Consider the following 50,002-nt stretch of genomic DNA (forward strand, 5'->3'; position numbering starts at 1 on the left):
GTGTGTCCAGGGAAAGGGGAACTCCGTTCACACCACGATTTGTGCAACAGAGCCCGTAGGCTTGGACCGCCTGCAGCAAGTCGTCAGGCCTGATCTCTTCCTTCATGGCCTCTTCAACCTGGGCAAGGCAGGCCGCTTTGCCGCAAAGTCGACCCAATGGATAGGCTGCCCAAATCTTCTCAGCCTCTTCATCCTCCACCGCGTCCCGCTTGCGCGTAGGTGGTTTATGGATGGTTTTAGAATGGTTCGGGGGCCGTGGTGGCCCCGGTACCCCGGCCACAGTGGCCCCCGTACCGGACCCAGTCTGGACGGGTCCACTGTGGTCCCCGTCTCAATCTCAGGCTCTGCGGTCGGTTCCAGCGCCTCAACCTTAGCCAGATCAATCCGGTAAACGACGGTGAAGCCGTTCTTGCAGGTCCGTGCGCCGGTCTCGACAAGGATGCCTTCCTTCAGGAACGCGCGCACGGTGCGCTTGACTGTGGTCTCGCCTCGCTCCGTATGCCGCTGGATCGTCCCCTTTGAACACCAGATGCCCGACCCATCGTCTGACGCCTTGTCGGCCAGGAACATGATGATCTGTTTGCGCGTTGCGCTGCCAAACTTGCGTTCCGCGCATGTGTTCGCCACCCGCCAACTCATTGGAAGTCCCCAAAGTGCGTAAAGATGTGCGAATTTTGTACAGGATTTGTACGAGATTTCGGCCATTCCCGCCGAATTTGGCGTGAAAGCTCACGGGACTTTCTGCAAGCTCCTGCACAAAGTCCTGTAAATATGCCATATTTTTCAGGTAGCTTTGGTGACCCCGGTTGGATTCGAACCAACAACCTGCCCCTTAGGAGGGGGCTGCTCTATCCAGTTGAGCCACGGGGCCGCTTGGGCAGGGTGTAGCTTGGTGCGTTCATGCGTTCAACTCTCGATAATCCCGGCTGGTGGCAGGCTTGCCCCTTTTCATTTTAGCCCCGTCACGGCACAACGATGGCTCTTGTGGGGAGGATTGCAGCCATGGTGACACTGGCAAAACGCACGTCGCGGCTTGGCACGGAGAGCGCGTTTGAGGTGCTGGCGCGGGCGGGCAAGCTGGCCGCTCAGGGCAGGAGCATCATCAACCTCGGGATCGGCCAGCCAGACTTTCAGACACCGGCGCATATCGTTGAGGCCGGCATAAAGGCGCTGCGCGATGGCCACCACGGCTACACCCCCGCCAATGGCTTGCCCACGCTGCGCGAGGCCGTTGCCGCCGATCTGTATCGCCGCCATGGCGCCGAGGTGAACCCCGACAATGTGGTGGTGCAACCGGGCGGCAAGCCCACCATGTTTTTCGCCTGCATGTTGCTTGGGGAGGAGGGGGCGGAGATCATGTATCCCAACCCCGGCTTCCCGATCTATGAGAGCGTTATCAAGTATTCCGGTGCCACCCCGGTGCCGATTGCCCTGTCTGAGGAAAAGGGCTTTGCCTTTTCTGCCGATGAGGTGCTGGCCCAGATTACGCCGCGCACCCGGCTCATCATCATCAACTCCCCCGCCAACCCCACCGGCGGGGTGACGCCCAAGGACGAGATCGACAAACTGGTGGCGGGCCTCGCCGCGCACCCCGATGTGGTTTTGATGTCAGATGAGATCTATTCCTGCATGCTCTACGGCGGTCGCCAACACGTCTCGCTGCTGAACTATCCCGAAATCCGTGACCGCCTCATCATGCTTGATGGCTGGTCAAAAACCTACGCGATGACGGGCTGGCGCCTCGGCTATGCCGTTTGGCCCGATGCCCTGGTCGAACATGCCACGCGGCTTTGCATCAATGACCATTCCTGCGTGAACGCCGCCACCCAATTTGCCGGGATCGCCGCGCTGGAGGGGCCGCAGGATGCGGTGCATGATATGGTCAAGGCGTTTGATCGCCGCCGGGAGGTTATCGTTTCGGGGTTAAATGCCCTGCCGGGTGTGCGCTGTAGTGATGCCGCCGGGGCGTTTTATGCCTTTCCCAATATCGAGGGCACCGGGCTTTCGGCGCGCGAGGCGCAGGATCGCTTTCTTGAGGAGGCCGGCGTGGCCACCGTCGCGGGCACCAGCTTTGGCGCAAATGGCGAGGGCTACCTGCGGTTCTCCTATGCCAACAGCGAAGACAATATCCGCGAGGCGCTCGCCCGCATCGCCAAGATGCTCTGAGAGGACCCCATGGGATACGCCGCCGCCATTGATGCCATTGCCGATATGCTGGGTGACCGGCTGAAACGCAGCGATGCCGAGCGAAATGCTCACGGGCAGAATGAGGCGCATTTCCCGCTCACCCTGCCCGAAGCTGTCGCTTATCCGCAAAACACCGGCGAAGTCTCGCAGATCATGCAGATCGCCCATGCGGCTGAAATGCCGGTCACGGCTTATGGTACGGGCACGTCGCTTGAAGGGCACCACCTGCCGGTGAAGGGCGGGCTCACGCTGGATATGTCGTTGATGAACCATATCCTTGCGGTGAATGGCGCCGATATGGATGCCACCGTGCAGCCCGGCGTCACCCGATCCCAGCTCAACGCCGAGCTACGCAGCACTGGCCTGTTCTTCCCGATTGATCCGGGGGCAGATGCCTCGCTCGGCGGCATGGCGGCAACCCGCGCTTCGGGCACCATGGCCGTGCGCTACGGCACCATGCGCGAGAATGTTCTGGCCTTGGAGGCGGTGCTTGCCGATGGCCGGGTGATCCGCACCGGCTCGCGCGCCCGCAAATCCTCCTCGGGGTATGATCTTACCCACCTGCTCATCGGCTCCGAGGGCACGCTTGGCATCATCACCGAGCTCACCCTGCGCCTGCACGGCCAGCCAGAGGCGATCTCGGCTGCAACCTGCCGGTTTCCCACCGTGGATGACGCGGTGAACACGGTTATCGCCACCATCCAAACCGGCATTCCCATGGCCCGGATCGAATTGGTGAATGGCGCAATGGTGCGTGGGTTCAACCTGTCCGGCGGGCCGGGCTTGCCTGAAGAGCCGCATCTTTTCCTTGAGTTCTCCGGCTCCGAAAGCGCCGTGGCCGAGCAGGCCGAGCTGTTTGGTGAGGTCTCCGCCGAGTTTGGCGCGCAGGATTTCACCTGGACGGTAAAGCCCGAAGAGCGCAACGCGCTATGGGCCATGCGCCACAACGGGCACCATGCCTCAAAGGCGCTTTTTCCGGGCATGAAAACCATGACAACGGATGTGTGCGTCCCGATTTCCCGGCTTGCAGAGGCAGTATCTGCCGCCGAGTTGAAAGCGGGTGAGCTTGGCCTTGAGCCGGTGATCGTTGGCCATGTGGGGGACGGAAATTACCATTGCACCATCGGGTTTGATCGTGATGACCCGGCGCAAATGGACCGCGCCCATGCCTTCTCACAGCACCTCGCCGAAACCGCTTTGGCGCTTGGCGGAACGGTGAGCGGCGAGCATGGGATCGGTCAGGGCAAGATGAAGTATATGGAAGCCGAACACGGCGACGCGCTTAAGCCGATGCGGGCAATCAAGGCCGCGCTTGACCCAAAGGGCATCCTCAATCCGGGCAAGGTTTTGCCGCAGTAGGGGGCCTTGCGCCTCGCCGCAGGCAGCATCGCCCGCCGGGTTAAAGCAAACGTCCCGGCTTCAAAATGCTGCCCACGGGACGTTGCTTAACGCGGTGGCAGGCGCACAGAGCCATCCAGCCGGATTGTGGTTCCGTTCAGATAGGCATTTTCAATGATGTGCTGCGTCAGCCGCGCATATTCCTCGGGCGCGCCCAGCCGGTGCGGATAGGGGATGTTTGAAACGATCTGCGCCGTGGTTTCTTCGGGCAGGCTTTCCATCATCGGGGTATTGAAAAGGCCCGGCGCAATGGCATTCACCCGGATGCCGGTTTTGGCAAACTCCCGCGCAGCGGGCAGGCACATTGAGGCAATAGCCCCCTTCGAAGCGGCATAGGCAGCCTGGCCAAGCTGGCCGTCTTCATAGGCTGCGGACGCGGTGTTCACGATCACGCCACGCTCCCCGTCAGCGCCCACCGAATCTGCTTCCTGCATCAGCCGGGCGGCGTGTGACATCACGAAATATGTGCCAAACAGGTTCACCCGCAGGACCTTTTCAAAGAGGTCGGTCGAAAGCTTGCCCTCGCGGCCCACGATCCGGGCGGCAAACCCAAGGCCAGCACAGTTGATCGCCATGCGCGGCGCCTTGCCAGCCTCGCTGGCCGCCTTTTCAACGGCGGCCAGCACCGCGGCTTCATCGGATACATCAGCCGGGGTTGCGATGCCGCCAATCTCGCTGGCCACGGCGGCGGCCTTTTCGCTGTCAAAATCCAGCACTGCAACCGTTGCGCCCAGCCCGGCAAGGTGCCTTGCGGTGGCCGCACCCAGCCCGCTGCCGCCACCGGTTACAATGGCGAGGTTTCCTTTGATCTGCATGTCTTTCCTCCTGCAGTTGCTATTCGTCGTCAAACGAAAGGTCGTTCATACCTATTTTTGCTCAGCCGCCGGCCCGCCGTGGCCTGGCTGGCGGCATGACCCCTAAATCGGGATCAGGATCAGCGTGATGATCGGGAAGAGCACCAGCAGCCCAACCCGCACGATATCAGAGCCCACAAACCACATAACGGCCTTGTAGGTTTGCACCATGGGCGTGGACCGGTCCATCTCGTTGATGATGAACAGATTCATCCCCACCGGCGGGGTGATAAGGCCCACTTCCACCACGATCAGTACAAGGATGCCAAACCATATGGCAACCTGCTCCAGATTGGCCCGCGCCAGGGCGGCTTCGTTGGCCCCCCGGATGCCAAGTTCGCGCATCGCGTCGTTGTCCACCACGGCGCCGCTTGCCAGCATTTCCTCAACCGTGCGCACCGCCTCGGGGGTGGCTTCATTGAGGATGGCGGCTATCTGATACTGCGAAAGGGCCACCCCGTCTTGCACCGTTCCAAGGCCAAGCACGGCCATATGCTCATTTGCGCTCGCGAGGGTGCGCTCAAACCTGCGGTCACTGAAGCTCTCTATCGCCCCGGCCCTCAACCCCTCCCATATGGTCTGGCTCTCGGCCAGCATCGCATCAAACCGGGCTGACTGGAGATCAATCAGCGAGACGAGGCCAAAATCGAGGTTGGCAACGATGGGAAAAAAGATCGGGATGGTGAGCAGGATCATCGAGAGGCTGTCCATCAGGCAACCGAATAGGAGGTAGAAGGCGAGGATCAGGACCAGCACCATCCACGGGTTCCAGCCAAGGCCAACGATCGAGGCTGAAAGCTCCTGCGGCAATTGGCTGAGCGCGAGGAACGCATTGTAAAACCCCGCGCCAAGCACGATGAAAAAGATCATCGCCGTGCTCTGCGCCGTCGAGATGATCGCCTCTTTGAAGAGCCTCCAGTTCAGGTTGCCCGAGATCAGCGCGATGATCCCAGTGCCCGCCGCACCCACCGCCGCGCCTTCTGTCGGGGTGAACCAGCCAAGGTAGATCCCCCCCACCACGAGGCCAAAGACCAAAAGCACCGGCCACACGTCAAACAGCGCCTTGAAACGCTCATCCATCGGGATCGGCTCACGCGTGCCGGCGGCATCGGGGTAAAGGCGCACGTAAATGGTGATGGTGATCATGTAGCCAACCGCCGCCAGAAGGCCCGGGAGGAAGGCCGCAAGAAACAGCTTGGCAATGTTCTGCTCGGTGAGGATGGCATAGATCACAAGGATCACCGAGGGCGGGATCAGGATGCCCAGCGTGCCGCCCGCCGCCAGCGTCGCGGTGCTAAACCCGCCGGAGTAGCCATAACGGCGCAATTCCGGCAAGGCGACCCGGCCCATGGTGGCCGCTGTTGCCAGCGAAGACCCGCAGATCGCACCAAAGCCCGCACAGGCCCCCACCGTGGCCATGGCCACACCGCCCTTGCGATGGCCCAGCCAGCTTTCGGCGGCCTTGAACAGCGCCGAAGACATGCCCGAGAGCGTGGCAAACTGGCCCATCAGCAAAAACATCGGGATGATGGTCAGCGAGTAACTGGAAAAGGTCGAATAAACCTCCCCCTTCAGCTTGTTGAGAAACATGCTGCTGTCACCCGTGGCAAAATATAGCCCGCCAAGACCGCAAACCAGCATCGCCAGCCCAATGGGCGCACGCAGAAAGATCATGACAAGCAGGATCGGGAATGAAAGATATCCCAGCTCGAGAAGGCTCAACGCTCCGCTCCCTCAGCGCCGGGCAGCCATTGGCGGCCTGTGGCCAGCTCGGCCCAACGGGCGATGGCAACGTAAACCGCAACAACCGAGGCGGCGATGGCGGCAACAAAGCTTGCCAGATAGGCCCACCAGATGGGGAATTGCAGCATCAGCGAGGTCTCGCCATTGCTGAGCTTGCCCTCAAAGCCTGCGAAAAGCCGCGCGGTGATCAGCAAGATGATGATGCAAAAGACCAGCTCCCAACACGCCATGATGATCATGTTGGCCTTGCGTGACAGGAACGAGGTGAACACATCCACCGTGGCATGGCTGCTGTAAAGCTGCGCCACTGGCAAGAAGGCAAAGATCGCAAAGGCCACCCCCGCTTCAACAACCTCGAAGTCCCCGTTGATGGGGCCAATGCCGATAGAGCGGGCGAAATTGCCAATCGGTTGCAGCACCGCAGCCCAGCCGCTGGCATTTCCCAGCGCGTTCAGCTCCCGGCCCATCACGCTGATGCAGGTCAGGATCACAAGCGCCGTCAGCACGGCCCCGCCGATCAGCGCCATGGTTCTGGCCAGATAGATCATCGCTTTCAGCACGCCGTCCCTCCCCCAACCGCTCCATCATCGCCGGGGCGGTGCGTTCCGTTAGGCCAAAGCGCGTGCTTTGACCAGCCGGGGCACTGTCGTTTGAATTGCGGTTGCTGTGCTTTCGGTTGTGCCGGGGCCACGGCGGGCGTGGCCCCAAACTGGTTTCCGGTTGGCTTTAACCGCCGTGCTCAACGAGCAGCTTTTTGGCTTTTTCCATGAGTCCCGTGCCGTCGAGGCCGTTCTCGTCCATCTCTTTGATCCAAGCCTCTGTGGTGGATTTTGAAGCCGCTTCCCACTCGGCAGCCTGCTCGGGCGTCAGCTCGATGATGTTGTTGCCCATCTCCAGCGCAGTGGCCCGTGGGCCTGCGTCATCTTCCTGCATCTGCTTGCCCGCAAAGGCCGAAAACTCATACCCAGAGTTATCGTCGATCACCTTCTTCAGATCGTCGGGCAGCGCCTCGTATTTGGCTTTGTTCATCGCAAAGATGAAGGTGTTGGTGTAAAGCGCCTTGTCGGGAAACTCGGTATGGTTTTCCACCAGCTCCGACACCTTGAGCCCGCCAACCACTTCCCATGGGATGATCGCGGCCTCCACCACGCCCTTTGAAAGCGATTCCGGGATCGCAGGCACCGGCATCCCAACCGGCGTTGCACCAAGGTTTGCCAAAAGCATGGTGGTCACCCGCGTTGGCGCACGCAGTTTCATGCCCTCCAGATCAGCCACTTCCTCTACCGGGTCCGTGCTGTGGATCACGCCGGGGCCATGCACCCACAGGCCAAGCGGATGGAACGCGGCGAACTCCTCGTCAAACATCTCCTCTTCCGCCAGCGTCCAAAACGCGCGAGACATGGTTTCGGCGTCGGTCATGATGAAGGGCAGCTCAAAAACCTCGGTCCGCGCATACCGGCCCGGGGTGTAGCCGGTAACCGTCCAGATAATGTCGGCGGTGCCGTCGATCACCTGATCAATCAACTCGGGCGGCTTGCCGCCAAGCTGCATCGATGGGAAGTGCTCAATCTTGATGCGGCCATTGCTCTCGGCTTCGATCTTTTCGGCCCAAGGCAAAAGCACGTTCTTGGGCACATTGGCCTGTGCGGGCAAGAACTGGTGCATCCGCAGGGTCACCTCCTGTGCCATCGCGGTGGTTGCAAGGGTCAGGCCCAGTGCCGTGGCGCCCATTGCGCCGATGAGGGTGCGTTTGCTGATCATGGTGTCTCCCTGTCAGAATCGTCGGGGGCTTTTGCGCCTCCGTCTATAGGTGTGGTTCTTGATAAAATGGCAGCGGTCACTGGTTGATGCGCGAAAGGAGCCTCACTCAGGCTGCCCGATGGTCAACGCGATCGGGGCCAGCCCATCAATTCCGCCGGTGAGCTTGTCTCCCGCCACAACCGGGCCAACGCCAGCGGGTGTGCCCGTCAGGATCACGTCACCGGGCTGCAAGTGATAAAAGGTCGACAGGTCCATCACCACGTCAACGCAGCTATGGATCAAATCGCTCAAATGCGCGTCCTGCTTCACCTCGCCATTCAATTCCAAGTGGATGCGCTGCTTGCCCGGCGTGCCAAAATCGACCGCCTTGGTCAACGGTGCAAGCACCGCCGATCCCTCAACATCCTTGCCCAAATCCCATGGGCGCTCCTTCTCACGGGCTTCTTGCTGAAGATCGCGGCGCGTCATATCGAGGCCACAGCCGTAAGCGTATATCGCCCGCTCGGCTTCATCCCGGCTTCCCCGAAAGACCGGCTCCCCAATCGCCACCACCAGCTCCATTTCATAGTGAAAGTTCTCTGTCCCCGGCGGGTAGGGCAGGGTCTCGCCTGAGGGCAGCACCGCGAAGGTGGATTTGGTGAAGTAGAAAGGGGCCTCCGAGTCTACCTCCATGCCCATCTCGGCGGCATGGGCGGCATAGTTTCGGCCCACGCAAAAGATCCGATTCACCGGGTATTTCGCGGCCTCACCCTCCACCGGGATGGATTTCACTTCGGGCGGGGGGAAAAGGTAATCGGTCATCTTTCGCGTTCCTCGTCGTGATCCAGCATCTGGTGCAGCGGCTGGTTATGGATGCGAACGAGAACATCCTCCTCATCCGCGCGATGGGCGATCCTGGCGAAAACCGGAGCGCTTTGCGCTGTTGCAAGCCCAGCCAATTCGCCTGTCGTCTGGCAGTGTGTAGCCTGACAGTCTCACCACATGGAAGCCGCTTGAGCAAAATCACGCACCATGAGGCCCCAAGCCACCCTGCGTGATCGCTGCCCCGATGCAGTTCACAAAGGGTTCTGCACGCCGACCGGGGTGATCAACAGGCCGGGCCTTGGCCAAGCCGCACGCGGTTAAAGCCTTGATCCCGCGCGATAAACGGCCACGAGATCCAGCGCCGCGCCCAGCACGATAATGTCAGCAGGCGCACCCGCCTCCAGCCGCCCCGCTTTCAAGCCCATCAGCGCGGCAGGTCGTCCCGTGGCCATGGCCAGCGCGGTCTCCAGGCTCGTGCCACATTGGGCAACCGCATTGCGCACGGCTTCCAGCAGCACCAGATCAGCCCCCGCCAGCGTGCCATCAGCCAGCGTCAGCCGCCCGTCCCGCCGCAGGATCTCGCGGTCATTCAGGTTGAAGTAGTCCAGCGCCGTGCCCGCCACCGCCATCGCATCGCTCACAAGGTAAATCGCCTCGGGCCGCGCCCGCATCGCCGTCCGCATATTGGCCGGATGCACATGGATGCCATCGCAAATCAGCCCCGCCGCCAGCCGCTCACTGGAAAGGGCGGCACCCACAAGCCCCGGTGTGCGCCCCTGCATCTGGCTCATCGCGTTGAAAAGATGGGTCACAGATCGCGCCCCCGCCCGCTCTGCCGCTGCGGCCTCTTCATAGCTGCATTCCGCATGGCCAAGCGACACCACCGCGCCCGCCGCCACAAGCGCCGCAATCTGCTCAGGCGTGGCGCTGGCCGGGGCAAGCGTGATCAGAAGCGCAGGCAGCGCCTTTGCGGCCTCGCACAAGAGCGCCAGATCATCCGCCTCCATCGCCCGGATCAAAGCGGGCGCATGGGCTCCGGCGCGGCGCGGATCAAGGTGCGGCCCTTCCAGATGCAGCCCGGTTCCGGCCGCTGTCGCCCCGGCAATTGCCGCGCGGGTCGCCTCGGGCCTATCGGTGATGAGTGTGGGCAGCAGGGTTGTTGTGCCCTCGGCCGCATGGGCGGTGCAAATCCGGGCAATGGTTGCGGCGTCAGGCGCGTCGTTCAGCATCACCCCGCCGCCGCCGTTCACCTGTAGATCCACCAAGCCCGGCGCAATCGTCGCTGCGCCAAGGTCTACCCACTCGGCGTTGCCGGGCACCTCTTCTGGCGCAACCACACCCAGGCAAACCCCGCCTTCAACCAGCAGCACCCGGCCCTTGCAAAGCACCTTGCCGTCATGCAGCGCCGCCGCGCGGTAGGCCACCAGGCTCATGCCGCCTCCTTCGCCAGTGCAAGTGCGCCATCCAGCGCCGAGGCTTCAGCAGGGACCAGCGCCGCCTGCATTTCATCAGGCAAATGCGGCCCATAGCTTGGCCCCAATCCCCCTGCGAGGCACAAAACATCACCCTCGCGCCAGCCCAGCCCCAGCAGGCCCCGCGCAATGTAATCGGCCCCCTGCACCACGATATACCGCGCCGCAGCATCACCCTTGCCATCGGCGTCAAATATCCTTGGGGCGAGCTTGGCAAAATCCGCCGGTTGGGCGGTGCCCGCAAAGGCGATAATTCCGGCAGGCCCGCCAAACTCGTGGCGCAAGGCTTTGGTCAGGGGGGAACCGGGCGTCAGCCCATCTTCCGCCGCCAGCACCGCACGCAGCGCCTCTCGCCCGGCCCATGCGCCGCTTGCCTCATCGCCAAGCACCAGCCCATGCCCGCCGGTGGCCACAAAGCTCTGATCCGCGCCTTGCCGTGCCAGATAAGAGCCGGTGCCAATCCCGGCGACAAACCCCGCCTTCGGCCCTAAAGCACCGCGCACCGCGGCTCGCCGGTCCTCTTCCACCACCAGCCGTTCCAGCGGCAGGCTGCGGGCCAGCGCACTGGCCATATCCTCTGAAATTATCCCGGCGAGGCCAAAATAGGCAGGCACCTGCGCCAGATCGCCAATGATCAGCCCGGCCTGCTCTGTTACCCGGCTCAACAGATGTGCAAGCACCTCCTCAGCGCCGCACCGGTCGGTTGAAACATTGGCCGGTCCGCCCACCACCTCAAAGCGGGCACCATCCCAGATCAGCGCCATCCGGCAGCCGCTGCCGCCCCCGTCACAGCCCAGCGCCCGTGTGCTTGTGTTCTGCTCATCCTGCATGGATCATGTATGGCAGAGACGCCCGCAAATAAAAGAGGCGAGGCGCGGGTTACGCTCCCTCAACCCTTCCCTGCGCGCGCCTGGTCAAAGCTGGTTCGCAACACCGAAGGCACTGCCCACGATCGAAAAGACCGTGCGCGCCGAGGTCACGGGCGATTCCGTCACCAGCACCGTATCCTGCGGGTGGATCGCAAACTTCTCGGCCGAGAAAAGCCCATCCGCCGTTGTCAGGTCAATGGTGAACACCGTGCGCGCGTTTTCCGGCCCGGCAATTCCGTCAGGGCGCACAGCGCCTGAGCCATAGTTGCGCAGCACCAGCACACCCTTCGGGTTGGCCCGCTGGTCAGACAGCCCGCCAAACATCGACACCGCATCAAGCGCCGAAATATGTTCCTTGTCGAAGTAGAAAATCTGCTCGGCGCCACTGGCCCCCAGCGAGCGGAAGTAGCGGTCATCGCTCACCAGTGCCACCTTGTCGCCACCCGTCAACGAAGTGTCGAGGCTGGGGTTGTCATAAAGCCGCTGGAGCGAGGTCGCATAGGTGTGGCCCCCCCGGATGAGCCGCACACGCGGGTTGCGCAGCGTGGCCTGCGGCCCGCCGCCCTGCGCGATCAGGTTCAACACGGTAAACTTGCCTTCGGGCAGCGGCACCGTGCCCGGCGCGTTAACGCCGCCCACCAGCGATACCACGCTCTGGGTGCTCGTCATGATCGCAATCTGAACCTGCGCCGAAGGCACAATCTCAATCATCGCGCGCTCCAACTGGCGGCGGGCCGCATCGGGTGTTTTGCCCGAAATGCGCTGCTCCCCGAGGTAAGGCACAAAGATCTGGCCATTCCCGTTGACCCGCATGTTGCGCATCTCCACCAGCTTCTGACCTTCAGAGGTGAGCAGCGAATTGTCTTCGCTGTCCCACACCACAAGATCCACCCGGTCATAGGGCTTGATCAACTGTGACCCAGCACCACCGCCGCCCTTGAGCCAGCCGTCAGAGCGGATCGAAGTGCCGGTATAGGGCCAGTTGGCAAAGCGCGGCAGCAAAGCGCGCGTTACGGGATAAACCGCGATGGATGGGTTCTCGGCGTCCTGCTCGCGCAGAACTTCCGATTGAATCGCCGCGCCACGAGGCAGGGTGCAACCCGCCACAAGCAGGCAGACCAACATAGGCCGAATGAGCTTGATCACCATATCCCCCGAACTGGTGCGTCCCGCCTTGGTGGCAGGTTTGATCCACAAAATACGGTGTGCAGTGGGCAAAGGTCAACCTAGATGAAGTGGGCAAAACAAGGGGTTTACGCTGTGCCGCACTTATCCACAGCCCCGCACGCGCTGCCTCCCCTCTCCAACAGGCCCAAAACGCCGCCTGCGCCGCGATCCTTCGTATTTGATATGTGTCTTCGCGGTTAAGCCCGGTTTCGCCACAAACCCGTCCCGCATCTCGCCCCGCGTCGGCGGCATTCCTGCCCTCAAGATACAAAGCTGGAGTGGGCAATGTCTGGTATCAAATTCATCGGGTCTATCGCTGGCGCAGTTCCGGGCATGGAGCTGAACTTCGGTTCCCTCAACAACGGCGAAAACGGGGTCACACTGGTTGACGCCGGGTCGTTCAACTGGGAGGGCCTCAACGCCGCAGGCAACGGCCTCGCCACCGAAGCAGATGGCGGCAACCTCAGCAATAAAACCAGCTTTGATTTCTTCGGCACCACCGTGAAGCTGCCCGACGCGGCGCTTGATGCGGCGCTGGCGGCTGCCGAAGCGGGCGAAACCGGCTCGGCGAAGGTTTACTTCAACAACGCGGCCAGCTTTGGAACCACGGGCAACCTGCTCTGCACCACGATTGATGGCACCACCTTCGCTTTCATCTCGGCACAAAACGGCGCGGGCGTCGCGGTGTATCAGGTATCCACCGCCGAGCCGCGCCTCACCCCGGTGGGCGAAGTCACCGACAACGATATCGCCTACGCTGAGGGCATCGCCGCGATGACCGTCGCCGAAGTTAACGGCGAAACCTTCCTCTATGTGGGCTCCGCCACCGAGAACGGCATCACCGGTTATTCCGTAACCTCCACAGGCGGGCTGATCGAGGTTGAGCACTTCGGCACCCAGCAAAGCCTGCCGGTGCAAACCATCACCGCGATGGATAGCGCCACCGTTTCAGGCACCGAATATGTCGTCGCCGGGGCCATGGGCAGCTCCTCGCTCACCGTTCTGGCGGTTGAAAGCGATGGCATGCTCACCGCCGAACAGCACCTGATTGACAGCATGGACACCCGCTTTGGCAACCTCACCGCGCTGGAGGTTATCGAGGTTTGCGAAGGCCGCAGCCTGGTGATTGCCGCTGGGGCCGATGGTGGCTTCTCGATCTTCGCGCTCACCCCGGCTGGCGAGCTTATCCACCTCGAAAGCTTTGAAGGCACCGCCGAGGTTCCGGTTGATCGCGTCACCTCCATCGCCGCAACCGAGGTGGGCGACACGCTCGAAATCTTCCTCACCTCTGAGGGCGACGCAGGGGTGCTGCAATTCACCTATGATATCTCCGATTATGCCGTGGCGTTCAGCATCACCTCCGGCAGCACCACGGGCAGCGACGCCGCCGATCTGCTGATGGCCACCACCGGCCACTCCACCCTGCGCGCCGAAGGCGGCAACGATGTGCTGGTGGATGGCGATGGGCGTGACCATCTTTATGGCGGCGCGGGTGCCGACATTTTCGTGCTGCACTCCGGCGATACCTATACCGACCGCATCCATGATTATGAGTTCGGCCTCGATACGATCGACCTGTCGAGCTGGAACATGCTCTATTCGGTCGCGCAATTCTCGATCAAAGAGATTGATGGCGGCGGGCTGAGCCTCACTTGGGGGCAGGATAGGGTCGAAATTTACCCCGCCGATGGCTCCACCCTCACCCTCGATGACGTCTGGAATATGGATTTCACCTTCATGTCCACCTACGAAGTCGAGCGCGGCCCGCTGCAAATTGCCGAGGCCGAGGATGACCCTGACACCGGAACAGACCCACAGGCCGGTGAAACACTCATGGGGCATGACGGCGCCAACACGCTTGTTGGAGGCACCGGCAACGACACCTTCGAAGGCTTCGGTGGCGATGATATCTTTGTGTCTGGCGGTGGTTCAGATACCTTCAACGGTGGCGACGGCCTTGATATCGTCAGCTACGCGGCCGACGACCAAAGGGTGAAGGTCAACTTTTCCAACCCCGCCCAAAACAGTGGCCTCGCCGGAAATGACAGCTTTGACTCGATCGAAGGCGTGATCGGCAGCAGCAAGAACGACACCTTCGTAGGGGACGCGGGCGACAACTACTTTGAGGGCAGCGGCGGGGCCGATTGGCTCGACGGCGGCGCAGGCAATGATGTGCTCTACGGTGGCGACATGTCAGACTCGCTCCTAGGCCGCGATGGCGATGACGTGCTCTACGGCGGCAGCGGAAATGACAATATGGCCGCATCCGACGGTGACGACATTCTCTACGGTGGTGATGGCAATGACGGCATGGGCGGCGGCTTTGGCAACGATGCGCTCTATGGCGGTGAGGGCGATGACTGGATGGGCGCTGGCCCCGGCCACGACATCATGGAAGGCAACGGCGGCGATGACAAAATGTCAGCCGGGTGGGGCAGCGATACCCTCTACGGCGGCGACGGCGACGACCACATGGCCGGCAGCTATGGCCACGATTACATCGACGGCGGCAACGGCAACGACATTATTGGCGGCGGTCTGGGAAAAGACGAAATCTACGGCGGAACCGGCAATGATTCAGTCGGTGCGGGCGATGATGATGATCGCATATATGGCAACGATGGCCACGATATCCTGAACGGCGGTAACGGCGACGACTACATCAATGGCGGAGCCGGGCGCGACACAATCAACGGCGGTGAGGGCGATGACGTGATGACGGGCGGCGGCTGGGCCGATACCTTCCAGTTTTATATCAAGGATGCAGGCGCAATTGATGTGATCACTGATTTTAACGTCAGCCAGGACGTGATCAGCCTGCGCTTCGTCGGCGGCATCAACGATTCGGTCAAGTTCAACAGCCTCGACCTCAGCCAGCAGGGGGACGATGTGTATCTTGATTGGCAGGACCAGACGATCATCCTTGAGAACGTGTCGCTCTCGGATCTCTCTGCCGATCAGTTCGATTTTGTGTAACAGGAAGCGAGCCGCGCCTTCAGGGTTTACCCGCCAGAGGCACCGCTTTTTGCCATCATGTTCTGATGGTGGCGCACGGCTTCTCTCACGTCGGTGTAATAGGTGGCATGCCCACCATCCAGAACCACCGCATGGTCACACAGCCGCTGAACCTGCCCCAGCGCATGGCTCACAAAAACCGCGCCCGCTTCTTTGAGCCTCGCACGCAAAAGCGCCTCTGACTTGGCCTTGAACGAAGCATCCCCCACCGCCGTGATCTCGTCGATCAGATAGGTGTCAAACTGGATGCCCATAGAAACGCCAAACGCCAATCTGGAGCGCATCCCGCTGGAATAGGTTCGCACCGGCATCCTGAAATGGCTGCCCAGCTCGGAAAAATCCTCGGTGAAGGCAACCAGATCATCCGTGTCCACCCCATAAACCCGGCCAATGAAACGGGTGTTTTGCAGCCCGGACAACTCGGGGTGGAAGGAGCCAGCATATCCCACCGGCCATGAGACGGTTCCATGCACCACAACCTCGCCCTCGTCCGGCTCCATTGCCCCAGAGATCATCCGCAACAGGCTCGATTTTCCGGCACCGTTGCGGCCCAGAACGCCCACAGCTGTGCGGGCCGGGAAGGTAAAGTTGAGGCCATCGGCCACCACGGTTTCCTTGCCGTCTACCCGGTAGGCTTTTGATAGGTTTCGCAGCTCGATCATCGCTTCGCTACCTCCGTCCGCTGCCCGCTCACCGCCGGTCGCGCAGCGAATAGTAGATCATCGCAAGGATGATCCAGCCGGTAAGAAGCGCCCCCAAAAGCGTAAGCAGGATGACCCATCGGCGCGGATATTCCGCCGTTTCCGCAAGTTCAGGCTCGACGAATGTTGCCAGATACAGCGATTGGCGCTGTGCTGCTGCGGTGGCGGCATCAAAGCCCGCCAGCGCGGCAACGTAAGCCTCCTCGGCAAATTTCCGGTCCACCGCCAGCGCTTCATACTGGCTGACAATCTGTGAATAGGCTTCCTGCTCCTGCGAGCTTTCGCTGTCTTCCGAAAAGCGCGCGCGCTCTGCACGGATACGGTTGCGGATCACATCCACACGGCGCTCCCCCTGCACGATACGCGGATCATCGGCGCGGCTGTTCTGGCGCAGCAGATCCAGCTCGATCAGCGCGTCCGCCAGTTCGGCTTGAAGCGTGTTGAGCAGGCCCATCCGGCCCTGAATATCGGCCTCGGGATCAACGATCTGGTTCTTGGTGCGAAACGCGGTGATCGCCGAGCGGGCCACTTTCAACCGCTCGATCGCCTTGTCGAGTTCTTCGCGCGCATAGCGCGTGGCATCCTCGCGGGCGGTTTCCGAAAGGGCGTTGATGGTGCGGGTGCTCTCACTGCGGATTGCCTCGGCAATCGCCAGCGCCTCTTCGGGCGTGAAAGCCCGCACCCTGATCTCGATAAGCCCACTGGACCTGTCAAAATAAACATCAACCATCGTGTTCCAATAGTCGGTCAGCGCCTCGATCCGGGTATCCTCGCCAAGCGCGAAAAAGGGATCGTTGTCGCGCGAATAGGCGGCCACCAGATCAACCTTGCCATTCACCGCACGCACCATGTTGGCGCTCTGAATGTATTCAAACAGGATATCGGTGTCATTGCTGCCGGTCCCGGCAAGCTGGGTAATCCCGCCCAAAATCTCAATGGCCGTGCTGGTTTCTTCCTTGCGCACCGAAAAACCAACACGCGTGGCGTATTGGTCATCCGCGATGGCGAACAGGTAGATCCCCGCCGCCGCCACGGGCAGCGCCACGATCAAAAGAAACGATAGCATAAGCCCAAAATGACGCCGCCTCGCGCGGGCACGCCCGGCTGGTTTGCGCGTGGGAAGCTGTGCAGCGCCGTCTCCGCCCGCTGCGGCAACACCCGCACCGGCAGCGTTGGGGGCCGGTCCAACCCGACGCTTGGGCATAGCCATGGGCCCGGGCTTCGCACTCATCGCTGGGTCGTTGGGGGCCTTGTCTTCCAAGCGCGTGCCCTTCATTCTGCCGCCACTGTCCGAAAGAGGCTTATCAAACCTTGCATAAGGGTGCCAGTTCCCACGATGGCCAACACTGAAGAAATGGCATCCTTGCCGAACCGGCCCGCCAGACCTGCACGTTTTCGCACATGGCGCACCGTACTGGCGCTGTTTATCCGTGAAATGTCGACCACCTATGGGCGCAGCGCGGCAGGGTATTTATGGGCCGTGCTTGAGCCGGTGGCCGGGATTGCGCTGCTTTCGGTGATCTTCTCCCTTGCCCTGCGCGCGCCGTCGCTCGGCACCAATTTTCCGCTGTTTTACGCGTCGGGGATGCTTCCCTTTGTCGCCTACATGGACGTGAGCAACAAGGTTTCCACCTCGCTGCGCTTTTCCAAGCAACTGCTGTTCTACCCCGGCGTCACTTATCTTGACGCCTTGCTTGCGCGCTTCTTGCTCAATGCGCTCACCCAGGCGCTGGTGTTTTTCATCCTGCTGTCGGCGATCATCTGGGCCTATGACCTCAAGCTCATCCTTGATGTGCCGTCCATCGCGCTGGGCTTTGCCATGGCCTTCTGGCTGGCTCTCGGGATCGGCACGCTCAATTGCTACCTGCTCTCAACCTACCCCTCATGGGAGCGGACATGGGCCATCCTCAACAGGCCGATGTTCATCGTCTCCTGCATCTTCTTCATCTTTGATGACGTGCCCCAGCCCTATCAGGATTGGCTGTGGTGGAATCCGTTGATCCATATCGTGGGGCAGGTGCGTGGCGGGATTTATGCAACCTATGACAACGGCTATGTTTCGGCAGGCTATGTGTTTGCGATCGGGGCCGTAACGCTGGCCCTGGGCCTGGTGTTCCTGCGCCGCTACCACCGCGACATCATCAACTTCTAAGGCCCGCCACCGCTGCTTCAGATGAAGTCAAAGGCATCCGCGTCAAACGGTCCAACCTGCTGCGCCGTCTCCCGTTCCATCTCTAGCGGACCCGCATAAAGGGCCTCGGCGCTGGACGCGCCCTCCGGCATCTTTGCGGCGTTCAAGTCATCGCGCACCACGTCGACATCCATCACAATCACATTATTACCCAGCACACGATCCGCGCCAGAACCCGGTGATGACATTCTCGATCACGCTGGTCGCGGACACTACCACATTGGCGGTCTGCCCGCCAAAATCGCTGATGCCGCCCCCCACGCTGCGCGGGGGGCCATAAAGCTCCCACATGGCGGCGATATCCGCGATCATTGGGGTTATCGCCACACCGCTGCCACCCATCCCCGCCTTGTTTGGCGAGAAGTAGGACACCACCGTCATCAGCGTGGTGTCATTGTCAAAGTGGTTGTCGGCGCCCCACAAGGCATAGCCGTTGTAATTGCCCCAAGCCCGCCGGGGCAGCCTCACCGCGCAGCTTTCATGGGTTGGCCTGTTCTGGCGGGGCCTGGCCCTGAGGTTGCGGTGCTGTTTCAGGCGATAGTTTTGGGGTGCGACCAAGGGGAGGCTGGACGGCGCTTGTGGAAATGCGTTATCTGCGACGGCAACAGGATTTTCGGGAGGCCCAAATGGCTGATCATAAGCATGGCGAGATGGATTGCTCCGAGCAGCAGAAAACTTTTGACGGCTTCATCAGCTTTGTCACCAAATCCACGATTGGGATTATCGTTTTTCTGATCTTTCTGGCGCTGGTCAACGGCTGATCTTCCGCGAGCGGTTTGATCGGCAGGGACGGTTTTATGCGGTGCGGGGCTACCATTGATTCGCGCCCGGTACGGCTGATGCCGGGGGTCTTCCCGCCGATGATGGTCAGCCGGGAAAAGACTTGGCGTTAGGGGAACCGCTTTGGCCGCCATGCTGCCCATTGCATCAGGCGCGGCAAAACGAGCGCGGTTGACAGATGGCACCTTGATCGCTGGCAAAAAGCGGGCGTGCGGATTATCCTGCACGCTAGGGGTTGAACAACCGGATCGCGGCTTCTGCCCGGCCAACCTTTTTGAGCAATATCAAATCGCCGGATCGGAATTGTGCAAGACTTCTTCGTGAAAGGAGTCGCAGATGTTCACGAGTGCGGTGAAACTTTTCTCTATCGGTGGCTTTGACATAAAGATCGACCCAAGCTGGCTGATTATCGCTGCGATCATCACATGGAGCCTTGGCCAGCACTATTTTCCCTACACGTTTCCGGGTGAAAGCGCGGGCAGTTACCTGATTATGGCGGTCGTCGCCATGCTCTTGTTCTTCGCCTCGCTCCTGCTGCACGAACTGGCACATTCCGTCGTGGCCAGACGCTTTGGCCTGCGGATCGGGGGCATCACCCTGTTCCTGTTCGGCGGCGTTGCCGAGTTGGAGAGCGAGCCACGATCGGCGATGGAGGAGTTTTGGGTCGCGGTTGCGGGGCCGGTGATGAGCCTTGGACTCTCGGTTGGGTTCTGGTTTTTAGGCGTAATTGCCCGGCTTTCCCAAAACCTTGAAGCGGCGGCAGTGGTGCTTTCGTACCTTGCGACGATCAACCTGATCCTCGCGGTCTTCAATCTGGTGCCTGCTTTCCCGCTTGATGGCGGGCGCATCCTGCGGGCGTGGCTGTGGCACCGCCGTGGTGACATCCTGCGGGCGACCGAGACAGCGACGAAGGCCGGTATCATCTTTGCCTATGCCCTGATGGGTCTTGGGCTTTTGGCCCTGTTTCAGGGCGCGGTGGTTAGCGCGATCTGGCAGATGATGATCGGCGGGTTCCTTTTGATGGCCGCGCGATCCGCCTATCAACAGCAGGTCACGCGCGCGGTGTTCACGGGCCGGGTTGTGGGCGATCTGATGCAGCGCAGGCCGATCACGGTGGGGCCGGAGCGCAGGCTTTCGGATGTTGTCAATCAGGTTGTGCTGCGCCATGGCGTCAGCTTCGTTCCGGTCATTGAAAACGACGTTCTTCTTGGTCATATCGACCAAGCGATGATTTCCGGCATTGATCGGGAGCATTGGTCAAGCACGCGCGTGGGAGATGTGTTTGCAGGGTTGGATGAGGCCGCGACCACCACGCCCGAAACGCCGATACAGGACCTGATGGCGACCATCACGAAAACCGGTCAACGCAAGTTTCTGGTTGTCAAAGATCATCGCCTTGTTGGCGTTATTTCCCTGTCGGACATCATCCGGCATTTGCAGCTTTCGGACCTCGCAGTCGCCCAATCGCACCAATCATCCTTGTCTTGACCGGCGTTTTTCGCAACCCTGCTCGGAAATGCGGGGTACGATGGAAAACGCGGTCACAGATAGAGCATTTCTTCATGCCGTTCTCGATGCGGCCGGGGATGCGATCATCCTGGCGGACCGGGATGGGATGATCATGCGTGCCAACCCGGCGGCCAGCATGATGTTTGGCTATGCGGCGGAAGACATGATCGGGGAAAGCCTGAACATGCTGATGCCCGAGGCGCTGGCAACCCGCCATGACGGCTTCATGCAGCACCACATTGAAACCGGCGAAAAACGGATCATCGGCATTGGCCGCGAAGTTGAAGGGCAGCGCAGGGACGGCACCGTTTTTCCGCTGCATCTGTCGATCGGGCGCGCCGAGGTGGACGGCAGTTTGATGTTCGTTGGCATCCTGCATGACCTGACGAAACGCACCCAGACCGAAGCCGCCCTCGCCCGGTCACAGCGCCTTGACGCTATTGGCCAGATGACGGGCGGCATCGCGCATGATTTCAACAACTTGCTGACAGTTATCATCGGCAATCTGGAATTGCTTGAAACCCGCACCCGTGAGGATGCGCAAACAACCCTGATCCGCGATGCTCTGGAGGCGGCGGAACTTGGCGCGGATCTGACATCGCGCCTGATGATCTTTGCGCGGCGCAACACCCTGAAATCCGTGAAGTCTGACCTGCGCAAACTGTGCGATGCCACACTGGTGATATTGGAACGCACCCTTGGCGAGCAGATCACCATCAAAACGGATTACGCCCCCGTCACCAGCCTTGTACTTGTTGATCCGGGGCAGCTTCAATCAGCGCTGATGAACCTTGCCCTGAACGCGCGGCATGCGATGAACGGCAAGGGCAGGTTGCTGATTTCGATTGCCGATGTCACGATTGATGACAGTTACATGGCGCAGGAAATTGACGTTGAGCCCGGCCATTACGTGCGGCTTTCGGTCAGCGATGATGGCGCGGGCATGACGCCCCAAGCACAGAAACACGCATTTGAGCCCTTCTTTACCACAAAGTCCGAGAGTGGGGGCAGCGGGCTGGGGCTTTCAATGGTTTATGGCTTCGTGCGTCAGACCGGCGGGCACGTCACGCTTTATAGTGAAGAGGGGCTGGGCACGAGCTTTGGTCTTTATTTCCCCGCTCTATCGGAAAGCGCCGTGGCAAACGAGCGCTCGCTGGCGGCGGGCAAGGTTGCGCAAACCCCGTTTGGGCATGGGCGGACGGTGCTGGTGGTGGAAGACAACCCAATCGTGCGCAAACTGTCGGTCGCGCGCATCCGGGATTTGGGTTTTGAGGTTGAAGAAGCGGTCAGCGGCGATGAGGCCTATAGCATGCTCACGTCAGGCCTTGACGTCGACATTGTGTTTTCTGATCTCATCATGCCCGGCAATCTCAGCGGCTATGACCTTGCCGCCAAGCTGGCGACGGATTTTCCGCAGCTGAAGGTTCTTTTGACATCGGGCTACGCCAGCGACATCGTTGCAGCGCGTCTTCCGCATGGGCGCACCCATGAGGTTTTGCACAAGCCTTATCGCCAATCTGATCTTGTGTTGCGGCTTCAGGCGCTTTTGGACGATGATTCTGACGGCTGAACCAGCTCGACCTCGCAGGCCAGAGTATATCCGACACCACGCACGGTTTTGATCAAGCCGGGTTCTGACGGGTTGCGCTCGATCTTCTTGCGCAGGCGCGCGACCTGGTTGTCGATGGTCCGGTCAAGCGGGCTCCAGTCCTGGCCGCCTGTCAGATCCATCAACTGATCCCGCGACAAAACGCGCTTGGGGCGTTCCAGAAAGACGGTAAGCAGCTTGAAATCCCCGCTTGTCAGCGAGCTGTCCTTGCCGTCACGGTCGGTAATTTCCAGCCGGTCGGGAACAGCGGTTAACCCATCAAACAGGTATCGCTGGCTTTCTTCGGAGGTGTCATGAAGTTCGGGCGGCGGCCCTGCCCTGCGCAGCAGGCTGCGGACCCGCGCGATCACCTCGCGGACATGGAAGGGTTTCGTGATGTAATCGTCCGCCCCAATTTCCAATCCGGCGACACGGTCGATCACGTCATTCTGGCCCGTCACCATGATGATCGGCACGGAAGAGATGCGCCGAATCTGCCGCGCCAGATCAAGACCGTTCTCGCTGCCAAGCCGGATATCGAGCGTGATCAGCGCAATCGGGTGGGATGCCATCAGGTCGATCACATCATCACCGGACTTGGATTCGATAACGTTGAACCCCTCGCTTTCCAGCACATTGCGCAGGAGGGCTCTGATTTTGGCCTCGTCTTCAACGACGAGAATGGATGCCTTTTGCATCGCGCCCCCCGGTTTTGCCTGGATTCACTTGCCTGAAACACAGTGCCACACCACGCTCCAAACATATTCATACAATAAGATACACTTTCAGACAACTTCAGCGAGAATAGGGTTACGTGGCTTAGGCAACTTGGCGCTTGGATGGAAACCCGGGGGCCAACAGAATGTATGTCACGCTATCAACCGATGACCAGACAGGGGGTGCCGCCCCAAGCATCTCAAGGCCCTGCGTTTGCGCGCGTGAGACGCAGATCAGGGCGGGGAACTATCTGTTTTACGAAGGCGACGAGGTGAGCTGGCTTTATCAGGTCACCGCGGGAGTTTTGCGCCAGACGCGCCTTCTGGAAAACGGCCGCCGTCAGGTTATCGCCTTTGGCTATCCCGGAGATGTTGTGGGGTTTCCGGCCAACGGCTGCCACCACACCGATTGCGACGCGCTTGTGGATACGCGCCTGCAACCCTATCGAAAAAGCCTGCTGGAACACCCGGAAAAGGATGTTGAATTGCATGGCGAGCTTTTGCAGGCGGCGCTGGGCGAAATCAGCGCGATGCAGGATCATTTCATGATGCTTGGCCGGAAATCGGCGAGCGAAAGGGTCGCGTCCTTTCTCACCGTTCTGGCGGGCCGGGTTGGGCGCTGCCATGACGGCGTGTGCAAGGTTGATCTGCCAATGCGCCGCGCCGATATTGCCGATTTTCTGGGCCTGACCACCGAAACCGTGAGCCGGACCCTGACCCAGATGCGCAAGAGCGGGATCATCAAAATCGAGAACATCCACTCCATCGTTGTTCTGAAACCTGCTGCTCTTACGTCTCTTTCCCAAGGCGGCAAAGGCTGACTCCCGATCTGCGCGGCACCCGCCCCGCCAACGAACAGACCCCAAGGGTGAAACGCCCGGTATTGATTTCCCTGTGCTGCCGGAGAGATGCGCACGCGTGCCAGATTGCGGCAATGCGCGTTGCGCGCAGCATTGACGAATATCAACGCGCGCCTTGCCGACCGGCTTACCATGATCGCGGATCAGGCATGAGCAAGGGGCGATTAATGGGCAGCGATGGCGTTGCCGCAATATGATCTTTCCTTTCCCAATCGGAGGCATTTGCGATGAAAGACCCTGAGCTGGACCTCTTGATCGAAGAGCTGGAAACGCGCGGTGACATGCCGCTTGCGGATTTCGGCGGCGTTGCGAATGCGCTTGGATACCTGCTGCCCGATCACCTTTTTGATCGCCTGACGGCTGAACAGATTTCAACCACCGATGGGGCGCTACTGATCGCCGATGATGCCTATCCCAATTGGGCCGTGCATATCCACGGGCGCGCCAATGATCGCGACGGACACTGGCGCTGCTCTTTGCGGGAAAGCGACAGCCGCGACAATGACCGGGTCATGGGCTCTGGCCGCTCACCCGTTCTGGGCCAGGCCATTCTGGCGGCGCTTTTGCGCCTTTCGATGCATTTGAAGAAAAACCACCCCGCCGATTGATTTGCCTCAATTGGCGCGGCGCGACATGGCCTAGCAATAAGAAAATCGAAACGACCCGTGAAAGGATGTGGAAGATGAGAGTGTTTTTTCGGACAGCCTCAATGGTCGGCGGTGCGCTGATCGCCATGGCGCTCGCCAACCCGGCCCTTGCCTTCACGGCGTGCCAGGTCACCGATACCGGGGGCATCGACGACAACAGCTTTAACCAGACGGCCTGGAAAGGCGTTCTGGATGCCGAGCAAAACCTGGGCGTCGAAGGACGTTTCCTCGAATCGCAAGCCGAGACTGACTATGACGCCAATATCAATTCGCTGATTGATGGGGATTGCGATATCATCATTACGGTTGGCTTTTTGCTTGGGGACGCGACCGAGAAAGCCGCAAAGGCGAACCCGGATCAGCCGTTTTCCATTGTCGACTTTGCCTATGATCCGCCAATCGAGAACGTGCTGGGGCAGGTTTATGCCACCGATCAGGCGGCTTTTCTGGGGGGCTATCTTGCTGCCGGTATGTCGAAGACAAAAATCCTTGGCACCTTCGGCGGCATCAATATCCCGCCAGTGACGATTTTCATGGATGGGTTCGTGCGCGGCGTCGACCACTGGAACGCAGTGAAGGATGATAACGTCACCGTGCTGGGCTGGAATGTAGACACGCGCGAAGGGCTGTTCACCAACAATTTCGACAACCTCGATGACGGGCGGGCCTATGCCCAGAACCTATACGACGAGGGGGCCGATATCGTTTTGCCGGTCGCCGGCCCGGTTGGGCTTGGCTCGGCCACATTGGCCGATGAGCTTGGGGTCGACAAATTGAAGATCATCGGCGTGGATGCCGATCTTTACTACACCGATACCGAGCGGCAGCACGTTTATCTGACCTCGATCACCAAGCGCATGGATGCAACCGTTGCCGCCGTGATCGAAACCACGATGAACGGCCATTTTGAAGGCGGTGTTTTGGTTGGCACGTTGGAGAATGGCGGCGTCAGCCTGGCCCCGTTCCACGACATGGACGACATGGTGCCCGACGCGCTGAAGGCCGAGGTTGAGGCCCTGCGCGCAAGCATCATCGACGGCAGCATTTCTGTGTCGGACTAGGCTTGGTGATATGCAGGTCGAGTTAAGAAATATCACCAAACGGTTTGGTCCGGTCGTTGCCAACAAAGACGTCAACCTGACCATTGAGCCGGGCGAAGTGCTGGGCCTTCTGGGTGAGAACGGTGCGGGCAAATCGACGCTGATGAACGTGCTCTGCGGTCTTTACGAGCCGACAGAAGGCGAGATCCTGATTGACGGTCGCCCTGTGGCGTTCAAAGGCCCCGGCGATGCGATCCGCGCAGGCATCGGGATGGTGCATCAGCATTTCATGCTGGTTCCGGTCTTTACCGTGGCCGAAAACGTGATCCTCGGCATCGAACCCGTAGGCCGCTTTGATCATCTTGATCTGAAGGCGGCGCGGGCCGAGGTGAAAAAGTTAAGCACAGAATACGGCCTTACGGTTGATCCAGATGCGACAATCGAAACGCTGCCGGTTGGCGTTCAACAACGTGTCGAAATCATCAAGGTCCTGTTTCGCGAAGCCGACGTTCTGATCCTGGATGAACCGACGGCGGTTCTGACTCCGCAAGAGGTTGATGAGTTTATCCAGATTGTTCGCTCGCTCTGCGATGCTGGCAAGGCGATTGTTTTCATCACGCACAAGCTGAATGAAATCCTGGAGATATCTGACCGGATCGCGGTGATCCGTCGCGGTGAGATTGTTGGCAGTGGCGACCCCAAAAAACTGACCCGCCCGGAACTGGCCGAGATGATGGTGGGCCATCCGGTGGACTTTGACGTTGCCCGCGCGCCATTCGCGCCCAAAGAAGTTATCCTTGATATTCAGGGGCTTACACTCGTGCGCGATGATGGTGCCGTGGCTGTCGATGATCTGTCCCTTCAGGTGCACAGTGGCGAGGTTGTGGGCATTGCCGGGGTGCAGGGGAACGGGCAATCGGCGTTGATCGAGGCGCTCGCCGGGCTGCGCCGCCCGGTCGCCGGAAAGGTAACGTTTGACGGCACCGATATCACGGATGCCTCCGCGCGTGAGCGCCACCGGATGGGGATTGCGCATATCCCCGAAGACCGCCAGCGCGCCGGGCTGATCGGCAACTTTACCGTTGCCGAGAACATGGTGCTGGACAGCTATTACGGCCCGCCGTTTGCGAAAGGGGCGGGTATCAACTGGGGCCGCGTAGAGGAAGAGGCCGCCGCAGTGGCCGAGCAATATGACGTGCGCACCCCGTCTGTTCATGCGGCGGCGGCGCATCTTTCGGGGGGCAACCAGCAAAAGCTGGTCGTGGCGCGCGAACTGTCACGCGATACGCGGCTTGTCATTGCCGGGCAACCGACGCGGGGGCTTGATGTGGGCTCCATCGCCTTCATCCATGAGCGCCTTATGGCCGCGCGCGACGAAGGCGATGGCGTGCTGATCGTGTCGTCGGAGCTTGATGAGATCATGGCACTGTCCGACCGCATTCTGGTGATGTTCAAGGGCCGCATCGTGGCTGAATACGCACCGCACGAAGCGCCGGTCGACAAGGGGACGATCGGGCTGGCAATGGCGGGGGCCGCGACATGAGCGATGCGATGAAGGATGCCACACAGGGCCGGGTGTTTGGCCGAACACAGCTTGAGGATCTGGTCATCGTCCCGCTTTTTGCGCTGGTTGCGGCGCTGTTCCTGGGGGCGCTGGTCATGGCCGCCACGGGGGTTGCGCCCGGAACAATTGCGCAATCCTACGCCGCCTTGTTGAAAGGCTCCGTGGGATCAATCGACGCGGTCTCGGAAACGCTGACCGCCGCCTTGCCGCTGGTGCTCGCGGGTTTGGGGCTGGCGCTTGGCTTTCGGGCCGGGCTTTTCAACATCGGGGCCGAGGGCCAGATCGTTATGGGTGGGCTGGCCGCTGTGGTTGCCGGTGTTGCGCTGGCCGATTTTCCGGCTTTCATCGCCCTTCCCGGCGCGCTTTTGGCGGGGGCTGTGACGGGGGCGTTTTATGCGGGTATCGCGGGCTGGCTGCGTGCGGCGACGGGCGCGCATGAGGTGATTTCGACCATCATGCTGAACCTGATTTCCTTTCGCTTGCTCGACTATCTGTTGCGCACGCCCCTGATCCAGAAAGAAGGGCGCGCCGATCCGATCTCGAAATCCGTGCCGGATGTGGCCGAACTGCCCAAACTTTTGACCTTTCTCGATGCCAATCTGCGCCTGCATGCCGGCCTTTTCCTGACGCTGGTGATGGTCGCGGCCGCCTATTGGCTTTTGTTTCGCAGCAAGCTCGGGTTCGAGTTTCGCGCCAGCGGTGAAAATGCCATTGCCGCGCGATTTGCCGGTATGAACGCCGGGCTGACCATTGTGATGGCCATGGCCGTTGCGGGCGCGCTGGCGGGGCTGGCAGGGGCCAACCAGACGCTTGGCGTTCTGGGCCGCGCGACGCCGGGCTTTTCTGCCGAGATCGGGTTTGACGCGATTGCGGTGGCGCTTTTGGGGCGGTCACACCCAGTTGGGGTGCTGTTTGCCGGTATCCTTTTCGGGGCGCTGGAAGCAGGCGGGCGGCAGATGCAGGTGGATGCGGGCGTGAGCATTGACCTGATCGGTATCATCCAGTCGCTGATCATCGTCTTCATCGCCGCGCCGCTTCTGGTGAAGGCGATCTTCCCCTGGGGGTTTCGCAAGGCGGGCACAGGAAAGGGCCGGTCATGACCGTTCTTCTTGACAAGGCGCGCCAACGCCAGACCCGTATCACCGGCATCATCCTGCTCGCCCTTGGTGCCTTGATCGCCGTTTTCCTCGCCCCCGATGCTAGCGGGGTGGCCACCTTCCGCCTGTCGCGGCCAACCGATGTGTGGCCTGTTCCAAACCTGGTGGTTCCCGGTGGGGCGTTTATTTATGTTGCCTCGGCCTTTTTGGCTTTCTTCGGGGTGCGCCTGTTCCTGCGTGGCGGGGCGAAATGGAGCGCGCGGCTTCTGGGCATTGGTCTTATCATCGCGGTGGCCGCGTTTCTTGTTTGGGCGACGGCGGGCAAATCATTTTCGTTCACCGGCATGTTGCAGGCAAGCCTGGTGCGCGCGGTGCCGATCGCCCTTGGGGGGCTGGCGGGCGTTTTGTCAGAGCGGGTCGCGGTGGTGAATATCGGCATCGAGGGGATGCTGCTGGCAGGAGCGTTTACCGGCGCGCTGGTTGGGTCGCTGGCGGGCGGGGTTGCAGGGCTTGCCGCGGCGGTTGCGGTGGGCGGGGTGTTTGGCTTTGTGCTGGCCGCCCTTGTTGTGACCTACCGAATGGATCAGATCATTGCTGGCGTGTTCATCAACCTCTTCGTGTTGGGGCTAACCAGCTACATCTCCAGCCAGGTCTTTCAGGAATACCGCGCGCTTAACAACGCGCCCGTGTTTCGCGCGGTGGAGATCCCGATTTTGAGCGATCTGCCGGTTCTTGGCCCGGTGTTGTTCAGCCAGAACATCTTTGTTTATGGGGCGTTCATCCTTGCGGGCCTCGCTACCTACTATCTGTTTCACACCCGGCATGGCCTGCGCGCCCGCGCCGTCGGAGAACATCCGCGCGCCGCTGATACGCTTGGGATCGACGTTTATCGCACCCGCTACGTGAACGTGACGGTGGCGGGTATGGTCGCCGGTTTCGGGGGGGCCTGGTTCACGCTTGGGTCTGTCGGGCGGTTTGACGAGGGGATGACCGGCGGGCGCGGCTTTATTGGCTTGGCAGCGATGATCTTTGGGCGGTGGCATCCTGTTGGCGCGCTTCTGGCGGCGCTGGTCTTTGGATTTGCCGACAGCTTGCAGCAAAAGCTGGCGCTTCTGGGCACGCCGATCCCATCAGAGTTTCTTGCCATGGCCCCTTATATTGCGACGATTGTCGTGGTTGCCGGTGTTGTCGGGCGGGCGCGGGCCCCGGCGGCGGATGGCAAGCCCTACGTCAAGGAATAGGCGAGGCGTTGGGGGTGCGGAAACCTCGCAAGCTCAACCACCTCGCACCCCCGGCAGCGGCGTGGCTGTTGCCCGCACAATCCGAAAGCCGGGGGAGGCAAAGGATGACGTGCTCAGGGCGATAACGCCCGCATCATCGAGAGAGGGTGAAGGGGTTTTGGGCCGATTACCTTGGATGAATGGGCTTCATAGCCCGTTTTATTTGCCAGTTTCCGCGCGTTCCACATTCCGCAAGACCTGCACGAAACTGTCTGGTGTGACCGAAATCGTGTCGATCCCGAACTCGACCAAATGCCGTGCATAGGCGGGGTTGTTGCTGGGGGCCTGCCCGCAGAACCCCACCTTGGTTCCCGCCTTATGCGCCTCTTTGATCACCATTTCGATCATGCGCAGAACCGCCGGGTCGTCTTCTCGGAACAGCGAAGCCAGCGTATCAGAATCGCGGTCCACGCCCAGCGTTAGCTGCGTGAGGTCGTTTGATCCGATGGAAAAGCCATCGAAGCGTTTTGCGAATTCAGCGGCGCGAAGCACATTCGCGGGGATTTCGCACATCACATAAACTTCCAGCCCATTCTCGCCGCGCGTCAACCCGTGTTCGGCCATGACCGCCAGCACCTTGTCGGCCTCTTCGGGGGTGCGGCAGAACGGGATCATCACAACCACATTGTCAAAACCCATCTTGTCGCGCAGCCGCGCGATGGCCTGACATTCAAGCGCAAAACCATCCCGATATGCGTTGGAGTAATAGCGCGAGGCCCCGCGAAATCCGAGCATGGGGTTCTCTTCATGCGGCTCAAAATCGCGCCCGCCCAGAAGTTCGGCGTATTCGTTGGTTTTGAAATCGCTCATCCGCACGATGACGGGTTTGGGATAGCAAAACGCCGCAATCCGCGAGAGACCGCGCGACAGGCGATCAACGAAGTATTCCGGCAAACTTTCGTAGCCTGCTGTGAGGTGCTTGATTTCAGCGCGTGCGTCGGCGTCAGTGACCCGTTCGATATGGGCCAGCGCCATGGGATGGATGCGCACCGCGCCGTTGATGACAAACTCCATCCGCGCAAGTCCCACACCCTCAACAGGCAGTCGCCACCAGCGCAGGGCGGCGCTTGGGTTGGCGAGGTTCAGCATGACCTTGGTTTTGGTGTCGGGCAGGGTATCGAGCGCCTCTTCGGTCACGTCGATCTTTGAAATGCCTGCGGTAACAACGCCTTCCTCACCCTCCGCGCAAGACACGGTCACGTCTTGCTCATCGTGCAGCACATGGGTGGCGTTGCCGCAGCCAACAATCGCGGGCAGGCCAAGTTCCCGGCTGACGATAGCGGCGTGGGAGGTGCGCCCGCCATGGTCGGTCACGATAGCGGCGGCGCGCTTCATGATCGGCACCCAATCAGGGTCGGTCGTGCTTGTGACCAGAACCGAACCCTCAACAAAACGCGCGATATCAGCCGCGCTTTCGATGATCGACACGCGGCCTGCGACAGCGGCGCTGCCAACGCTGAGGCCGCGCAAAATTTCCGGCCCCGGATCTTTGACCGCGTAGGATTTCAACGTGCCCATGTCGGCGCGTGATTGCACGGTTTCGGGGCGGGCCTGCACGATATAGAGCTTGCCGGTCACACCATCGCGGGCCCATTCCATATCCATCGGCTGGCCGTAATGCGCCTCTATCACCTTGGCCTGACGGGCGAGCGACAGGATTTCGTCATCGCCCAGCACAAACCGCTGACGCTCCTCTTTTGATGTTGGCACATTGCGCGGGGTGCCATCACGGTCGTGGATCATCTTGATTTCCTTGGCACCGCGCCGCTTTTCCAGAATTGGCGAAAGATCGGGATTGTCGAGGAAGGGTTTGAACACTTGATACTCGTCAGGGTCGACGGCCCCCTGAACCACGTTTTCGCCCAGCCCCCAGGCAGCATTGATCAGCACCGCATCTGGAAACCCCGATTCCGTGTCGATGGAAAACATCACACCCGAGCCGCCGGTATCGGCGCGCACCATTTGCTGAACGCCAACCGACAGCGCCACCTGATCATGCGCAAAGCCCTGAATATTTCGATAGGAGATCGCCCGATCAGTATAAAGCGAGGCATAGCAGCGCTTGCAGGCCTTCAGCAGCGCGGCCTCGCCGATAACATTGAGGAAGGTTTCCTGCTGACCGGCGAAGCTTGCATCGGGCAGGTCTTCCGCCGTGGCGCTGGACCTCACGGCAACAGGCGCGTCGCGCTCCCCGGCGGCCTCGCAAAGGGTGCGATAGGCGCTTTTAATGGCTTCGGCGATGTTTTCGGGCCAGGCGCCGCCCAAAACCAGCTTTCGGATGCGGTCGCCAGCTTCCTGAAGGGACGAGGTGCCCGCCGCCAGCGACTCCAGCTCATGCGCAATCCTCTCGTTCAAGCCGTTGGCGGCAAGATAGGCGCGAAAGGCGTCAGAGGTGGTGGCAAAGCCCGGCGGCACAGAAATGCCCTGCGGTTTCAACGCGCCGATCATCTCACCCAGTGAGGCATTCTTGCCGCCAACCAGGCCAACGTCCTCGCGTCTGACATCTGCGAAATCAATGACGTGCTGTGTATCTTCGGTCATGTCTGGCCCGTTCCTTGCTGAGGTCAGCATCAGCATGGCCGAAAACTGCGATCCGGCATTGATAAAGATCAGCCGAAGGGGGTGAGAGGCAGCGTAAGCAGCATCGGCACCGCCATCACGCGGCTATTTCTCCAATATGATCGCTCCACAGGTTGAACGCCCCCGCCAAGGCATCGCCCGCAACCAGACAATGCGCCTAGAACTTCATTGGCTGATAGATACAGTCCGCCAGCGTGCTGCGGTTGAGATCGGCGATAAAGCTGGCTTCCGCCTGGGCCAGCTTTGCCTTTAGCTGGCAACGCGGCGTCAGAGTGCAGGCGTTGCCGTTGGGCAGAAAACACTCAACCAGCGCCTGCCCCCTCTCCAGCAGCGACACGATATCACCAAGACGGATCTTTTCGGGCTTTTGCGCCAAAATCGAACCGCCGCCACCGCCGCGGCGGGTTTCAAGGTAGCCACCGGCAGACAGCGCTGAGACGACCTTGGCCAGATGATTGCGCGAGACACGAAATTCTTCTGCCATTTCTGAGGTAGTAAAGGGCCGATCCGGCTCGCCCGCCATACGCATAAGCACACGCAGGCCAAAATCGGTGAAGGAGGTGAGGCGCATTGTCATAGTCCCGCTTTGGTAATTGCATCGCCTAATCGGTAGGTGTAATCGATACCTCAAATACCAATTCGCCGCTATCAGGCCAATGGTATCTGGAAGTGCCCGTTATGAAAAATGCCCCCCATGACAGCTGCTCTCCGTCGTTGAGCGACGGCGGGGCAGGGATTGCCTGCCCAATTCCGCCCAAGCTGCGCCTCGTCCTCGACCAACGTAAAAGTTGAGGTAGCGCCAGATGACACCCCTTGCGAGCTTCCCCCCGACAGAGCAAGGCGTGACGGATCGACTGCGGGCCAATAGCGTGACGCGGCCAAGCGCGATTGGGGTAAGGCTACCGGCGGTTTTGCGCGATTTCTGCCAAAGTGACGCGATGGCGCATTGCAATGGTGCGCTCCGGGGTGTGCCCGATGGCCAGCGTGCTCGCAATCCTCAGGATTTGGGCAGGCGCTCGGCGCCCTGCATGATGGATGCGAAGCCCCTGTTTTCCCTGCTGTTTCTGCCGTGCATCGCGCGGCCTTTGATGGTTTCGCCCAAGGCACGGCAACCATTCCAACACCCGCAAAACGCTGAACCAGAGGAGTAGAACCAGATGATCAAAACGCTAGAATTTCCTGGCACCGATGCGCCAACGCCCGCGCTGATTGAGCACATTCTGGCGCGTTACCATGAGACGCATCGCCGGGAGCTGCCCGAACTTGTTGCATTGGCCGAAAAGGTTGAGGCGGTGCATGTGAATGATCCAAATGCGCCGCACGGGCTGGCACTTGCGCTCAAGGCTTTGGTTGTAGATCTCGAAGAGCACATGCGCAAAGAAGAGGGGGCTGTTTTCGCAACGGGCGGTGCTGAAAGTTGCAAGCAATCTGGCAGGCCAACCGCCGCGTTACGGCATGACCACGATGAACAAGAGGCGATTCTGAACAAGATCGCCGCGATCACACATGGGTTTCGGCTGCCCGCAAATGCCTGCGCTTCCTGGACCAGGCTCTATGCCGGGTTGAGCAAGCTCGTGGACGATATGGATGAGCATATGTTCCTTGAGAACACCGTGCTGTTCCCTCGTTTCGAGGTGGACGCATGAACGCGCATGTGGCGCCGGCTGTCATGTCTCGGGTGGCCTGCACTGTTGTCCAGCCGCTTTTGTCCAACGTGGTTCGGCGGGTCGCAGAACGGCACCCATCGCTGTTTGCAAGGTTAGGGCCGCACCAATCAACCGATTACCTGATTGACCCGGTGGAGCTTCCATTTGCCCTGCATCTGCGCCCCGATCCGAACGCCCTGTTGTTTCGCGCCGTTCCGCGCGATGCGGCCCCCCAACCCGGCGCATTGATCCGCGGCAAGTTCATGCTGCTGCTGGAGCTGGTGGACGCAGAGGAGGACGGTGACGCCGCCTTCTTTTCGCGCGATCTGGAAGTATCGGGTGACACGGAAGCGGTTGTGCGATTGCGCAATGCGCTCGACGACGTGGACGGCTCTATCGCCGAGGAAACCGCCGATATGTTCGGCGTGCCCGGTCGCGCGATCCTGGCGCGATTGCGGCGCAGCTACACCAATAATGAGAAAGGATGACCTCCCTCATGAGTTCCGCTGAATTGATTTGCCCCGCAGGCACGCCTGCTGCCCTGCGCACTGCCGTTGATGCAGGTGCCGACGCCGTTTATTGCGGGTTTCAGGACGCCACAAACGCACGAAACTTTCCGGGTTTGAATTTCACCCCCGAAGAGTTGGCCGAGGCGGTGGTTTATGCCCATTCGAAAGGCGCCAAGGTGCTTTTGGCGCTGAACACCTATCCGCCTGCGGGCCAGGTTGATTTGTGGCAGCACGCCGCTGACACCGGGGCCAGGCTGGGCGTTGATGCGTTCATCGTTGCTGACATGGGCGTGGCCGAATACATCGCGCAGAAACATCCGGAGGTGCGTTTGCATCTGTCGGTGCAGGCTGCCGCTTCAAGCCCGGAAGCGATCCGGTATTATTGCGAGAGTTTCGGTGTGAAACGTGTGGTTCTGCCACGCATCCTGACGATCCCCGAGATCAGGCAGGTCCGCAAGGAAATCCCGTGCGAAATCGAGACCTTCATCTTTGGCAATCACGGCCTGATGGTGGAAGGCCGCTGTAGCCTGACCAACTATTTGACCGGGCAATCGACCAACATGGATGGCGTGTGCTCACCCGCCTCTGATGTTGAATACAAGCGCGATGCCGATGGAACGATGTCGTCGCAACTGGCGGGGTTTACCATTGATTGTTTTCGCCCGGAGGAAAAGGCGGGCTATCCCACGATCTGCAAGGGGCGCTACACGGTGCCGCACCGCTCAGAGGCGTATTACGCGTTCGAAGAACCTGTCAGCCTTAATCTTGCACGGCTGTTGCCGGAGCTGATTGATGCGGGGGTCCATGCCTTCAAGATCGAGGGGCGGCAGCGCTCAAAATCCTATGTGCGGGGTGTGGTTTCGGCGTTTCGCCGCGCGGTGGACGATATCCGTGCCGGGCGCGAGGCGGATATTGCAGACCTTGTGGCGCTGACCGAAGGGCAAAAGCAGACCCAGGGCGCATTTGAAACCAAGAAATGGCGGTGACAGAGATGACAAAACTAACACTTGGCCCGATCGCCTATCACTGGTCTGCCGAGGAGCGGCGCGATTTTTATGCGCGCATCGCCGATGAGGCGCCCGTGGATGAGGTTTATCTTGGCGAGGTCATCTGCTCAAAACGCGCCCCGTTCCATGAGCGGGACCTGCCTGCCACGATCGAGCGGCTGGAGCGTGCTGGCAAAACGGTGATCCTGTCGTCGCTTGCTGAAGTGATGCTGAAGCGCGAGCGCAAGGCGACGGCTGATCTCGCGGCACTGGATGGACCTGAGATAGAGATCAACAACGCCGCTGGCCTTTATGACCGGGGCAGACGAGCGCATCGCATCGGGCCTTTCATGAACGCCTATAACGAGGCGACGATTGCATGGATGGCGCGACAAGGTGCCAGCCATATCTGCCTGCCCGGCGAACTGCCCGCCGAGGCCGTTGCGGTGGCGGCCACTGCGGCGCGCGACCTTGGGCTTGGGGTTGAGGTGCAGGTCTTCGGGCGGGCCTGTCTGGCGGTTTCGGCGCGCTGCTATCACGCGCGGGCGCATGGCCGCACAAAGGACAACTGCCAGTTTGTTTGCGAGGGCGACGCCGACGGTATGCCACTTTGCACAACGGATAACCGCCCGATTTTGCGCGTGAATGGCATTCAGACCCAATCGGAAAGCTATGTTGATCTGTTGCCCGAGGTGGCGCAGCTGGTTGCCAATGGTGTGACACACCTCCGGCTGATGCCGCAGGCGGTTGATATGGTCGCTGTCACAAGCCTTTTTCGCAAGGTGCTGGACGAGGCAATGGATGCCGAACAAGCTGACGCAGCCCTGCGTGACTGTTGCGGTGATACCCCCTTCAGCAACGGGTTTTACAAGGGGCAGGCTGGCTATAAACGCATTGCCATGGCCACGCCGGGGTGATCGCGCAAAAGGCCGCCCTGCTGGGACTGTCGCGTTGATTAACGCGGCAGGTTTTGTGTGATGGATGTGGCCGGGTAGCATGGCGCTGATCGCGCTGCTCTTGGATATCGGGCCGCGCGCCGTTTACGCCTGCACCCGGTCTGCCAGCGCACTGAGAAAATGATGTTGTGAAACGCTTGTGCCGTTCCTCTGAACCACGTCTTGCAGCCCGATATGCGCGCTGGCGCGGATCGTCCGGTTGATCCCGCAGTCGCGGTAAAAGCGGTTCAGCGCCCGGATCGCGGCGTCATCCGGTGTGCGCATCAGCATCATGGCATGGGCATGGATCGCATAGCCCCCTCCGGTCGGGCGCCATCGTTGCGCGGTTCCGGCAAACTTGCGGCCTGCCACCGCCACGTTGAACCGGCCGTCACAAAACGCATCCGGCACCGGGGCGAGGCTGGATGTGAGCCCAATCGACGACAGCGCGCCGCAGATCGGCGCGGTAAGGCGGCGAAAGGCCTCTTCGATTGAGGGCGCTGTCTCCTGCGGGGCTGACCACATCAGCGAAAGGTTAACGATGCCCGGCCCCTGCGGCACCAGATCACCGCCAGTGCTTCGCAAATGAACCGGCCAGCCGTCGCTGGTGGCCTGCGCGGATGCGCGGGCGAAACCGGGAAGCCTGCCCAGATTTGAAGGCGCAACCAGCGCCGGTTCGCAAGACCATAGCAGGGCGCTGGAGGCGCAGCGTCCGGCGGCAATGTCGGCGAGGCGCCCTGCCTCCCATGCCAGTGCATCGGCAAGTGCCAGGTCCAGCACAGGGCTGGCCGCTGCTTTGGTGATCAAGTGATCTGCCCGATCACGTCTCCTTTGCGCACGATGTCATCAACCTGCTTTGTGATCGTCAGCTTTCCGTCGGCGGGTGCCGTGATCTCGAACTGCGATTTCTCAACCATGATTTCGGCGATGAGCGCGCCTTTGCGCACGGTCGCGCCGTCACTTGCCAGCCAGTTGGTGATAACGGCTTCCATGCCGTCATCCTGCCAAAGATCCTGTGGCACCTTCACTTCTGTCGCCATGCGTTCACTCCTTTTGATGCCTCACAAGTTACATCTTGCGATAGGCGTCGATGATCTTGTCCGGGTTGGGCAAGCAGAACTGTTCCATGTTCCTCGCATAGGGAATTGGCACATCCGGAAAGGTCACCCGCGCCGGGGATGCCTTCAGCTTCGAGATGTCATGCTCTGTCACACTGGCGATGATCTCGCCCGATACGCCATAGCTGTGATAATCCTCATCAACCACGATCAAACGGCCAGTCTTGGCGACCGAATTGATGACTGTCTCGCGATCCAGCGGGACCAGGGAAACCAGATCAACAACCTCGGCGCTGATACCATCTTCCGCCAGTTTGTCGGCGGCTTTCAGCGCGTTATGAACCCCCATGGCAAGGCCAACCAGCGTTACATCGGTGCCCTTGCGCACCACCTTGGCCTTGCCGATCTCGACGGTGTATTCTTCTTCGGGCGTGTTCACGGTTGCACCGGCTTCGGTGCCCAGCCAGCCCATGCCCTGCAACCCCTTGTGGTACATGTAGACCACCGGATTATCGTCGCGGATCGCGGCGGTCATCAGCCCCTTGGCATCATAGGCGTTCGAGGGCGACACAACCTTCATCCCCGGCAAATGGGCGAAGGTGCCGTAGAGGCATTGCGAATGCTGGCCCGCATCCGAATAGCCGCCGCCTGTGGAGGTCATCAGAACCATCGGCACTGATGCGTTTGCGCCCGCGAAATAGGTGTTCTTCGCCATCTGATTATAGATCGCGTCAAAGCAGACGCCGAAGAAATCGACGAACATCAGTTCCACGACAGGCCGCATCCCGTCCATGGCGGCACCGACAGCCGCACTGATGAACCCGGTTTCGGAGATCGGCGTATCGCGCACCCGCTCCTTGCCAAATTCCTCAAACAGGCCGCGGGTATTGCCGAAGATACCGCCAAAACCGGCGATATCCTCGCCCATCACAAAAACGCTCGGGTCGCGCTGCATCTCCTGCTGCATCGCCTCGGCCATCGCGCGCGCAATGGTCAGGCGGCGTTCGTTGGTCGGTTGGTCAAGCATGGGTCAAATCCTTTCATGCCACAGGTCGGTGGTGGTCTGAAACTCAGACAAAAACGGCGGTCAGTGCATCGGTGTCCGGCGCATAGGCGCTGTCGCGGGCAAAGGTGATCGCCTCGGTCACGCGGGCCTCGGCGCGCGTCTCCAACTCGTCGAGGTCTTTGGCTGCGTGGCCATCGGCAAGCAGGCGTTCGCGCATCTTTGGAATTGGGTCCTTGGCGAACAATGCGTCCTTCTCGCCCTCGGGGCGATACTGTTCGGCATCCCCCATGAAGTGCCCGGCCAGCCGATAGGTTTCCACCTCGATCAGCGTTGGCCCCTTGCCGTCCCGCGCCCGCGCAATGGCCTCACCTGCGATGTCGAAGATCGCATAAGGGTCGTTGCCGGGAATGTAATGCCCCGGCATGTCATAGCCCGCTGCGCGCACGTCATTGCGGGCCACCGCCGTGGCCTCGGACTTGGGAACCGAAATCCCCCAGGAATTGTCCTCGATCACGAAAACGACCGGAAGGTCCCAGGCTCCGGCAAGGTTGAGCGCTTCGTGAAAAGCCCCCTGGTTCGCCGCACCTTCGCCCAGGAACGCAACCGCGACTCCCGGTTTGTTCTGCATCTTGCGGGAAAGGGCCGCGCCGCAAGCAGGGCCGCAGCTTTCACCGATGATGCCCGAGCATGAAAAATTCACTGCCGGGTCAATCAGGTGCATGTGCCCGCCCCGCCCGCCAGAGAGGCCGGTCGACTTGCCAAAAATCTCGGCGGCCATCTTTTTCAGATCCACGCCCTTGGCGATCGCCTGATGGTGGGGGCGGTGGGTTGCGGTCACGATATCATTGGCGTCCAGATGCGCACAAACGCCCACCGCGACCGGCTCTTGCCCATTTGACAGGTGCATTTCGCCAGGGATCGGGCCATTCGCCATGTTGAACGCAGGTGCCTTGCCTTCGAGATAAGCCTTCTCGACCGCCTCTTCAAAGCGACGGCTGACCACCATGTTTTCGTACATCCACAGTAACTGTTCTTTCGTCGGTTGCATGTGAGTCTTGCCTCTTGTTCGATTCGCGTAGGGGCACACGAACCCATTAACCCTAGGCCGTATCTCACGTTCCGCATTGACGCAGATCAACGGGCGGCCAGTCATGCCGCCCGTTGCAAGCCGTTCTTTTATAAAGAGTATTGCTCGCGCGCGAACTTGCCGATTCCGGCGACATCGAGGGCAGACAGGGGCGCAAGGAACGTCACCTGAATTACGCCGGGCGCGCGCCCGATTTCGATCGCGCCGTTGATGGTGGCGCGGTTGCGCACCTCCGGGACGGTCATGCCAAGCAGGTCAGCGGCGCGGGCCAGCCCGTTCTCGATCGCCTGGTTGAGCGTCGGGCCGGTGCCGATAACTGAAATCGGTGCCGATTCCTCCAACTCTTCCATTTTCCATTCCCGCGCCAATGCCATGGCCTTTGCCTTTTCATCGGCGCTGAACGGCCGGGCCATTGGCGGCAGATCATCGAGCCGGGGAAACAGCACCGGACCGGCAAGCGGGCGGCCTTTGACCACCTCCACTTGAAGCGTGACGCTTCCGGCCACGTCCATCGTGTGCCCGGCGATCTCTCCATCGCCCTGTCCGGCGTGCATGTCACCGATGTAGAGGCCCGCCCCCGGCACCTTCACCGGCGCAAGAAGGATCGAACCGTCGCGGACCGCGTCAATGTCCATATGGCCATCGGTGCGATGCTCATCCAACTGCTCGGCGGTTACCGCATATTGGTGCGGGGCCCCGATAAGGGCCGAGCCAAAATCACCCGCATTGTGAGAATCCGGCAAGGGCATCGACGGGGTTGTGCCCAGTTGCCCCAGAAACGGCCGCATCCGAACCATCACCGCCGGCATGTCAGACGGGGCGTAAACGAGGATTGGATGCTGAGCCGAATGATCGGGCAGTGCCGCATAATGTTCGGCATTATGCGCAATCTTTTCAGCCGCGTCCTTTGGCATGGTGACGCCTACGCTGCGGGTTTCATCAAAAACCACGGTATAGCCGTGAACAACCTCGAACGGCTTGACGGGATTTCCGCAGTTGTCGCAGCGCACCGCGTCTGGCCCGATCCCTTCAACATGGGTTTCAGGCCAGAGCGCATCACACTGCGGGCAGCGGGCCGCAACGTAGGGGTCACCAAGGCAAAACCCCTCTGGCGAAGAGTCGTGCCCCGACGCGGTGGCAATGGCGGTTACGGTAATGTCGCGAATCCGGATTGCCAGCGCATCCCCCGGCTCTGCGCCGTTCACGTAAATGGGTTTCGTCACCTCATGGCCGCCGCGCAGGCGCGGGGTGATCATTGGCCCCCAGCATCCCGGAGCGGTATTGGCGATGATCGTGCCGCCGTCTTCAACCGGGCCAAGCATCGGCTTTGACGGGTCCAGAATGCCGTTCGTGTATTCCTGCACGATCAGGCTGCGCTGCGCCGCGCCGGTTTCGGATGTGGTTTGATCATTTGCCATCAGGCTCTCCTATCAAGGAATGGCACCAGCCAGGGACCGGCCGGTGGTTGTTTTATGAAATTGATCAGCGAGGCACTCGTAAAGCAGCTTCAGCAAGCCTGCGGGCCGATGAAGCACCTTTTGGATGCAACCATGCGCCACAGACCGGGTCCGCCAAGCCCTCATCTTGGCCCGAAATGGCGGAACGTCAAGCGGGCTGGCTACATGAACCAGCCCGCTCAAAATGCGCGCCCCGAGCAGCCTGCCTGCCAGCCCGCTCAAACCGGTTTTGCGGTCAATCTTGCAGCTTGAAGGCGATGACCGGCAGATCGTCCATTTGGAGCGTCACGGCCTGCACCGGAACCGGCCCCTTCTCGTAAAGCGCCTTCAAATCTTCCGGTGTCGGTTCGGCACCCTGGATGATCGCCTGTGCAATCGGCCCTTCCTCCAGCCGGATATGACCGTAAACAAATGGTGCGGCCTTTTCGAAGCGCGGATGGGAAGCGTCCGATCCGGAATGGGTTGCGAACAGCAATGTTCCCTTGCCGCTCAATTCGGCGTCTTCCACATTCCAACTGCCGCAATGTTCGCAACAGCCGGTCGGCGGAAATGTGAATTTCCCGCAATCACTGCATTTCGACGCGCGAAACACGCCCTTTGACAGACCTTCATAATACCAGCGGATCTTGTTTGGTTTTCCGGACGTAGCTTGCATTTTACATCCCTCCCAGAACGATCACGGTGCCGATCATGGCATAGCCGTGGGTGTGAATGACGGAAACCTCAGGTGGCTTGGGCATCTGACGCTTGCCAGCCTTGCCGCGCATCTGCAGCACCGCCTCGTAGGTGTCGCTGCCCGCACTCGCCGCCCAGGCATGGCCGAACGCATGACGCCCGCCATGGGTGGACATCGGCCTGTCACCATCAAAGCGCAACCGGCCCTCGCGCGCCGCGTCCAGCGCCTTGCCCGGCTCCAGATACCCAATCAGCTCTGCGGTACACAAACTCGAGATATGCGAACAATCGTGGGTGTGCAGATATCCGATATCCCCCGCCTTGATCCCGGACATGTCCATGGCATCCTCGACCGCCCGCTCGTCGTTTTTCCAAATGGTCGGGTCTTCGCCATACCAAGGCAGATCGGAGGCAGAGATACCAAACCCCTTCACCTCGACCGGTTGTGACCGCCCGCTCTTGGCGGTATCGGCGCGGGTCAGCACCATGGCCGAAGCCCCGTCTGCCGTGGTCACCAGACTCAGCAACCGCGACGGCCAGGCCACGAACGGGTTATTCTCGGATTGCCAGTATTCAAAGGCGTCCGACAGGCCCTTGCGCTTTGCCGCATCCTCCATGGTTTCCTGAATGTTGGCCTTGGGGTTCATCGACCCGTGCAGCCGCCGCGTGCGGCACAGCTCAAACATGCCACGATCAAAATCTTCGATCGAAATGCCGTGTTTGCGGCAATACCCAAGGGCGACAAGGCCATTGTAGCTGGAGAAAATATCGTATCCCTGCGGCACGCCATATGCCTGGTTCACCGCCATATCCGTCCACAGCCAGCTTTGCTGATGCGAAATCGGCTCGCGCTCATAGGGGCTGTAGTCCTTGACCTTGCTGCGCGTGGATTCAACGCCGAACACCAGCACGGTATCATAGACACCGGCCGCAATGGCCGTCGCCGCCATCGCCAGGCCAACATTGGTTGTCGAGCATTGCGCCTCGAAATGCACACCGGCCTTGAACTGGGTGCCTGTCCATTTGGACATTTGCGAATAGGTGGCCGGCAATTGCGAACTGTGGACCATGGCATTGCCAGCAAATACCGCATCAACATCCTGCCCCGACAATCCAGCATCGTCCAATGCCTCTTTCACCGCGGCAGCGGTTAACTCCTGAAGGCTCATGTCCTTGATTGCGGGCGTTTCCATAAGGTCGCCGAAATGCGTACAGCCGACCCCCGAAATCGCCACGCGTTCATTCAATTGGTTTCGCATGTGAATCTCCTACCAAAGATTGGCGGCTATTCCCTTCCAAATAGACGCACCCCCATTTTAGCAGAAATCCGGTGCCAATTATGACTTATGTCAATTTCTAAACGGCGGGTTTTGCATTTGCATATACCGATGGACGAAAAGTCGCTGGGGCCGAAAGACGGCGCTGGAACCTTTGTCTCATCTGTGAGCTTGGGTTTGCCGATCTGGGTGATCGCGTTGGCGGCTGGCTTGAGCGCGGGCCAAAGGGGGGCGGCCATTTCAGCCAAGGCGACGGCGAGATCATCGCGGCAGGGCTGAAAATGTCGCTGAGCGAACCGCAAGGCGCACGGGATATCCAGAGTTTATGCTCTGAAAACCATCTGCGGCAGGCCCGCCGCGACAGTTGCGGCGACGCGAGGTTCTTGTTTGCGCCGCCGCCGCTATCAGGCCGGTATCTTCAGGTCTTCATAAACCGCATCCACGTCGGCGGGGGTCAGCCGCTGCTTTTCAGCGCCGCTCACATCCAGGATAACGCGGCCATCCTTCAGCGCGATCAGGCGGTCGCCGTATTCCAGCGCGTGGCGCACGTCATGGGTCACCATGACGGCGGCAAGGCCCATCGACCGGATCATCCGGTCGCTCAGATCCATCACCGTTTTCTGGGTGCGCGGATCAAGGTTGGCAACGTGTTCGTCCAGCAGCAACAGCCGCGTTTGCGTCAACGAGGCCATCACCACCGTGATTGATTGGCGCTGACCGCTGGAAAGCAGATGCACCGGCGTTTGCAGCCGGCTTTCGAGCCCGAGGTTCAGCTCGGCCAGCCGTTCGGCGAACAGCTTGCGCTGGGCGGCATTGTTCGCTGGTTGCAAGCCGCGCCGCCCCAGCTTGCCCACCGCGACCGCCATGTTTTCCTCAACGGTCAACTGGTCGCAGGTGCCAACGCGCGGGTCGGGGAACACGCGGGCCAGCCATTCGGCGCGCCGAAAATCGGGGGTGTCGGTCACATCGCGCCCATCCACAAGGATGCGGCCCTCGGCCAGCGGCACGGTGCCCGCCAGCACGTTCAGCATGGTGCTTTTGCCCGCGCCGTTGGTGCCAACCAGCGTAACGTATTCGCCATCGTCGATTGTCAGGTTCAGCCGGTCCAGCGCCACGAAAGGCCGCGCCTGGCCGACGCTGGCAAACGACACGGTGATGTCTTTCAGCTCGATCATGATTTCTTCTCCTGCCGCCGGTTCTGCAGCGCGGTCATCACCGAGTCGACGGCGCTGCTGGCAGATTTGCGCAGCCGGGCCTTGAGATCGCGCCGCGACAGGATCACCGCAACCACCAGAATGCCCGCTGTTGCCAGCCGCAGATCAACCGGCGGCAAACCCGAGCGCAGGGCAAGCGTCAGGATCGTGGCATAAAGGAACCCGCCCAGAATGACCGAGGCAAGCCCCGGTGCGACGCGGCCGCTATCAGGAAAGAACAGCTCTCCCAGAAAGACGGCGGCAACGCAGATGATCACCGCGCCGATGCCCATGGTGATATCGGCATAGCCTTGAATCTGCACCTGCAACGCGCCGCCCAAAGCGAACAGCGCGCCCGAGATCAGCGCCCCCACCAGCAGCGTCACGCGGGTGTCGATGCGGTTGGCGCGCGCCATCAGCGGGTTACGCCCCGCAGCCCGAACCGTCAGCCCGAACCGCGTGTTGAGGAAGGACCACAACAGCAGCGCCACCCCCGCCACCACCGCCAGCAACAGCCCGATACGGGGCAGATCGCCCTGTCCGGGCAAGACATCAAAGATTGTTGGCAGGCCGATCAGCCCAACCGTTGCGCCGCCCAGGATATGCAGGTTGACGCTGTACATGCCGGTAAAAACGATCAGGCTGGCCAGCAGGTACTGGGTCATCCCGATCCGGTGGATCAGGAAAACCACGAGGCTGATCAAGCTGCCCATCGCCATCGAGCCGAGCAGCCCCAGCCACGGCGAGAGGCCCGCATGGGTGATCAGCGCCACAATGGCCGCGCCGCTGGTAAAGGTCGCATCGACCGACAGGTCAAGCTCGCCGCAGATGCGGAACATCAGGAACAGGCCGAAGGCCATGACGATCAGCGGCGGGGCCGCCAGAAGGATATCGAGACCAACCATTACTGGTTCACCCCGCTGAAATCATCTGTGATTTCAAGGCCGAGCGCCGTTTTGGTCTCACCGTTTATGCTGACCGTCACGCCTTTGGGGCCAATGATCGGGATCGTGCCCGGCGCGGTGCCGTCCAGAACCGCGACCGCCATATCGCCCGCGAGGCTGCCAAGTTCGCTATATTTCACGCCAAGGCTCATCAGCACGCCGGGCGTTTCGAGGTCACCCGCGGTGATGATCAGCGGCGTCTTGCTTTTCAACGCGGCAGAGCCAACGGCGGGCAGGCCCTGAATGATCGCTGAATCGGGGCCGATCACGATCACATCGGCGCGGCCCGAAAGCGATTGTGACGCCATGAACACCTCGCCGGGCGACCCGATCGAAACATCGACCAGATCCAGCCCAGCGCTTTCTACCGCGCCAGCCAGCTCATCATGGAACACCTTGCCGTTCTGGTTCGCCGGGTCCCAGATCGTTCCGATCTTCTCAAGCTCGGGCAATGCGGCGCGCAGAGTTGCCAGCGTCGCTTCCGGGGGCACCCAGTCGGTGGTGCCGGTGGCCGTGCCTCCTGGCGCATCGAGGCTTTCGGCAATGCCGGCACCCACCGGATCGCCCATTGCGATGAAAATCACCGGCAGGTCAGATCCTGCGTGCTGCACCTGCTGCACCGTGGCCAGCACAACCGGCGTGCCGATCACCGCGACCAGATCGGGGGCGTCGCGCACGATCTGGCGGGCGATGGTGGGAAAGAGGTTGGCCTGCCCCTGCGCGTCATATTCCTTGAAGGTCGCGTCGGGCTTGGCGGCAAGGACCGCGGCCTTGAACCCGTCCAGCGCCTCGGTGATCAGCGAGAGGTCAACGATTTTGTAAAGCGCGATTTCCTGCGCCATCGCGGTGCCCGGAAAGGCAAGCGCGCCACCTGCCACAAGGCCGGCAACTGCGCCTCGAAGCCTGCGGAAACAGAATTTTCTGGTGTTCTTTGACAGCATTTTTGGTCCCCATCGGTTGGATAAGTTCACATCGAAGGCCGCGCGCCACCGGGGGCGCGACCCAACTAACCTTCCTCCCTGTCGTCGTTCGCCGGTGCGTCAGCCGAAATGCGCTACCACGGCGATCTCAATCTTTGCGCCCAGCAGCAGCTTGCTGATCACGGTCGTCCGGGCCGGCGGCGCATCAAGAAAATACTCGGCATAGGTTCTGTTGAAGGCGCCAAAATCTTCATCGTCGGCCAGCCAGACGGTGGCGTTGACCACGTTTGAAAGGTCGAGGCCGTGATCGCTCAGAACGGCCTGAATGTTGGCCATGACCTGCCGGGTCTGCCCCTCGATATCGGGCGAGGTGATCGCGCCACCGTCCAGCGCGACCTGTCCGGCCAGAAACAGCAGATCGCCCGCCCGGCGGGCGGGGGAAAGCGGGATGGATGCAAGGTCAATCACGTGGTCAGCTCCATTGATTGTGGGTTTTGGGGGGTGTCAGATCCATCGGCATAGGCTTGCCAGCCGCGCGCTTCGACCTGGGCACCGGTCTTTTCCAGATGCGTCACGATTTGATCCAGGCTTTCGACCTCAGCTTGCGACAGGCTGCCGAACATGTCGGCCTCGATCCGCAGCGCCACATCAAGAATGTCCTGAAACATCTCCTCGCCCGCCTGCGTCAGGCTGACGGAAATGAACCGCTTGTCGTGTGTTGACGCGCGGCGGTCGATAAGACCGCGCTGTTGCAACTGGGTAATCGCCCGGCTGATCGCACAAAGGTCGATCCCCGAGAAGCGAGCGATATCGCCGCCGCTGAGGTCGGGCTTGGCAGCCAGCGCGGCAATCGTCTTCCACGCGGGTTTGCTCAGGCCGTGCTTGCGCGAGTAATAGCCAAATAGAATGGTGCCTAACCGCGCGGCAGCATCGTGCAGCCGATAGGGAAGCCAGGCACCGATAACAGTGAAATCGGGAAGGGAATTGTCTGAACTCATAGGGTCTTTCCTTGGGGGCCGTGTTTTGGTCACGACCCTATCTTGCAATGCGCGCTACGTCGGAAGGCTTTCCGGGGGTGGCCGGGGAGGGGGGGTAACCAAACACCATGTCAGACCGGAAATCGCCGATATGGGCGGCACCCATCATGCCCTGTGCCATGTCCAGCTCCTCGCGGATGCAGTTGAGGCAATGGCGCAGGGCCGGTTCGCCGCCCGCCGCCAGCGCGTAAAGCGGGGCGCGGCCCAGCTGCACCGCATCGGCCCCCAGTGCAAGCGCCCGAGCCACGTCTGATCCGGTGCGAAAGCCGCTGTCGATGAGGATGGTGAGCCTGCCCCGCGCTTCGCGCACGAAATCGGGCAGCACATCAATGGTGGCCACCGCGCCGTCCAGCTGACGCCCGCCATGATTGCTGATCACCACCCCGTCAACACCCAGCTCCAGCGCCTTTGCCACATGCCGCGCATCCAGCAGGCCCTTGACGATCAAAGGTTTTTTCCAGCGGTCGCGCAGTTTTGCGATGTCGTCCCAGGTGATGCTGGAATCGATCTGATCCTGGAACATCTCGGCCAGCGTGTCGGTCCGCCGATCACCCAGAATATCGGACAGCAGCTTTAGCGTGGGCGGCCCCGAGCGGGCCATGCGCAACGACCAGCCGGGATGCGCCGCCAAGCTGAACATCTTGCGCGGCGTCCACTTCATCGGCACCGAAAACCCGTTGCGCACATCGCGCAGCCGGACACCAATGGCCGGATTGTCGACCGTAACCTCCAGCGCTTCGAAACCCAGCGCCTCGGCCTTGTCCACAACGCGGTCACTGAGCGTGCGGTCGCGCATGAGATAGAGCTGTGCCCAGTTGGTTTGCCCGTTTTCGGCGATCACCTCTTCCTGGCTGCAGGTCGAGGCCATGCTCATGACATAGGGAATGCCAATGTCACCGGCGACCCGCGACAGCAGTGCCTCGGCCCAGGGCCATGCCAGCCCGGCCAGCCCGGTGGGGCCAATGATGACCGGTGTGGTGTAGGTTTTGCCGAATAGCGTGACCCGCTGGTCGCGGTTGTCCACATCATAGGGGCCGGAACAGATCAGCCGCTTGTCATCCAGCGCGGCGCGATTGTTGGCAATGGTGGTTTCCTGCCCTCCGCCCCCGTCGATGAAATCATAAACCATGCGCGGTAGCGCACGTTGGGCCGCCAGGCGAAAATCGGCGACCGAGGCCAAGTGTGACTGTCCGTTGAACATTTCGCATCATTCCCCGCGTTTGAACATCGTGCCTGTTCTTCAAGCCAGGGATGCAGGTGCAGCGAAGGCAATTGTAAAATGCAAGTATTCTGCAATTATTCTCCGGGCGCCCATTTTTTGAACGGCCTGAAACCGCGCAGGGGGGATTCCTGTGCAGCAAGATGTTGCAAGCGGCGCTTGGTTTCGGATGCGCCCCAATGGGATTTTTGCGTTGATTGGATGACGTGGGTGGTGTGTCGAGGCGCTAAAATGGCCCCGCACAGACGCGCGAAAACCGCGATCTCACCCCGGATGCTTGGGTGCTTGAGATGGAGGTGGGCGCGCTTGATGTTCTGCTCTGCCAAAAGATCAACGACACCTTGGCAGGAGAATGCACGGGGCAGGGTATGATGCCCCGTGGCAAGGAATGGGGGGCTTTCGCGGCTTGCTTGGCCTCAAAGAGCAGAGCTTGGCCAAGCAGGCCGATCAATGCAAAAGCCCCCTATATCGTGAATGCGCTCTGCAAATTATGTGGGGGCCGCCTCTCTCAAACTTCTGGAGAGAGGCAGCTGGTCGTCATTCCTGTGAGAACTTACCCGAGCTTTCCTCGATCACTTCCCACACGACATCGAGATAGTCGGCATTCCACTCGGTCAGCGGAACCCAGGTTTCACCGTCCCATTGTTCGATACGGGTCTTCCCGCCTCCGCCGTGATCCTTTGGGGTCACCGTGACGGGGGACATGACGCCGCCAGCATTGTAGTTTTCGATCGATTCATAGCCCGCCTTCATGCTCTCGGCGGTGAGCGGCCAGCCATTTTTCTCGATCGCGATACGTGCGGCCTCGATCGCTACGGAGTAAACCGCAAGCCCCTTGTTGTAGTGCACGTCCCGCACATGTTTTTCCGGCCCGCTGCCTTCGCCGTTTGCATAGAGCGTATCAAGCATGGACTTGACGAGGGGGAGGTCCTGGCCGCCGGCCACGTTGGTCCCGCGCAGGATGCCGGTGGCTGTTTCGGCACCGATGTTGGAGATATCAACTTCGTTGATCCAGTCGACCGAGATATACCTGTCAAGCGGGAACCTGTTGCGCGCCATTTCCTTGGCGGCAACAACATGAGCCCCGCCAAGCATCCACGAGATCACGTAATCAGGCTTGTCGCGGCGGATCCTGCTCCAGGCCCCGGACTGGTCTGAGCCCGGAAGCGGCACCGGATAGAGCTGAAGCTTGAAGCCCTCTTTCTCCGCAAGAGTTTCGAGGATTTCGATCGGTTCCTGCCCGAAGGGGAAGTCAAAATAGATGAAACCGATCGTGGCATCGCTCAGGTCGTCGCCCAACTGGGACTTGATGAAAGCGACATCGTTTGCGGCCTGTTGCCAGTAGGTTGGGCCAACCGGGAAGATCCATTTGAATACATCGCCATCCACGGCGTCGGCTCTGCCCGAGAAGGACTGCATCAGGATGTTCTCGTCGCGCATCACACGCGGCAGAACGGCATTACTCACCGGGGTAGACAGCATGTAGAAGTTGATAACCCCGTCGCGCTTGAGTTGCTCATAGCACTCCACGCCACGCTGCGGCTCATTGCCGTGGTCGCGCACAATCATCTCGACCGGATGACCATCAAGGCCGCCATTCAGGTTGGTGTATTTCGCCAGATCTTGCGCTGCCTGCGCCACTTGGGGCGAGATGAATGTGTAGGATTTGCTGAGGTCAAAGCACAATCCGAATTTCACCGGTTCTTTCTCTTGCGCCGAGACCTCGCTGGCCCCTGTTGCCACGATGGCGGCCAGAGCAACCGCTGTAAGGTTGGAAAAAAGTTTCATGTCATTCTTCCTTGGTTGTGAAGGTGTTGGGTCTTTCGCCAGCGCCCATCGCTTGGCTGTGAAGGGGCGTGCCCTTCGCCATGGTTTCGTGTTGATCTGCGTGATGCCGCACCGCAGCGCCAATCGTCACCTGCCGCCCTTGGCGGGTTTGACGAGTTGACGCTGCGGGCGGCAAATGCATCAGGCCGTTCCCTTGGCTTTCTTGTCGTATTGCAGCGCCATCCGTCCGGCCTTTTCGCGGGCAATCACCAGCTTCTGGACCTGTGCGGTGCCATCGCCGAGTTGCAGGCCAAGCACATCATTGTATCGCTGATGATGCGGCAGATCGGTGGTATAGCCGTAGTGCCCATGCAGGATCAGGCACTGGTGCAGGATCTCGCAAGAAACCTTGGGCAGATACCATTTGCACATTGCCGCCTCGGAGGTGTGGGGCAGGCCACGG

Annotated in this window: 47 protein-coding genes, 1 tRNA gene and 1 pseudogene; 17 read left to right on the forward strand and 32 right to left on the reverse strand. The window is 60.7% G+C overall.

The genetic code is table 11. From position 1 onward, the window contains the following. Together P1U55_RS09100 and P1U55_RS09105 are read right to left on the reverse strand one after the other, a co-directional pair. A pseudogene (locus P1U55_RS09100) lies at window positions 1-199 on the reverse strand (hypothetical protein); the annotation flags it as partial. Window positions 200-794: 595 nt separating this feature from the next. Next, window positions 795-871 (reverse strand) — tRNA-Arg (locus tag P1U55_RS09105). Between the two features lie 131 nt (window positions 872-1,002). Between P1U55_RS09105 and P1U55_RS09110 the strand changes: the two genes are divergently transcribed. Both P1U55_RS09110 and P1U55_RS09115 read left to right on the forward strand, forming a co-directional pair. Further along, entirely contained in the window at window positions 1,003-2,166 is a 1,164-nt protein-coding gene (locus tag P1U55_RS09110; RefSeq protein ID WP_301047261.1) for a pyridoxal phosphate-dependent aminotransferase, read from the forward strand. 9 nt (window positions 2,167-2,175) lie between these two features. After that, entirely contained in the window at window positions 2,176-3,546 is a 1,371-nt protein-coding gene (locus P1U55_RS09115) for an FAD-linked oxidase C-terminal domain-containing protein (protein ID WP_301047262.1), read from the forward strand. Window positions 3,547-3,632: 86 nt separating this feature from the next. Here the strand turns inward: P1U55_RS09115 and P1U55_RS09120 are convergent, their stop codons facing one another. From P1U55_RS09120 to P1U55_RS09155, 8 genes are all read right to left on the reverse strand, one after another. Then, window positions 3,633-4,400, reverse strand: a complete 768-nt coding sequence (locus tag P1U55_RS09120) for an SDR family NAD(P)-dependent oxidoreductase (protein WP_301047263.1) — start codon at window positions 4,398-4,400, stop codon at window positions 3,633-3,635. 102 nt (window positions 4,401-4,502) lie between these two features. Continuing rightward, window positions 4,503-6,161, reverse strand: coding sequence for a TRAP transporter large permease (locus tag P1U55_RS09125; protein WP_301047264.1), 1,659 nt, complete (start codon window positions 6,159-6,161; stop codon window positions 4,503-4,505). After that, on the reverse strand, window positions 6,158-6,742 hold the full coding sequence (locus tag P1U55_RS09130; RefSeq protein WP_301047265.1) for a TRAP transporter small permease subunit: 585 nt from the start codon (window positions 6,740-6,742) through the stop codon (window positions 6,158-6,160). The genes P1U55_RS09125 and P1U55_RS09130 overlap by 4 nt, the downstream gene beginning before the upstream one ends. Window positions 6,743-6,908: 166 nt before the next feature. Continuing rightward, window positions 6,909-7,943, reverse strand: a complete 1,035-nt coding sequence (locus P1U55_RS09135; protein ID WP_301047266.1) for a TRAP transporter substrate-binding protein — start codon at window positions 7,941-7,943, stop codon at window positions 6,909-6,911. A 102-nt stretch (window positions 7,944-8,045) separates the two neighbouring features. Continuing rightward, the gene (locus tag P1U55_RS09140) at window positions 8,046-8,744 is read right to left on the reverse strand and encodes a fumarylacetoacetate hydrolase family protein (RefSeq protein WP_301047267.1); all 699 of its coding nucleotides are present in this window, start codon (window positions 8,742-8,744) and stop codon (window positions 8,046-8,048) included. A 320-nt stretch (window positions 8,745-9,064) separates the two neighbouring features. Beyond that, on the reverse strand, window positions 9,065-10,180 hold the full coding sequence (gene nagA / locus P1U55_RS09145) for an N-acetylglucosamine-6-phosphate deacetylase (protein ID WP_301047268.1): 1,116 nt from the start codon (window positions 10,178-10,180) through the stop codon (window positions 9,065-9,067). Beyond that, window positions 10,177-11,049: a BadF/BadG/BcrA/BcrD ATPase family protein gene (locus P1U55_RS09150; protein WP_301047269.1), complete on the reverse strand. Its 873-nt coding sequence runs from the start codon at window positions 11,047-11,049 to the stop codon at window positions 10,177-10,179. Before P1U55_RS09150 ends, nagA begins: the two co-directional genes overlap by 4 nt. A gap of 84 nt (window positions 11,050-11,133) precedes the next feature. After that, entirely contained in the window at window positions 11,134-12,237 is a 1,104-nt protein-coding gene (locus P1U55_RS09155) for a polysaccharide biosynthesis/export family protein (protein ID WP_301047270.1), read from the reverse strand. Between the two features lie 303 nt (window positions 12,238-12,540). Here P1U55_RS09155 and P1U55_RS09160 point away from each other — a divergent pair, with 303 nt between their 5' ends. Beyond that, window positions 12,541-15,231: a calcium-binding protein gene (locus P1U55_RS09160; protein WP_301047271.1), complete on the forward strand. Its 2,691-nt coding sequence runs from the start codon at window positions 12,541-12,543 to the stop codon at window positions 15,229-15,231. Window positions 15,232-15,257: 26 nt separating this feature from the next. Here the strand turns inward: P1U55_RS09160 and P1U55_RS09165 are convergent, their stop codons facing one another. Together P1U55_RS09165 and P1U55_RS09170 are read right to left on the reverse strand one after the other, a co-directional pair. Continuing rightward, window positions 15,258-15,932, reverse strand: coding sequence for an ABC transporter ATP-binding protein (locus tag P1U55_RS09165; protein ID WP_301047272.1), 675 nt, complete (start codon window positions 15,930-15,932; stop codon window positions 15,258-15,260). A gap of 28 nt (window positions 15,933-15,960) precedes the next feature. Then, complete coding sequence (locus P1U55_RS09170; protein ID WP_301047273.1) at window positions 15,961-17,037, reverse strand: sugar transporter; 1,077 nt, start codon at window positions 17,035-17,037, stop codon at window positions 15,961-15,963. Window positions 17,038-17,307: 270 nt separating this feature from the next. Between P1U55_RS09170 and P1U55_RS09175 the strand changes: the two genes are divergently transcribed. After that, on the forward strand, window positions 17,308-18,123 hold the full coding sequence (locus P1U55_RS09175; RefSeq protein WP_366943038.1) for an ABC transporter permease: 816 nt from the start codon (window positions 17,308-17,310) through the stop codon (window positions 18,121-18,123). Between the two features lie 17 nt (window positions 18,124-18,140). Here the strand turns inward: P1U55_RS09175 and P1U55_RS09180 are convergent, their stop codons facing one another. After that, window positions 18,141-18,296: a hypothetical protein gene (locus P1U55_RS09180; RefSeq protein WP_301047274.1), complete on the reverse strand. Its 156-nt coding sequence runs from the start codon at window positions 18,294-18,296 to the stop codon at window positions 18,141-18,143. Between the two features lie 13 nt (window positions 18,297-18,309). Then, window positions 18,310-18,630, reverse strand: coding sequence for a hypothetical protein (locus tag P1U55_RS09185; RefSeq protein ID WP_301047275.1), 321 nt, complete (start codon window positions 18,628-18,630; stop codon window positions 18,310-18,312). Between the two features lie 158 nt (window positions 18,631-18,788). Here P1U55_RS09185 and P1U55_RS09190 point away from each other — a divergent pair, with 158 nt between their 5' ends. The 3 genes from P1U55_RS09190 (at window position 18,789) to P1U55_RS09200 (ending at window position 22,021) form a co-directional block, all read left to right on the forward strand. Further along, on the forward strand, window positions 18,789-18,923 hold the full coding sequence (locus tag P1U55_RS09190; RefSeq protein ID WP_301047276.1) for an aa3-type cytochrome c oxidase subunit IV: 135 nt from the start codon (window positions 18,789-18,791) through the stop codon (window positions 18,921-18,923). A 355-nt stretch (window positions 18,924-19,278) separates the two neighbouring features. Beyond that, window positions 19,279-20,430 carry a site-2 protease family protein gene (locus tag P1U55_RS09195; RefSeq protein ID WP_301047277.1) on the forward strand — a complete coding sequence of 384 codons (1,152 nt, stop codon included), beginning with the start codon at window positions 19,279-19,281 and terminating at the stop codon, window positions 20,428-20,430. 40 nt (window positions 20,431-20,470) lie between these two features. Next, window positions 20,471-22,021, forward strand: coding sequence for a PAS domain S-box protein (locus tag P1U55_RS09200; protein ID WP_301047278.1), 1,551 nt, complete (start codon window positions 20,471-20,473; stop codon window positions 22,019-22,021). Here the strand turns inward: P1U55_RS09200 and P1U55_RS09205 are convergent. Continuing rightward, window positions 21,988-22,737, reverse strand: coding sequence for a response regulator transcription factor (locus tag P1U55_RS09205; protein WP_301047279.1), 750 nt, complete (start codon window positions 22,735-22,737; stop codon window positions 21,988-21,990). The genes P1U55_RS09200 and P1U55_RS09205 overlap by 34 nt on opposite strands. Window positions 22,738-22,901: 164 nt before the next feature. Here P1U55_RS09205 and P1U55_RS09210 point away from each other — a divergent pair, with 164 nt between their 5' ends. The 6 genes from P1U55_RS09210 (at window position 22,902) to P1U55_RS09235 (ending at window position 29,204) form a co-directional block, all read left to right on the forward strand. Continuing rightward, complete coding sequence (locus P1U55_RS09210) at window positions 22,902-23,576, forward strand: helix-turn-helix domain-containing protein (RefSeq protein ID WP_301047280.1); 675 nt, start codon at window positions 22,902-22,904, stop codon at window positions 23,574-23,576. Between the two features lie 266 nt (window positions 23,577-23,842). Continuing rightward, entirely contained in the window at window positions 23,843-24,223 is a 381-nt protein-coding gene (locus P1U55_RS09215) for a hypothetical protein (protein WP_301047281.1), read from the forward strand. A gap of 74 nt (window positions 24,224-24,297) precedes the next feature. Continuing rightward, window positions 24,298-25,323, forward strand: a complete 1,026-nt coding sequence (locus P1U55_RS09220) for a BMP family ABC transporter substrate-binding protein (protein ID WP_301047282.1) — start codon at window positions 24,298-24,300, stop codon at window positions 25,321-25,323. 10 nt (window positions 25,324-25,333) lie between these two features. Then, on the forward strand, window positions 25,334-26,845 hold the full coding sequence (locus tag P1U55_RS09225) for an ABC transporter ATP-binding protein (protein WP_301047283.1): 1,512 nt from the start codon (window positions 25,334-25,336) through the stop codon (window positions 26,843-26,845). Further along, window positions 26,842-27,966, forward strand: coding sequence for an ABC transporter permease (locus P1U55_RS09230; RefSeq protein WP_301047284.1), 1,125 nt, complete (start codon window positions 26,842-26,844; stop codon window positions 27,964-27,966). The genes P1U55_RS09225 and P1U55_RS09230 overlap by 4 nt, the downstream gene beginning before the upstream one ends. Next, complete coding sequence (locus P1U55_RS09235; RefSeq protein ID WP_301047285.1) at window positions 27,963-29,204, forward strand: ABC transporter permease; 1,242 nt, start codon at window positions 27,963-27,965, stop codon at window positions 29,202-29,204. The genes P1U55_RS09230 and P1U55_RS09235 overlap by 4 nt, the downstream gene beginning before the upstream one ends. A gap of 198 nt (window positions 29,205-29,402) precedes the next feature. Here the strand turns inward: P1U55_RS09235 and ppsA are convergent, their stop codons facing one another. Further along, window positions 29,403-31,784, reverse strand: a complete 2,382-nt coding sequence (gene ppsA / locus P1U55_RS09240; protein ID WP_301047286.1) for a phosphoenolpyruvate synthase — start codon at window positions 31,782-31,784, stop codon at window positions 29,403-29,405. A 196-nt stretch (window positions 31,785-31,980) separates the two neighbouring features. Continuing rightward, window positions 31,981-32,394: an Rrf2 family transcriptional regulator gene (locus tag P1U55_RS09245; protein WP_301047307.1), complete on the reverse strand. Its 414-nt coding sequence runs from the start codon at window positions 32,392-32,394 to the stop codon at window positions 31,981-31,983. Between the two features lie 586 nt (window positions 32,395-32,980). Here P1U55_RS09245 and P1U55_RS09250 point away from each other — a divergent pair. The 4 genes from P1U55_RS09250 to P1U55_RS09265 are packed head-to-tail and all read left to right on the forward strand — an operon-like array spanning window position 32,981 to window position 35,881. Beyond that, complete coding sequence (locus P1U55_RS09250) at window positions 32,981-33,469, forward strand: hemerythrin domain-containing protein (protein ID WP_301047287.1); 489 nt, start codon at window positions 32,981-32,983, stop codon at window positions 33,467-33,469. After that, a complete protein-coding gene (locus P1U55_RS09255; protein ID WP_301047288.1) occupies window positions 33,466-33,957 on the forward strand; it encodes an SCP2 sterol-binding domain-containing protein in 492 nt (163 codons plus the stop codon). The genes P1U55_RS09250 and P1U55_RS09255 overlap by 4 nt, the downstream gene beginning before the upstream one ends. An 8-nt stretch (window positions 33,958-33,965) precedes the next feature. After that, window positions 33,966-34,964, forward strand: coding sequence for a peptidase U32 family protein (locus P1U55_RS09260; protein WP_301047289.1), 999 nt, complete (start codon window positions 33,966-33,968; stop codon window positions 34,962-34,964). A gap of 5 nt (window positions 34,965-34,969) precedes the next feature. Further along, window positions 34,970-35,881, forward strand: coding sequence for a U32 family peptidase (locus P1U55_RS09265; protein WP_301047290.1), 912 nt, complete (start codon window positions 34,970-34,972; stop codon window positions 35,879-35,881). Window positions 35,882-36,004: 123 nt separating this feature from the next. Here P1U55_RS09265 and P1U55_RS09270 read toward each other — a convergent pair whose 3' ends face one another. The 15 genes from P1U55_RS09270 to P1U55_RS09340 all read right to left on the reverse strand — a co-directional run. After that, complete coding sequence (locus tag P1U55_RS09270; RefSeq protein WP_301047291.1) at window positions 36,005-36,706, reverse strand: hypothetical protein; 702 nt, start codon at window positions 36,704-36,706, stop codon at window positions 36,005-36,007. Beyond that, window positions 36,703-36,939: a biotin/lipoyl-containing protein gene (locus tag P1U55_RS09275; protein WP_301047292.1), complete on the reverse strand. Its 237-nt coding sequence runs from the start codon at window positions 36,937-36,939 to the stop codon at window positions 36,703-36,705. The genes P1U55_RS09270 and P1U55_RS09275 overlap by 4 nt, the downstream gene beginning before the upstream one ends. 28 nt (window positions 36,940-36,967) lie before the next feature. After that, a complete protein-coding gene (locus P1U55_RS09280; RefSeq protein WP_301047293.1) occupies window positions 36,968-37,984 on the reverse strand; it encodes an alpha-ketoacid dehydrogenase subunit beta in 1,017 nt (338 codons plus the stop codon). A gap of 43 nt (window positions 37,985-38,027) precedes the next feature. Then, window positions 38,028-39,011 (reverse strand): thiamine pyrophosphate-dependent dehydrogenase E1 component subunit alpha, encoded by a 984-nt coding sequence (locus tag P1U55_RS09285; protein WP_301047294.1) that lies wholly within the window; start codon window positions 39,009-39,011, stop codon window positions 38,028-38,030. 128 nt (window positions 39,012-39,139) lie between these two features. After that, window positions 39,140-40,468 (reverse strand): acetamidase/formamidase family protein, encoded by a 1,329-nt coding sequence (locus P1U55_RS09290; RefSeq protein ID WP_301047295.1) that lies wholly within the window; start codon window positions 40,466-40,468, stop codon window positions 39,140-39,142. Window positions 40,469-40,742: 274 nt separating this feature from the next. Then, window positions 40,743-41,162, reverse strand: a complete 420-nt coding sequence (locus P1U55_RS09295; protein ID WP_301047296.1) for a zinc ribbon domain-containing protein — start codon at window positions 41,160-41,162, stop codon at window positions 40,743-40,745. A 1-nt stretch (window position 41,163) separates the two neighbouring features. Continuing rightward, window positions 41,164-42,441 (reverse strand): thiolase family protein, encoded by a 1,278-nt coding sequence (locus tag P1U55_RS09300; RefSeq protein ID WP_301047297.1) that lies wholly within the window; start codon window positions 42,439-42,441, stop codon window positions 41,164-41,166. A gap of 422 nt (window positions 42,442-42,863) precedes the next feature. Next, window positions 42,864-43,634, reverse strand: coding sequence for an ATP-binding cassette domain-containing protein (locus P1U55_RS09305; protein WP_301047298.1), 771 nt, complete (start codon window positions 43,632-43,634; stop codon window positions 42,864-42,866). Further along, on the reverse strand, window positions 43,631-44,557 hold the full coding sequence (locus P1U55_RS09310; RefSeq protein WP_301047299.1) for a hypothetical protein: 927 nt from the start codon (window positions 44,555-44,557) through the stop codon (window positions 43,631-43,633). Before P1U55_RS09310 ends, P1U55_RS09305 begins: the two co-directional genes overlap by 4 nt. Continuing rightward, window positions 44,557-45,474, reverse strand: a complete 918-nt coding sequence (locus P1U55_RS09315) for an ABC transporter substrate-binding protein (RefSeq protein WP_301047300.1) — start codon at window positions 45,472-45,474, stop codon at window positions 44,557-44,559. The genes P1U55_RS09310 and P1U55_RS09315 overlap by 1 nt, the downstream gene beginning before the upstream one ends. 162 nt (window positions 45,475-45,636) lie before the next feature. Further along, entirely contained in the window at window positions 45,637-45,984 is a 348-nt protein-coding gene (locus P1U55_RS09320) for a RidA family protein (RefSeq protein WP_301047301.1), read from the reverse strand. Beyond that, the gene (locus P1U55_RS09325; RefSeq protein ID WP_301047302.1) at window positions 45,981-46,547 is read right to left on the reverse strand and encodes a MarR family transcriptional regulator; all 567 of its coding nucleotides are present in this window, start codon (window positions 46,545-46,547) and stop codon (window positions 45,981-45,983) included. The genes P1U55_RS09320 and P1U55_RS09325 overlap by 4 nt, the downstream gene beginning before the upstream one ends. Window positions 46,548-46,551: 4 nt before the next feature. Then, window positions 46,552-47,754 carry an alpha-hydroxy acid oxidase gene (locus tag P1U55_RS09330; RefSeq protein WP_301047303.1) on the reverse strand — a complete coding sequence of 401 codons (1,203 nt, stop codon included), beginning with the start codon at window positions 47,752-47,754 and terminating at the stop codon, window positions 46,552-46,554. 555 nt (window positions 47,755-48,309) lie between these two features. Then, window positions 48,310-49,560: an ABC transporter substrate-binding protein gene (locus P1U55_RS09335; RefSeq protein WP_301047304.1), complete on the reverse strand. Its 1,251-nt coding sequence runs from the start codon at window positions 49,558-49,560 to the stop codon at window positions 48,310-48,312. A 180-nt stretch (window positions 49,561-49,740) separates the two neighbouring features. After that, window positions 49,741-50,002 (reverse strand): acyl-CoA dehydrogenase family protein (locus tag P1U55_RS09340; protein WP_301047305.1); only part of this gene is annotated, 262 nt, incomplete at its 5' end.

Origin of the sequence: Vannielia sp. (genome assembly GCF_029212645.1) — a bacterium.
Lineage (GTDB): Bacteria > Pseudomonadota > Alphaproteobacteria > Rhodobacterales > Rhodobacteraceae > Vannielia.

What these genes read in the sequence shown, in the direction of transcription:
- P1U55_RS09110 (WP_301047261.1), top strand. Translation starts at nt 1,003, where the DNA reads ATGGTGACACTGGCAAAACGCACGTCGCGGCTTGGCACGGAGAGCGCG.
- P1U55_RS09115 (WP_301047262.1), top strand. Translation starts at nt 2,176, where the DNA reads ATGGGATACGCCGCCGCCATTGATGCCATTGCCGATATGCTGGGTGAC.
- P1U55_RS09120 (WP_301047263.1), bottom strand. Translation starts at nt 4,400, where the DNA reads ATGCAGATCAAAGGAAACCTCGCCATTGTAACCGGTGGCGGCAGCGGG.
- P1U55_RS09135 (WP_301047266.1), bottom strand. Translation starts at nt 7,943, where the DNA reads ATGATCAGCAAACGCACCCTCATCGGCGCAATGGGCGCCACGGCACTG.
- P1U55_RS09140 (WP_301047267.1), bottom strand. Translation starts at nt 8,744, where the DNA reads ATGACCGATTACCTTTTCCCCCCGCCCGAAGTGAAATCCATCCCGGTG.
- nagA (WP_301047268.1), bottom strand. Translation starts at nt 10,180, where the DNA reads ATGAGCCTGGTGGCCTACCGCGCGGCGGCGCTGCATGACGGCAAGGTG.
- P1U55_RS09150 (WP_301047269.1), bottom strand. Translation starts at nt 11,049, where the DNA reads ATGCAGGATGAGCAGAACACAAGCACACGGGCGCTGGGCTGTGACGGG.
- P1U55_RS09155 (WP_301047270.1), bottom strand. Translation starts at nt 12,237, where the DNA reads ATGGTGATCAAGCTCATTCGGCCTATGTTGGTCTGCCTGCTTGTGGCG.
- P1U55_RS09160 (WP_301047271.1), top strand. Translation starts at nt 12,541, where the DNA reads ATGTCTGGTATCAAATTCATCGGGTCTATCGCTGGCGCAGTTCCGGGC.
- P1U55_RS09165 (WP_301047272.1), bottom strand. Translation starts at nt 15,932, where the DNA reads ATGATCGAGCTGCGAAACCTATCAAAAGCCTACCGGGTAGACGGCAAG.
- P1U55_RS09170 (WP_301047273.1), bottom strand. Translation starts at nt 17,037, where the DNA reads ATGCTATCGTTTCTTTTGATCGTGGCGCTGCCCGTGGCGGCGGCGGGG.
- P1U55_RS09175 (WP_366943038.1), top strand. Translation starts at nt 17,308, where the DNA reads ATGGCCAACACTGAAGAAATGGCATCCTTGCCGAACCGGCCCGCCAGA.
- P1U55_RS09180 (WP_301047274.1), bottom strand. Translation starts at nt 18,296, where the DNA reads ATGGATGTCGACGTGGTGCGCGATGACTTGAACGCCGCAAAGATGCCG.
- P1U55_RS09190 (WP_301047276.1), top strand. Translation starts at nt 18,789, where the DNA reads ATGGCTGATCATAAGCATGGCGAGATGGATTGCTCCGAGCAGCAGAAA.
- P1U55_RS09195 (WP_301047277.1), top strand. Translation starts at nt 19,279, where the DNA reads ATGTTCACGAGTGCGGTGAAACTTTTCTCTATCGGTGGCTTTGACATA.
- P1U55_RS09200 (WP_301047278.1), top strand. Translation starts at nt 20,471, where the DNA reads ATGGAAAACGCGGTCACAGATAGAGCATTTCTTCATGCCGTTCTCGAT.
- P1U55_RS09205 (WP_301047279.1), bottom strand. Translation starts at nt 22,737, where the DNA reads ATGCAAAAGGCATCCATTCTCGTCGTTGAAGACGAGGCCAAAATCAGA.
- P1U55_RS09210 (WP_301047280.1), top strand. Translation starts at nt 22,902, where the DNA reads ATGTATGTCACGCTATCAACCGATGACCAGACAGGGGGTGCCGCCCCA.
- P1U55_RS09215 (WP_301047281.1), top strand. Translation starts at nt 23,843, where the DNA reads ATGAAAGACCCTGAGCTGGACCTCTTGATCGAAGAGCTGGAAACGCGC.
- P1U55_RS09220 (WP_301047282.1), top strand. Translation starts at nt 24,298, where the DNA reads ATGAGAGTGTTTTTTCGGACAGCCTCAATGGTCGGCGGTGCGCTGATC.
- P1U55_RS09225 (WP_301047283.1), top strand. Translation starts at nt 25,334, where the DNA reads ATGCAGGTCGAGTTAAGAAATATCACCAAACGGTTTGGTCCGGTCGTT.
- P1U55_RS09230 (WP_301047284.1), top strand. Translation starts at nt 26,842, where the DNA reads ATGAGCGATGCGATGAAGGATGCCACACAGGGCCGGGTGTTTGGCCGA.
- P1U55_RS09235 (WP_301047285.1), top strand. Translation starts at nt 27,963, where the DNA reads ATGACCGTTCTTCTTGACAAGGCGCGCCAACGCCAGACCCGTATCACC.
- ppsA (WP_301047286.1), bottom strand. Translation starts at nt 31,784, where the DNA reads ATGACCGAAGATACACAGCACGTCATTGATTTCGCAGATGTCAGACGC.
- P1U55_RS09245 (WP_301047307.1), bottom strand. Translation starts at nt 32,394, where the DNA reads ATGCGCCTCACCTCCTTCACCGATTTTGGCCTGCGTGTGCTTATGCGT.
- P1U55_RS09250 (WP_301047287.1), top strand. Translation starts at nt 32,981, where the DNA reads ATGATCAAAACGCTAGAATTTCCTGGCACCGATGCGCCAACGCCCGCG.
- P1U55_RS09255 (WP_301047288.1), top strand. Translation starts at nt 33,466, where the DNA reads ATGAACGCGCATGTGGCGCCGGCTGTCATGTCTCGGGTGGCCTGCACT.
- P1U55_RS09260 (WP_301047289.1), top strand. Translation starts at nt 33,966, where the DNA reads ATGAGTTCCGCTGAATTGATTTGCCCCGCAGGCACGCCTGCTGCCCTG.
- P1U55_RS09265 (WP_301047290.1), top strand. Translation starts at nt 34,970, where the DNA reads ATGACAAAACTAACACTTGGCCCGATCGCCTATCACTGGTCTGCCGAG.
- P1U55_RS09275 (WP_301047292.1), bottom strand. Translation starts at nt 36,939, where the DNA reads ATGGCGACAGAAGTGAAGGTGCCACAGGATCTTTGGCAGGATGACGGC.
- P1U55_RS09280 (WP_301047293.1), bottom strand. Translation starts at nt 37,984, where the DNA reads ATGCTTGACCAACCGACCAACGAACGCCGCCTGACCATTGCGCGCGCG.
- P1U55_RS09285 (WP_301047294.1), bottom strand. Translation starts at nt 39,011, where the DNA reads ATGCAACCGACGAAAGAACAGTTACTGTGGATGTACGAAAACATGGTG.
- P1U55_RS09290 (WP_301047295.1), bottom strand. Translation starts at nt 40,468, where the DNA reads ATGGCAAATGATCAAACCACATCCGAAACCGGCGCGGCGCAGCGCAGC.
- P1U55_RS09295 (WP_301047296.1), bottom strand. Translation starts at nt 41,162, where the DNA reads ATGCAAGCTACGTCCGGAAAACCAAACAAGATCCGCTGGTATTATGAA.
- P1U55_RS09300 (WP_301047297.1), bottom strand. Translation starts at nt 42,441, where the DNA reads ATGCGAAACCAATTGAATGAACGCGTGGCGATTTCGGGGGTCGGCTGT.
- P1U55_RS09305 (WP_301047298.1), bottom strand. Translation starts at nt 43,634, where the DNA reads ATGATCGAGCTGAAAGACATCACCGTGTCGTTTGCCAGCGTCGGCCAG.
- P1U55_RS09310 (WP_301047299.1), bottom strand. Translation starts at nt 44,557, where the DNA reads ATGGTTGGTCTCGATATCCTTCTGGCGGCCCCGCCGCTGATCGTCATG.
- P1U55_RS09330 (WP_301047303.1), bottom strand. Translation starts at nt 47,754, where the DNA reads ATGTTCAACGGACAGTCACACTTGGCCTCGGTCGCCGATTTTCGCCTG.
- P1U55_RS09335 (WP_301047304.1), bottom strand. Translation starts at nt 49,560, where the DNA reads ATGAAACTTTTTTCCAACCTTACAGCGGTTGCTCTGGCCGCCATCGTG.